This is a genomic window from Vibrio sp. vnigr-6D03 (genome assembly GCF_002835515.1).
Lineage (GTDB): Bacteria > Pseudomonadota > Gammaproteobacteria > Enterobacterales > Vibrionaceae > Vibrio > Vibrio penaeicida.
Window position 1 is genome coordinate 1 of the sequence record NZ_PIZL01000050.1, and the last position, 57671, is coordinate 57671.

48 protein-coding genes and 1 riboswitch (1 of these 49 running past the window's edge) are annotated in these 57671 nt (G+C 43.5%); of the genes, 38 read left to right on the forward strand and 10 right to left on the reverse strand.

The annotated features are described in order from the left end of the window. Window positions 1-180 precede the first annotated feature (180 nt). From CW749_RS26475 to CW749_RS26490, 4 genes are all read left to right on the forward strand, one after another. On the forward strand, window positions 181-2880 hold the full coding sequence (locus tag CW749_RS26475) for an EAL domain-containing protein (RefSeq protein ID WP_101115472.1): 2700 nt from the start codon (window positions 181-183) through the stop codon (window positions 2878-2880). A gap of 446 nt (window positions 2881-3326) precedes the next feature. Next, entirely contained in the window at window positions 3327-4547 is a 1221-nt protein-coding gene (gene glgC, locus CW749_RS26480) for a glucose-1-phosphate adenylyltransferase (protein WP_101115473.1), read from the forward strand. 1 nt (window position 4548) lies between these two features. After that, the gene (glgA, locus tag CW749_RS26485) at window positions 4549-6000 is read left to right on the forward strand and encodes a glycogen synthase GlgA (protein WP_101115474.1); all 1452 of its coding nucleotides are present in this window, start codon (window positions 4549-4551) and stop codon (window positions 5998-6000) included. A 173-nt stretch (window positions 6001-6173) separates the two neighbouring features. Beyond that, complete coding sequence (locus tag CW749_RS26490) at window positions 6174-6971, forward strand: alpha/beta hydrolase (RefSeq protein WP_101115475.1); 798 nt, start codon at window positions 6174-6176, stop codon at window positions 6969-6971. Here the strand turns inward: CW749_RS26490 and CW749_RS26495 are convergent. The 4 genes from CW749_RS26495 to torD all read right to left on the reverse strand — a co-directional run bounded on the left by CW749_RS26495 (window position 6949) and on the right by torD (window position 10391). Further along, window positions 6949-7278, reverse strand: a complete 330-nt coding sequence (locus tag CW749_RS26495) for a DUF2007 domain-containing protein (protein WP_101115476.1) — start codon at window positions 7276-7278, stop codon at window positions 6949-6951. The two genes, CW749_RS26490 and CW749_RS26495, sit on opposite strands and share 23 nt — an antisense overlap. Before the next feature lie 133 nt (window positions 7279-7411). Beyond that, window positions 7412-8002 carry a TfoX/Sxy family DNA transformation protein gene (locus tag CW749_RS26500; protein ID WP_101115477.1) on the reverse strand — a complete coding sequence of 197 codons (591 nt, stop codon included), beginning with the start codon at window positions 8000-8002 and terminating at the stop codon, window positions 7412-7414. Window positions 8003-8126: 124 nt separating this feature from the next. Further along, window positions 8127-8220, reverse strand: a riboswitch (cyclic di-GMP riboswitch). A 161-nt stretch (window positions 8221-8381) separates the two neighbouring features. Beyond that, window positions 8382-9386: an HTH-type transcriptional repressor PurR gene (gene purR / locus CW749_RS26505; RefSeq protein ID WP_101115478.1), complete on the reverse strand. Its 1005-nt coding sequence runs from the start codon at window positions 9384-9386 to the stop codon at window positions 8382-8384. 363 nt (window positions 9387-9749) lie between these two features. Continuing rightward, on the reverse strand, window positions 9750-10391 hold the full coding sequence (gene torD / locus CW749_RS26510) for a molecular chaperone TorD (protein WP_101115479.1): 642 nt from the start codon (window positions 10389-10391) through the stop codon (window positions 9750-9752). 304 nt (window positions 10392-10695) lie between these two features. Here torD and torR point away from each other — a divergent pair, with 304 nt between their 5' ends. Further along, complete coding sequence (torR, locus tag CW749_RS26515) at window positions 10696-11409, forward strand: two-component system response regulator TorR (protein WP_101115480.1); 714 nt, start codon at window positions 10696-10698, stop codon at window positions 11407-11409. Between the two features lie 107 nt (window positions 11410-11516). Here the strand turns inward: torR and elyC are convergent, their stop codons facing one another. Further along, the gene (elyC, locus tag CW749_RS26520; protein WP_101115481.1) at window positions 11517-12308 is read right to left on the reverse strand and encodes an envelope biogenesis factor ElyC; all 792 of its coding nucleotides are present in this window, start codon (window positions 12306-12308) and stop codon (window positions 11517-11519) included. A gap of 115 nt (window positions 12309-12423) precedes the next feature. Between elyC and cmoM the strand changes: the two genes are divergently transcribed. From cmoM to CW749_RS26595, 14 genes are all read left to right on the forward strand, one after another. Next, window positions 12424-13206, forward strand: coding sequence for a tRNA uridine 5-oxyacetic acid(34) methyltransferase CmoM (cmoM, locus tag CW749_RS26525; RefSeq protein ID WP_101115482.1), 783 nt, complete (start codon window positions 12424-12426; stop codon window positions 13204-13206). A gap of 15 nt (window positions 13207-13221) precedes the next feature. Then, on the forward strand, window positions 13222-14559 hold the full coding sequence (gene mukF / locus CW749_RS26530) for a chromosome partition protein MukF (RefSeq protein ID WP_101115483.1): 1338 nt from the start codon (window positions 13222-13224) through the stop codon (window positions 14557-14559). After that, a complete protein-coding gene (gene mukE / locus CW749_RS26535) occupies window positions 14540-15247 on the forward strand; it encodes a chromosome partition protein MukE (protein ID WP_180958500.1) in 708 nt (235 codons plus the stop codon). The genes mukF and mukE overlap by 20 nt, the downstream gene beginning before the upstream one ends. After that, window positions 15244-19713, forward strand: a complete 4470-nt coding sequence (mukB, locus tag CW749_RS26540) for a chromosome partition protein MukB (RefSeq protein WP_101115485.1) — start codon at window positions 15244-15246, stop codon at window positions 19711-19713. Before mukE ends, mukB begins: the two co-directional genes overlap by 4 nt. Window positions 19714-19910: 197 nt before the next feature. Beyond that, the gene (locus tag CW749_RS26545) at window positions 19911-20807 is read left to right on the forward strand and encodes a LysR family transcriptional regulator (protein WP_101115486.1); all 897 of its coding nucleotides are present in this window, start codon (window positions 19911-19913) and stop codon (window positions 20805-20807) included. Between the two features lie 174 nt (window positions 20808-20981). Then, a complete protein-coding gene (locus CW749_RS26550; RefSeq protein ID WP_101115487.1) occupies window positions 20982-21995 on the forward strand; it encodes a helix-turn-helix domain-containing protein in 1014 nt (337 codons plus the stop codon). A 207-nt stretch (window positions 21996-22202) separates the two neighbouring features. Continuing rightward, window positions 22203-23366: a P1 family peptidase gene (locus CW749_RS26555; RefSeq protein WP_101115488.1), complete on the forward strand. Its 1164-nt coding sequence runs from the start codon at window positions 22203-22205 to the stop codon at window positions 23364-23366. Between the two features lie 61 nt (window positions 23367-23427). Further along, entirely contained in the window at window positions 23428-24612 is a 1185-nt protein-coding gene (locus CW749_RS26560) for an MFS transporter (protein ID WP_101115489.1), read from the forward strand. Window positions 24613-24851: 239 nt separating this feature from the next. After that, window positions 24852-26216: an aspartate aminotransferase family protein gene (locus CW749_RS26565; RefSeq protein ID WP_101115490.1), complete on the forward strand. Its 1365-nt coding sequence runs from the start codon at window positions 24852-24854 to the stop codon at window positions 26214-26216. 3 nt (window positions 26217-26219) lie between these two features. After that, window positions 26220-27710 (forward strand): CoA-acylating methylmalonate-semialdehyde dehydrogenase, encoded by a 1491-nt coding sequence (locus CW749_RS26570; protein ID WP_101115491.1) that lies wholly within the window; start codon window positions 26220-26222, stop codon window positions 27708-27710. 471 nt (window positions 27711-28181) lie between these two features. Beyond that, complete coding sequence (locus CW749_RS26580; protein ID WP_101115493.1) at window positions 28182-28730, forward strand: zf-TFIIB domain-containing protein; 549 nt, start codon at window positions 28182-28184, stop codon at window positions 28728-28730. Between the two features lie 121 nt (window positions 28731-28851). Beyond that, window positions 28852-29949, forward strand: a complete 1098-nt coding sequence (locus CW749_RS26585) for a GTPase (RefSeq protein WP_101115494.1) — start codon at window positions 28852-28854, stop codon at window positions 29947-29949. After that, window positions 29936-31474, forward strand: coding sequence for a GTPase (locus CW749_RS26590; protein ID WP_180958501.1), 1539 nt, complete (start codon window positions 29936-29938; stop codon window positions 31472-31474). Before CW749_RS26585 ends, CW749_RS26590 begins: the two co-directional genes overlap by 14 nt. A 172-nt stretch (window positions 31475-31646) precedes the next feature. Next, entirely contained in the window at window positions 31647-32015 is a 369-nt protein-coding gene (locus tag CW749_RS26595) for a VOC family protein (protein ID WP_101115496.1), read from the forward strand. A gap of 66 nt (window positions 32016-32081) precedes the next feature. Here CW749_RS26595 and arfB read toward each other — a convergent pair whose 3' ends face one another. The 3 genes from arfB to CW749_RS26610 form a co-directional block, all read right to left on the reverse strand. Beyond that, complete coding sequence (arfB, locus tag CW749_RS26600; RefSeq protein WP_101115545.1) at window positions 32082-32495, reverse strand: alternative ribosome rescue aminoacyl-tRNA hydrolase ArfB; 414 nt, start codon at window positions 32493-32495, stop codon at window positions 32082-32084. Window positions 32496-32623: 128 nt separating this feature from the next. Continuing rightward, window positions 32624-35419 carry a PAS domain-containing hybrid sensor histidine kinase/response regulator gene (locus tag CW749_RS26605; RefSeq protein ID WP_101115497.1) on the reverse strand — a complete coding sequence of 932 codons (2796 nt, stop codon included), beginning with the start codon at window positions 35417-35419 and terminating at the stop codon, window positions 32624-32626. Beyond that, complete coding sequence (locus CW749_RS26610) at window positions 35406-36428, reverse strand: cytochrome c peroxidase (RefSeq protein WP_101115498.1); 1023 nt, start codon at window positions 36426-36428, stop codon at window positions 35406-35408. The genes CW749_RS26605 and CW749_RS26610 overlap by 14 nt, the downstream gene beginning before the upstream one ends. 184 nt (window positions 36429-36612) lie before the next feature. On the opposite strand from CW749_RS26610, the gene CW749_RS26615 reads away from it, so the two are divergent. The 5 genes from CW749_RS26615 to rplT all read left to right on the forward strand — a co-directional run bounded on the left by CW749_RS26615 (window position 36613) and on the right by rplT (window position 41015). After that, window positions 36613-37227, forward strand: a complete 615-nt coding sequence (locus tag CW749_RS26615) for a beta-phosphoglucomutase family hydrolase (RefSeq protein WP_101115499.1) — start codon at window positions 36613-36615, stop codon at window positions 37225-37227. Between the two features lie 595 nt (window positions 37228-37822). Next, window positions 37823-39751 (forward strand): threonine--tRNA ligase, encoded by a 1929-nt coding sequence (gene thrS, locus CW749_RS26620; RefSeq protein WP_101115500.1) that lies wholly within the window; start codon window positions 37823-37825, stop codon window positions 39749-39751. A 3-nt stretch (window positions 39752-39754) separates the two neighbouring features. Continuing rightward, a complete protein-coding gene (infC, locus tag CW749_RS26625; protein ID WP_101115501.1) occupies window positions 39755-40306 on the forward strand; it encodes a translation initiation factor IF-3 in 552 nt (183 codons plus the stop codon). A 120-nt stretch (window positions 40307-40426) separates the two neighbouring features. Continuing rightward, window positions 40427-40621 carry a 50S ribosomal protein L35 gene (gene rpmI / locus CW749_RS26630; protein ID WP_004401085.1) on the forward strand — a complete coding sequence of 65 codons (195 nt, stop codon included), beginning with the start codon at window positions 40427-40429 and terminating at the stop codon, window positions 40619-40621. 40 nt (window positions 40622-40661) lie between these two features. Beyond that, entirely contained in the window at window positions 40662-41015 is a 354-nt protein-coding gene (gene rplT / locus CW749_RS26635; protein ID WP_021019837.1) for a 50S ribosomal protein L20, read from the forward strand. 109 nt (window positions 41016-41124) lie between these two features. Here the strand turns inward: rplT and CW749_RS26640 are convergent, their stop codons facing one another. Then, the gene (locus CW749_RS26640) at window positions 41125-42087 is read right to left on the reverse strand and encodes an integron integrase (protein WP_101115502.1); all 963 of its coding nucleotides are present in this window, start codon (window positions 42085-42087) and stop codon (window positions 41125-41127) included. Between the two features lie 251 nt (window positions 42088-42338). On the opposite strand from CW749_RS26640, the gene CW749_RS26645 reads away from it, so the two are divergent. Continuing rightward, complete coding sequence (locus CW749_RS26645) at window positions 42339-42677, forward strand: zinc ribbon domain-containing protein YjdM (RefSeq protein ID WP_101115503.1); 339 nt, start codon at window positions 42339-42341, stop codon at window positions 42675-42677. A gap of 123 nt (window positions 42678-42800) precedes the next feature. Further along, on the forward strand, window positions 42801-43226 hold the full coding sequence (locus CW749_RS26650) for a hypothetical protein (RefSeq protein ID WP_101115504.1): 426 nt from the start codon (window positions 42801-42803) through the stop codon (window positions 43224-43226). Window positions 43227-43351: 125 nt separating this feature from the next. Here the strand turns inward: CW749_RS26650 and CW749_RS26655 are convergent, their stop codons facing one another. Further along, window positions 43352-43540, reverse strand: a complete 189-nt coding sequence (locus CW749_RS26655) for a hypothetical protein (protein ID WP_145997889.1) — start codon at window positions 43538-43540, stop codon at window positions 43352-43354. A gap of 229 nt (window positions 43541-43769) precedes the next feature. On the opposite strand from CW749_RS26655, the gene CW749_RS26660 reads away from it, so the two are divergent. The 12 genes from CW749_RS26660 to CW749_RS26715 all read left to right on the forward strand — a co-directional run. Beyond that, on the forward strand, window positions 43770-44054 hold the full coding sequence (locus tag CW749_RS26660; protein WP_101115506.1) for a hypothetical protein: 285 nt from the start codon (window positions 43770-43772) through the stop codon (window positions 44052-44054). Window positions 44055-44155: 101 nt separating this feature from the next. Next, a complete protein-coding gene (locus tag CW749_RS26665; RefSeq protein ID WP_101115507.1) occupies window positions 44156-45322 on the forward strand; it encodes an HD domain-containing phosphohydrolase in 1167 nt (388 codons plus the stop codon). A gap of 27 nt (window positions 45323-45349) precedes the next feature. Continuing rightward, entirely contained in the window at window positions 45350-45829 is a 480-nt protein-coding gene (locus CW749_RS26670; protein ID WP_237322600.1) for a GNAT family N-acetyltransferase, read from the forward strand. A gap of 537 nt (window positions 45830-46366) precedes the next feature. Next, window positions 46367-49255, forward strand: a complete 2889-nt coding sequence (locus tag CW749_RS26675; RefSeq protein WP_101115509.1) for a pyridoxal phosphate-dependent class III aminotransferase — start codon at window positions 46367-46369, stop codon at window positions 49253-49255. 13 nt (window positions 49256-49268) lie between these two features. Then, window positions 49269-50519 carry a carboxynorspermidine synthase gene (locus tag CW749_RS26680; RefSeq protein ID WP_101115510.1) on the forward strand — a complete coding sequence of 417 codons (1251 nt, stop codon included), beginning with the start codon at window positions 49269-49271 and terminating at the stop codon, window positions 50517-50519. Between the two features lie 186 nt (window positions 50520-50705). Further along, window positions 50706-51839: a carboxynorspermidine decarboxylase gene (nspC, locus tag CW749_RS26685; RefSeq protein ID WP_101115511.1), complete on the forward strand. Its 1134-nt coding sequence runs from the start codon at window positions 50706-50708 to the stop codon at window positions 51837-51839. A 149-nt stretch (window positions 51840-51988) separates the two neighbouring features. Beyond that, complete coding sequence (locus CW749_RS26690) at window positions 51989-53008, forward strand: LacI family DNA-binding transcriptional regulator (protein ID WP_101115512.1); 1020 nt, start codon at window positions 51989-51991, stop codon at window positions 53006-53008. Window positions 53009-53327: 319 nt separating this feature from the next. Then, window positions 53328-54305 carry an ABC transporter substrate-binding protein gene (locus CW749_RS26695; protein WP_101115513.1) on the forward strand — a complete coding sequence of 326 codons (978 nt, stop codon included), beginning with the start codon at window positions 53328-53330 and terminating at the stop codon, window positions 54303-54305. A 158-nt stretch (window positions 54306-54463) separates the two neighbouring features. Continuing rightward, window positions 54464-55501, forward strand: coding sequence for a ribose ABC transporter (locus CW749_RS26700; RefSeq protein ID WP_101115514.1), 1038 nt, complete (start codon window positions 54464-54466; stop codon window positions 55499-55501). Then, entirely contained in the window at window positions 55494-56255 is a 762-nt protein-coding gene (locus tag CW749_RS26705; protein ID WP_237322602.1) for an ATP-binding cassette domain-containing protein, read from the forward strand. The genes CW749_RS26700 and CW749_RS26705 overlap by 8 nt, the downstream gene beginning before the upstream one ends. A 10-nt stretch (window positions 56256-56265) precedes the next feature. Next, entirely contained in the window at window positions 56266-57102 is an 837-nt protein-coding gene (locus tag CW749_RS26710; protein ID WP_101115515.1) for an aldolase, read from the forward strand. Beyond that, on the forward strand, window positions 57099-57671 hold the 5' portion of the coding sequence (locus tag CW749_RS26715; protein WP_201797040.1) for a Gfo/Idh/MocA family oxidoreductase. 564 nt of this gene lie beyond the right edge of the window; 573 of the gene's 1137 nt are visible here — the first part of the coding sequence; the start codon lies at window positions 57099-57101; its stop codon lies off the right edge, out of view. Before CW749_RS26710 ends, CW749_RS26715 begins: the two co-directional genes overlap by 4 nt.

Below are 57671 nucleotides of genomic sequence, written 5' to 3' on the forward strand. Positions count from 1 at the left end.
TTAACTGATCGGCATTAGCCTATTGGCTGCCTTTTTTGTTTCCTTATTTGACGAAAGTATGATTATTGCCAACACTTACTACTTAATGGTTATATGCAACATGTACATATATAAAAATAAGATCAAACTCTAGAGAAAGTTGATGACACATTAATTTTCACTGTTGGTTGGGAGAAGATATTGAGGCTTAAAGCACGGTTGTTGTTGATTACAGCAATTGGACTGTTTCCTGCTATTGTACTTATGGCAGCAAATTCCTGGTGGCAATTTATTCAAGAAAAGTCAGCGGTGGAACGCTGGGCTTCTGGTGTTGCTGAGCAACTAGTCAGGGAGCAAGCGCTCACTCTGTCAGAATCAGAGCGCTTCTTAAATACCATTAGTTACTCTTATGAAACACTTATCGATAACAAGGTGCAATGCCAAGATGTACTTCGTCATTGGCTAAAATTGAGCCCCTATTTTTCAAACCTCATTATTTCTTCTCCTAATAATGATCAAAGTTGTCAGGCGACAAACATACGTAATGATGTCGATGTCATCGTGAATCAAATTTATGTTCAGCAAGCCATATTGAATCAGAAGTTATCAATTGGTGAAGTGCTGTCTGGCACTCGTGCAGATAACCCCTTTTTACAAGTTGCCTACCCTTTAGGAGTATTTAATGAAGGTAGCCGAGCAGCGATCGTTGGTGAGCTTTCATTTGATTGGTGGCAAAGTAAATTGCTACAGATGGATATCCCTTACAGTGCATCCATTAACTTGGTTGATGTCCACAAAAACGTATTGGCTACAAATGGGTTAAAGCCCGAAAATGTTATTTCTGATGAGCGGCTAAAAATTGAAATAAACCGGGTACTATTTCATAACATCCCTTCGTCCCCAAAGATAGTCATATCCCTTTCTTCTAGGGGGTTTTCTCAAGTTGTTTTTGAAAACTTGGCTGGAAATATCTTGTTTCTGGTTTTCGGTTATTTGATGGCTATCGCCATAATTTGGTGGGGTTTTTCGAATACGGTTTTAAAACCTGTTTTTGAGTTGCTGAGAAGAAGTAAACAGTATGTCGATGACTTTTCTTCAGGAGCGCCAGCAAAGCTCGATGAGCTAGAAGGTTTTTGTGAGCAATTTGACCGTGTTCTAATAGAGCAGGATGAATTAAAACACCAACTTATTGAGCAAGGTGCCCATCTTAATCAGGCTTATAATCGCTTAAATAGCTTATTGGATAACTCACCGTTTGGGGTGGTTGAGTGGGACACAAACCTCAGAATTCAAAGGTGGTCGACGCTATGCGAAACCATATTCCAGCTAGAACAGGATGAAGTGGAAGGTAGAAAAATTAACCAACTGCCTGTTCTTCTAAAGCGGCATATGTGGTCAATTGAGCCATTTTTGAAGCTCTATCAACACGGTAAAGACAGTAGTAAACGTATAGAGATCGGTTATCGTGATGATCTTGGTGGAGAAAAAGTCCTCAAGTGGTGTTTTTCCGCAATCTATGACGATGCTGGCGACCTGTCGAGCATATTGGGTTTGTTTGAAAATGTAACGCAGCATGTCGAGTATCAACGAGAACTTGAGTATCACGCACGCTACGACAGTTTGACAGGGCTACCCAACCGCTATTCTGCCTTACAGCTTATCTCTGACCGCCTTACGAAGGAGGTAGAGTTCTCTGTCGCGCTGCTAGATATAAAAGGGTTTAAACTGGTTAATGACCATTATGGGCACGAATATGGCGATATGCTTTTGGTCGAGTTATCTGAGCGTATTAGCGAAAAATTACAAAGAGACGAAGGGTTTGCAAGATGGGGAGGTAATGAGTTTATCTATGTTCTTCCATTTGTTGGTGAGGCGCGAGTGAGTGCGAGGCTGGAGGAGTTGATAAGCGAAATTGCACGCCCAATTGAACTCGGAACCAGCACTTATTCGACTCAAATAAATTGTGGGGTAACATTATCGGACAAACCCGTCGAGTCCCCCTCTGAACTGATACGTCTTGCTGACTTGGCCATATTCTTTGGTAAAAAAGAGAAAAACAAAACGATTAACTTCTATCAGCCCTCCATGTCTGAAATTGGCAGCGCTCAGTTTGAAACAGAAAGTGAGTTAAGGCGCGCAATTACCAATAATGAGTTCAAGCTGGTGTATCAACCAATCTTAAACAATCGGTCACAATTGGTTGAGTCGGCCGAAGCTTTAGTGCGATGGAATCACCCAGAAAAAGGTTTGATCCCGCCCTCTCACTTTATACCAGTGGCTGAAGATTCAGGTTTAATCCTAGAAATAGGAAACTGGGTCTTAGAGCAAGCCATATCTCAATTGAAAGTCTGGATAGATGAAGGGCTAGGGATTAAAGACATTGCTGTTAACTTATCCGCTCTTCAAATTAATGATGCAGGCTTTGTCTCAAATATCAAAGAAATACTAGAACGCTACAAACTCCCTCCACAGCACCTCACACTGGAAGTCACCGAAACGTCATTATTGGCAAGTTATACTGATGTCATTGCGAAAATAGGACAACTAAAAGATTTAGGAATAAAAATTGCACTTGATGATTTTGGAACGGGTTATTCGAGCTTGAGCTATTTGAATGAATTACCACTGACAAAATTAAAAATTGACCGTTCATTTGTGGCAAGAATCGATGAACCTCAAGAGCCCACCGTACTGTTAGATGCGATTATTTCTATCGCACATAACATGGGTTTAAGTATTGTGGCCGAGGGAATCGAAACCTTATCTCAATACGAGTATTTGGAAGCAAAACAGTGTGAATTTAGCCAAGGTTTTTATTTTAGTCCCCCTATTGATGCTAATTCGTTCCAAGCGTTACTTGCACAAAAACAGTGCATGAGTGCACCAGTTAAAAACAATTAATTAACGAATCTCCAACGGAAAGCAAACGTTTGCTTGTGGTCGCACAATTGTTGGCATGGATCGCAAAATAATGATTGTAATTGCATATGCATTGAGTTAAAAATAAGCTCATAAATCGCACTTCGTAAAGTATAAATATAAAAGTGCAAAATAATAAATATGAACAATATCAGTATTTTTCGCTTGATTTGCCTGGTGGAATGAGAAAGTTATTAATAGCTTCCATTTCTTAAAACTTACGAATCAGGCTCACTATGTGAGTGGCAGTATCTCTCCAAGGAGATTTTCATGGAGTTGCACATGCGTTACACAAATTGCGATGCATGTAATGTCGTGTTTCACCTCGGAGCAGAACACGGTCTCTGCACATGGACGTATGACCCAACAATCGAAACACACGTATTTCGTTAGTGCGGGCATAAAACTATAAGATATGGAGATATATAATGGCTGGTGTATTAGGAATGATTCTTGCGGGTGGGGAAGGTTCTAGACTAAGACCCCTAACAGGATCACGCAGTAAACCCTCGGTGCCTTTCGGAGGAAGCTATCGCCTGATAGATTTCGCTCTGAATAACTTTGTAAACGCAGATTTAATGAGAATTTATGTTCTCACGCAATTTAAATCTCAATCCCTTTATTTGCATATGAAGAAAGGTTGGAATTTGTCGGGTATTACAGACAGGTTCATCGACCCTATTCCTGCTCAAATGCGTGACGGTAAACGTTGGTATGAGGGTACGGCAGATGCTATCTACCAAAACATTCGGTTTATCGAATTAGCGCAACCTGATCAAGTTTGCATTTTTGGTTCAGACCATATCTACAAAATGGATATCAGGCAAATGCTTGATTTTCATAAGAGAATGGAAGCGAAACTTACGGTTTCAGCTTTGCGGATGCCGCTTAAAGAGGCGTCGCAATTCGGTGTTATCGAGGTAGATAAAAATGGAAAAATGATTGGTTTTGAAGAAAAACCAGAAAATCCAAAGTCCATTCCTGGTAACCCTGAGGAAGCGTTGGTTTCGATGGGAAACTACATTTTTGATGCAGACTCATTGTGCAAAGAGTTACGCGAAGATGCGGACAGCGAAACATCCAGCCATGACTTTGGTAAAGACATTATTCCAAAGATGTTTCCATCTGGAGAAGTGTATGTTTACGATTTCTCCACCAACAAAATAAATGGCGAAAAGGGTTCTACCTACTGGAGAGACGTCGGCACAATAGATTCTTATTGGGCGGCGCATATGGATCTACTTGAAAAAGATCCTGAGTTTTCTCTTTATAACCGAAGCTGGCCATTGCATACCTACTACCCACCTTTACCGCCAGCAACGTTTGTTGATACTAATGACGATTGTCGTGTACGCGTCAACGACAGCTTAGTGTCTGGCGGCAGCTACATTCAAGGGTCATCTATCCACAAATCTGTTCTAGGCTATCGTAGTAACATTGCAAGTGGCTCGATTATTAGTGAATCTATCCTTTTAGGTGATGTAAAAATTGGTGCAGGTTGTAAAATACGTCGAACCATTATCGATAAAGATGTCGAAATTGCTCCAGGGACGATTATTGGTGAAGATCTAGAGCTTGATGCTCAGCGCTTCCACGTTTCCCCTGAGGGTGTAGTCGTCATCAAGAAAGGAACGAAAGTTGGGTTCTAGTATGGATCGAATGAATATCTGGTTTACGGTTTCTGAAGCCGAAGGCTTGGTGAAAAGTGGTGGCTTGGCAGATGTTGCCAAAGCCCTACCTAAGGCCCTTCAAGTTCTAGGGCATGATGTATCAATAGTTATTCCGGGGTATAGAACCTTACCTGGATTAGAAAGTGCCGAAGTTGTGCTCAATACAGAGTTAGATTTCTGGCCACATGTTCGCTATCAAGTAAAGAAGTTATCGCTAGATGGTGTTCCTGTATATGCCGTTGAATGCCACAAATATTTTGATCGCAGTGAATTGTATGCGGAATCCAATCAGGCGTACCCAGATAACGGAGAGCGTTTCGGTTTTTTCGCCTCTGCTTGCCTCGATATTCTTCCTAAACTCGGAATAAAACCAGACATTATCCATGCTAATGACTGGCATACAGGGTTAGTACCATTCTTATTAAAAACTCGCTATGAACATGATGAGCGCTTTCGCTCCATTAGAAGTGTTTTAACTGTGCACAACGCGATTTTTAAGGGTGTCTATACCTATCACGACTTGGAGATTATTCCTGAGCTGAACCTGTCTGGTTTAGAGCGACTGCAATACGGTCAAGATCGCATCAGTATGTTACGCGCAGGTGTTGCGTTTGCGGACAAAGTGAATGCTGTTAGCCCTAATTATGCCGCAGAACTGATGACCGCGTTAGGGTCACACGGAATGGTGGACGATTTTGTTCATCGCAGTGCAGACCTATATGGGATTCTTAATGGTTGCGATTATAGTGAATGGGATCCGAAGACGGACAAATACCTAGATCACCATTATGAGGCTGAAGCTTCGAGTATGGTAAAGGGTAAGCAACTCAATAAATGCCAATTACAGGAAGAGGTTGGGTTGCCAACAAAAGAGTTGCCTGTCTTTGGGATGGTTTGTCGTTTAACACACCAAAAGGGGTTCCACTACCTTTTACCTGTCATAGAGCAGTTTTTGCGAAATGACGTTCAGCTAGTGATCGTAGGCACGGGTGAGCCTCAAGTGGCTGCAAAACTCCATGAAGTTGCGAGTCGATACCCAAACAAATTTTCGTTCATTGAAGCTTACAACAATCGCTTAGCACATTTGGTTGAAGCTGGATCAGATTTCTTCCTGATGCCTTCAGAGTTTGAAGCATGTGGGTTGAACCAGATTTATAGTATGGCTTACGGAACACTTCCGATTGTACGTGAAGTGGGTGGTTTAAAAGATACTGTGGTTGATTACGATACGGATGAAAAACTTGCGACTGGCTTGAGCTTCTTAGAACCCACACCAGAAGCATTGTTGATCGCGATGCAACGGGCACTGATTCTGTACTTGCAGCAACCCGGTGAGGTTCAACGTGTTCGTTTGAATGCAATGAACACGGAATTTAGTTGGGAAGCGTCGGCTAACGAGTATGTGAATATGTATCAGGCTGCGTTGCTGTAAAACAGGATTAGGCTTAGTGTAGCCTGCTTGCGTAAAACCTCTGATGACAATAGCCTCTCAATGAAAATTGAGAGGCTTTTCTATGGTAGGAGGAGCTTGACCACCCAATTTACTCATATTGTGGTAAGCTTTTACCTAATAGAACTAGAAAGATTCATAATATTTGTTAAGCGATGTCGAACCCTTTGTTATTTCATAAGACTTATAACCACCCCACCAGTAATGAGTGGGTGGTCTTTGTTCATGGTGCTGGTGGTAGCTCTTCCATTTGGTTTAAGCAGATTAAAGCCTACAAGCAGCATTTTAATTTATTGCTTATTGATCTCAGAGGTCATGGGCGGTCGAACAATGTTATTCAAGATCTCCTTAAAAAAGGCTATACGTTCAAAGATATCTGCCAAGATATCTTGCAAGTATTGGATCACTTAAAAATTCAATCTGCTCACTTTGTTGGTATGTCTTTAGGAACCATCATTGTGCGAAACCTTGCTGAGATAGCCTCAGATCGAGTATCTACCATGGTATTAGGTGGGGCGGTAACTCGGTTTGATATTCGTTCACAAGTGTTGGTTAAAGTTGGCGACTGGAGTAAGCATTTCATTCCTTACATGTGGTTGTACAGCTTGTTTGCTTACATAGTCATGCCACAAAAAAATCAAAAAGAATCGCGACATCTATTTGTTAGGGAAGCGAAAAAGCTGTGCCAAAAAGAATTTAAACGTTGGTACACCTTGGCCGCGGATGTAAACCCGTTGATGAAATATTTCCGCGAAAAAGAAATCCCGATCCCAACGTTATATCTGATGGGAGACAGAGATTATATGTTTCTTCGTCCAGTCAAAGAAATGGTGAGGATTCATAAACGCAGTGCGTTGATTGAAATTCCTGATTGCGGTCATGTGTGCAATGTAGAAAAGCCGGACATTTTTAACGAAAAATCGATAGGGTTTATTCGTCAGCATGCTCGCTGATGTGGTGCCCACAGTTCCAACAGGCACCAAATTGAGATTCTATCCATTCATCGCATTTTGGACAGCACCAGTTTGGCTTTGATTGGCTAGCGGTTTGATCAGTATATGACTCCACAATCTTCTTGGCTTTGTCGTACTGAAATTCGTTGTTTAACCAAATATAGGGTTCAGTATCGGGACCAAATGGAAGCTCACCCTGCAAGCCAAACAACCCTTCACCGCGAACTTCGACATCGATTCCCTGTGCCTTTAGCAACTCACATACAATATGAGCTTCTGTAGGGAGCGCAGTAGAGTATACCTTCATAGTTCGTCCAAAATAGTGAATGAGTTTTAATTATGACAGTAACTCGCCCATAAGAGTCTGTGCGGGATAGGTAAACTGTGAATTTCAGCAATAAAAAAGCCTCCAAAGGAGGCTTTTTAGCATGAAGGTTTAACTAACTTAAGCGTTTCATTAATTCATCACGTCTATCTTGAGGAATCACGGACCAGTGAGTGCCATTAATTGCACCCTCTAGAGCCCATAGTAGCTCTAAACCAACATCGCTTGAATGAGTCTGCTTGATGGCTTTGAAGGCTTCAACAGAACCGAAGTTTTGCAACTCCTGAACGGAAGAGATTCCTGCTTTTTTGAGCATTCTTTCTGTACCCAAACGTAAATTAGGCAAGTCTTTCAAACGCGTTGGTTTGGTTTCGGCTTGCTTTTGTTTCTCTGTTCTTGCAACTTTCAGCGCTAGAGAAGCTTTCTCTATGATGTCATTGGTATTATCCCAACTGGTTTCTGGGAGAGCAAAATACTTGGTGACAACCGGAAACCCGCGCTTCTTGTACACATAAGGTTTTAAACCTTGTTGTTCGAACTTTTGAGCACTTTTTGAGTCAGCTCTGATGTGTAAAGTGTTTTGAACGACTAAGGCGAACATAGTGTCATCGGCGAAAACGCCAAAACCACCAAACATAGAACGTGATTTTATCGTCCCTAATGGTTCAAATAGCTTCAATGAGTTTTTAAGTATTGGTTTATCCATGCTGTACTGTCTCGGCTAAAGAAGTTATGCCACTACTAAGTTCAGGTCCGAGAAAAAATAGCAAAGTGATGCAGTCAGATGTCAGAGTTTGGTTAACTCTGGAAAAGAAGTATGCATATTTGCCATCGGCAACCCCGCTACCATATTGATTTCAAATAAATCCATTTAGGCCGGAAGCTTTGCGTCCCACTTTTTCAAATGGTTTGCCCTGTGCGTGACAATAAAATCATAGAGAAAAACCGGAACAAGCATCACATCAAAATGCCTTATGTGTGATCTGCCTTCAAAAAATAAATGTACAGATATAAATATTGTTTCTTATTTGGGCAATAAAGCAAAAAGCCTGACATATAGCCAGGCTTAATTAGAGTTAACTAATTTAATTTAACTTTTTAACAGAACTTCTCTCTACGATTTCAGGGTGCATCTCAAAGATGCGTTTATCGTGCTCTTTGTCCTTGATTCTTTGGAGAAGAATTTCAAATGCCGTTTTACCTACTCGGCGCTTAGGCTGGTGAACGGTCGTCAGAGGGGGAGAAAAGTACCCTGATAGCTCAATATTGTCGTATCCAATGATTGATATGTCATCTGGAACACGGACGCCGTTCTCTTGAAGACGACTAATAACGCCGAGTGCCATAAGATCATTAAAGCAGAAAACGGCTGTTGGTCTGTTTTCCATAGCAAGGATCTTGTCCGCCGCTAAGACAGCGGTATCACATTCGAAGTTACCAACAAGTATGCGTTCTTGCTTAAATTCAATGTCGTATTCTCTCAGCGCTCGCTTGTAGCCAATGACGCGTTCAATACAAGCCACTTTTTCTTCGTGACCAGTAAGGCAGGCAATATCAGTATGACCATTGTCTAAAAGATACTTTGTCGCTAAGTAACCACCTTCCTCAGAGTTATCTATGATCTTATCGGCTTGGGAACTCTCCGGACCCCAATCCATGATCACTTTAGGAATGGATGAGTGAGTATCAAGCATTTCACGAAGATCTTCAGTTAAATCTGAGCACATAACCAAGATGCCATCCACGCGCTTTTCCGCAAGCATACGAATATAATCCCGTTGCTTTTCATATATCCCACCGGTATTGCACAAGATCAACGTGTAGCCTTGGCGATAACAGTAACTTTCAACGCCATCAACGACTTCTGCAAAGAATGGATTAGAAGACTGTGTAACTAACATACCTATAGTACGAGTCGTATTGCACTTTAAGCTGCGCGCAACAGCGCTCGGTGCATAGTTTAGTTCTTCTACTGCTTTTTTAACTTTTTCTTGTGTAGTTTCAGCAACAAAGCGTGTTTTATTTATAACATGCGAAACCGTTGTAGTTGATACTCCGGCAAGTCGTGCGACATCTTTAATAGTGGCCATAAAACAAATATCCTATAGAGCCGAGCTGAGGGGTAAGGTGCTAAATTTAAAGTAGCTAATGTTTTCAGCATGGCGGATTTCATTGTGTTATTAAAATCGACTAAAAACACAAAAACCGCTATTAATACAGCGGCTTAGTTAATGCTTTTCAGCGTTTCATATTTTATCGTTTGCGATCACGATCTTAGTCTTTAATTTCGTATGTGACAATGGAGTGAATCGTAAAAAATTATACCAAGTGTCACATTTATGAGGAATCCTAATAATTTTTAAGGGTGCTGTTTCATATTTAAAACAAATTAGCTCAATATTTTAAGTAAAGCCTTCGAGCTCAATACTATCAAGATGTCCCACCTTGCCGGATTACTCGCCAGAAATATATTGGCGGTCTAGTTCGACAAAACTCACAAGCAATTGTGACAAAGCCGCGTAGAACCCAAAGCCATCATGATTTTTGCAGTTCTTGTTAAATATTGGAAGCCAAGTCATGAGATGCGTATTTATAAACCACAGCTGTTCTCGCAGTGCATCTTCAAATTGCTCGTTCGTTTTTAATTCATTTGAGCGAATAATGAGGTTACCCAAAAAGTCCAATTGAATGGCGAGGTGATCTGCTGGTTCGTTAAAACCCTCTAGCAAAGAGACACCTTTTTCTCTTAACAATGATTCCATTTGTTTCGCTGGTTCATCATTGAGCAGACCGGATTTGTAAATAGAGGCGTATGGCAAGGCCGCTTTTTTATCTGTGGTCAGAAATAGACCACAAAAATCCGCAGCGAGTTCTAACTGAGCATCTTCTCTGTCTTGGAGTTTATTCAGAGATTCGATAAGTTGCTGAGCCGCCGGTTTTAAGGTTTCGTTTTCTGCAAGACCGCTAATGAAGCCCCTGATTTCAGCAGTGTGGTAATGCTCCAACTCTTCTTGTTTCAGTTCATGAGCAAAAAGGCTAGAAAGCCACCAGTAAATCTCTGCGCGCTTTTCGTTGAATGCTTTTGTTTCTTGCATAGCGTTGCCGCTCCGTATGAGGTTATTGGCGCAATTCTAACGAATTAAGATGAACAGAACTAATCTAAAGTATGGCAAGAAATGAAAATATAAATCAGGTTATGAATAGGGGCCAAATTGGTTGCTTTGAATCAATAAAAGTTAGGAAATTGCCTTCTTTTTAACGAATTCGCTAGAAATGTAACTTTTTGTGAATAGAATATAAAGAGTCGCAAATAGACTGTGGCAAGTTTGTCTTTATATTTAGATTAAAGTCGAACAAATACCTTATATATCCTTATAAATACAAAAGAAAGTGGTGTAGATGAGCTATCACGTATTAGTCGTAGAAGACGATGTGGTTACCCGTAGCAAGCTGGTGGGCTATTTCCAGAATGAAGGCTATCAAGTTAGCGAAGCTGAAAGTGGCGAGCAAATGCGCGCAATTTTAGAAGAGCAATCTGTTGATTTAGTCATGCTGGATATTAACTTACCAGGCGAAGACGGGCTAATGCTGACTCGTGAACTACGCAGTCAATCTGATATAGGGATCATCCTCGTCACAGGACGCACGGATAGCATTGATAAAATTGTCGGCCTAGAAATGGGTGCCGATGATTACGTGACAAAACCTTTTGAGCTTAGAGAGCTTCTGGTTAGAGTAAAAAATTTGTTGTGGAGAATTTCCGCTGCACGTCATGCTCCAGCGAAAGAAGACAGAAAAGAAGAATCTGGGCAACTAATCCGTTTTGGAGAGTGGACGTTTGATATCCAACGTCGTGCACTTAGCCGTAATGGTGAACCTGTTAAACTGACCAAAGCCGAGTACGAGTTGCTTGTGGCTTTGTCTTCACACCCAAACAAGGTTCTTAGCCGAGAACGTATATTAAACATGATTAGCCATCGTGTTGATGCACCTAATGATAGAACCATTGATGTTTTGATTCGTCGAATGAGAGCTAAGATGGAGTTCGATCCGAAAAATCCACAGATTTTTGTCACCGTGCACGGTGAAGGTTACATGTTTGCTGGAGATTGATTCTGATATTGACTTTAATCAGCAGTAAATGATTATTAAGATAGAAAAAAACCGAGGGTAGCATCCTCGGTTTTTTTGTTGGTAATAATTTGATATCTCAAGCTAATTTAAGAAGCTTCATTGAGCTGTGCGTTGGAATTAGTTGCAAAATCTCGAAGGGTTTGCCACCAAAGCCCCAAACGTTCATGCCAATACGTTTCTGTCCATTCCAAGTATTTAGCTTGAGGGCGGTACTTGTTCCATGGCTGCATAGTGCCATTGGAAGCCAGAAAGTTCGTAGGTGCTGGAACGGGGTCAATACCCGCATCATTAAATTCACGCAGCGCACGTGTCATATGGCTTGCCGAAGTGACAAGTACCAGTTCTTTGTTATTTACAAATACGGAAGCTTGCCTTGCTTCTTCCCACGTGTCTTTTGCTGTCTCCAAAAGAATGATATCGGGTTTTGCGACGCCTAATGCGAGTGCTACTTTCGCCATCATTCGAGCATTACTGATCTCAGAGCCACCAGCGTAGCCAGACAAAATCAATTTTGCACCGGGATACATCCTTAGAATGCGAATACCTTCGGATAACCGCATTAATGCCGTTCTGCTTAATTCCGATGTTGGTGGAATATCATCATCAACAACGTGACCGCTTCCCAACACCATCACATAGTCAACAGTGCCTTCTATGGGGAGAAAGCCTTTGTGTTGACGCTCCATCGGCATCAATAGTCCACTGGCAACAGGTTGGAAAGAAGAAAGGAAAATGCCAGTGAAAGACACGAAAATCAAAAAACAGCCAGTACCTCTTTTTAAGGTGAACATGACCAACAATAGCCCCACCACACCAATTATTAAAAACCCCGGGAGCGGCATCAGCAGCGCAGAAAACACTTTTTTCAGCTCAAACATACTTAAATAGTCCGAAAAATCATCACTTGATTATGAAAAAGGCTAACAAGCCTTTATTACTTCTTATCCTGTGACAGAATAAGCGGCACGAATAGATATAATAACCTAAGCCACAGTGACAGAAGATCGTAATTTCGACGATATTGCCCACAAATTCGCAAAAAATATTTACGGATCTGAGAAAGGTGATATACGTCAAACCATTGTTTGGGAAGATTTAATTGTAGCATTAAGTGAGCTAAACGATGAATGTTGCCGTTTAAATATCTTGGATGCAGGTGGCGGGCTTGGGCAAATGTCGCAAAAAATTGCTCAACGCGGACACAATGTCACACTCTGTGATCTATCTTCTGAAATGCTAAAACTGGCAAAAGTAGACATTGAAAAACACGGTTTGCTTTCCCAATATCAGCTAGTTCACTCTCCAGTTCAAGAAATTGAACAGCACCTCCACGAGAAAGTTGATATGGTGCTTTTCCACGCGGTGATGGAGTGGTTAGGAGACCCGAAATCGGCGTTAGAAACGGTTTTGAAGCAGATAAAGCCAGGTGGTATCGGCTCTATCATGTTTTATAACCATCACGGCTTGGTTTTGAAAAACGTGATATGCGGCAATATTCCACACATTTTAGAAGGAATGCCGCATAGAAAACGCTTTAAACTTCAGCCCCAAAAAGGTTTGAAGCCGGAAGAAGTCTATCAATGGATAGAGGATGCTGGGTTTGAAATTTGTGGTAAATCGGGTATTCGGTCCTTCCACGACTACATAGGTAATATGGAGTTCATGGGCGATTATCAATTTGAAGATGTATTGGCACTTGAAAGACAACTGTGTCGTCAGGAGCCTTACCTTTCTTTAGGTCGCTACATTCATGTTTGGGCGAAAAGAAAGGAATAATAAACAGGATGAACAATGAGTGATGTAACTCAAGATGTTGTAGAGCAACCAATCGATGAATTGGTTAGCTGGGTAAAACAACACGATTTCTCATTGAACTTGTCTACTGAACGTCTGGCTTTTCTGATTGCGTTAGCCGTTTTAAGTAACGAGAGATTTGATGAAGAGTTGGGTGAGGGAGAGTTGCACGATGCGTTCTCTATCGTCACCCGCTTGTTTGAAGAAACGGGGGAAGCTTCTGCATTTCGGGCGAATAACGCCATCAATGAAATGGTTAACCAGAAGCTATTAAGCCGATTTACCAGTGAAATTACAGACGGCGCAAGCATCTATCGTTTGTCGCCATTAGCGGTTGGCATTACCGATTATTATGTGCGCCACCGAGAGTTTTCAAAGTTACGATTGTCCATTCAGCTGTCCATGGTGGCAGGTGAAATGGAGAAAGCGATCGCAGCTGCAAAAGAAGGTGGTACACCAGGTCATTGGCAAAAAAATGTTTATGGTGTTTTGAAATACTCAGTGGGTGAGATTTTCGATCAAATCGACCTCAATCAGCGAGTCATGGACGAACAGCAGCAATTGGTCAAAGACCAAATAGCGGAGCTGCTGAACCAAGATTGGCGTGAGGCGATCAATAGTTGTGAAGCACTGCTCAGTGAAACATCCGATACCCTAAAAGAGCTGCAAGATACGCTGCAAGCCGCTGGCGATGAAATGCAAACTCAGATCCTTGATATTCAAGGGCTTGTTTACGGACAAGATGATTTGCAATTCGTAGAAGAAGCGCTTTACGGGCTGCAAATGAAGCTAGACCGCATTGTAAGCTGGGGTCAGCAGACCATCGATCTATGGATCGGCTACGACCGCCACGTGCACAAGTTTATCCGCACCGCTATCGACATGGACAAAAACCGCGCCTTCAGCCAGAGATTGCGACAGTCTGTAAAAGACTATCTCGACGCTCCTTGGTTGTTGACGTATGCCGACGCTGAAAGGCTGCGAGATATGCGTGATGAAGCTTTGGTTCTGCGTGATGATGAAGTCATGGGGCAGGTACCAATGGATGTCGAATACGAAGAGTTTGAGCAAGTAAATGATGAGTTGTCAGAAAGAATAAACGACATGCTCAAGGCTCATAAAGAGCGAGGCGCCTCCATCGATTTGGGGGTGGTTCTACGTGATTACCTTTCGACACATCCACAAACGCATCATTTTGATTTAGCTAGAATTGTTGTCGACCAAGCCGTGCGCTTAGGTTACTCAGAATCTGATTATCAGGCGATTCAACCTGATTGGCAGGCTATCAACGATTTTGGCGCTAAGGTACAAGCAAATGTCATTGACAAATACTGAAGAATATATGCCAGAGAAACTGGCAAAAGCGATTTCTAACCCGCTGTTTCCCGCGCTGGATAGTGCACTTAGAGCAGGGCGACATATCTCCTCTGAAGATATGGACAACCACGCATTGCTGAGTGATTTCGAAACCGAACTTGCCCTGTTTTATCAACGTTATAACACTGAACTAGTGAAAGCGCCTGAAGGCTTTTTCTATCTTCGACCACGTTCTACCTCTTTGATTGGTCGAAGTGTTCTTTCGGAGTTAGACATGCTCGTCGGAAAGGTACTGTGTTTCTTATATCTGAGCCCCGAAAGGCTGGCTCATGAAGGTATTTTTACCAATCAAGAGCTTTACGACGAAATGATCTCGCTAGCGGATGAGAAAAAGCTCATGAAGTTAGTGACCAATCGGGCGACGGGTTCTGATCTCGATCGTGAAAAACTGTTCGATAAAGTCCGCACGTCATTACGACGCTTACGCCGATTAGGCATGATCATCTCTATTGGCGAAAACGGAAAATTCCGAATCAGTGAAGCGGTATTCCGATTTGGTGCCGATGTGCGTGTGGGTGATGACATGCGTGAAGCACAATTACGATTAATCCGCGATGGTGAAGCCGTTGTTCACCAACAAGAACCTAGCCAAGTCAGCTTGCTAGAAGAGCCTGAAGAAGAACAAGAAATAGAGGGTGAAGCATGATTGAAAGAGGTAAATATCAATCACTAACCATGATCAACTGGAACGGTTTTTTCGCACGTACTTTTGATATCGATGGGTTGGTTACGACACTTTCTGGTGGTAACGGTGCGGGTAAATCGACCACGATGGCGGCGTTTATTACCGCACTAATTCCCGACCAAAGCTTGCTGCATTTCCGAAATACGACAGAAGCCGGTAGCTCTCAAGCCTCACGCGATAAAGGGTTGTACGGTAAGTTACAACCGGGTGCCTGTTATGCGGTTCTTGATGTGGTTAACTCACGCAACCAACGACTATTGTTTGCCGTAAAATTACAGCAAGTGGCTGGGCGAGACAAAAAAGTCGATATTAAGCCGTTTGTTATTCAGGGTTTACCGAGTCACATCAAACCGACCGATGTACTTATTGAAAGTGTGTCGGAAAAACATGCACGTGTTCGCCAAATCAATGAAGTAAAAGAAACAGTACTTCAGCATGAAGGTGTTCATTTCAAAGCATTCTCTTCTGTTGTTGAATACCACTCGCAAATGTTCGAGTTTGGCGTGTTGCCGAAGAAACTTCGCAACAGCAGCGACCGTTCTAAGTTCTATCGATTGATTGAAGCGTCTCTATACGGCGGTATTTCTAGTGCTATCACTCGTTCATTACGCGACTACTTACTGCCACAAAATGGCGGAGTAAAAAAAGCATTCCAAGACATGGAATCCGCACTGCGTGAAAACCGCATGACGCTGGAAGCCATTAAAACCACTCAAGCTGATAGGGATTTGTTTAAGCATTTAATCACGGAGTCGACGAATTACGTTGCAGCTGATTATATGCGTCATGCGAATGATCGCCGCAACAAGCTTGAATCAACGATGTCTTTGCGCTCAGAGTTGTTTGGATCGCGTTCTCAGTTAATCGAACAGAACAACTTACTCAACCGTGTTCAAGAAGAGCTCGAACTGCTGGTTGAGCAAGAAGGCGGGTTGGAGCAAGACCATCAAGCCGCCTCGGATCATCTCCAGCTAGTTCAAAATGCTCTTCGACAACAAGAAAAAATCGAACGTTACCAAGAAGATCTAGAAGAGCTGAGCGAGCGCCTTGAAGAACAGAGCATGGTGGTTGAAGAAGCTCAGGAACGTTTGCTTGAAGCGGAAGAACAGGCTCATATTTCAGAAGAAGAAGTAGACAGCTTGAAAACGCAACTTGCGGATTACCAGCAAGCGCTGGATGTTCAGCAGACTCGTGCATTGCAGTATCAGCAAGCCGTTAAGGCACTGGAAAAAGCGAAAGAACTGGCAGGATTCGATGGTCTCACCTCTGACAATGCCACCACTCTATTGAGCGAGTTAAAGCAATCAGAGCAAGACAAAACAACCGCGTTGTTATCCATCAAACACAAATTGGATATGTCTTCTGCTGCCGCAGAGCAGTTTGAGCAAGCGTATGCGCTTATTAAGAGCATTGCAGGAGAGGTAGAACGAACTCAGGCTTCTACTGCCGCCAAAGCTAGCCTACAGAAAGCCCGTGAGAATCAACAACTGCTGCAAAATGAATCACAATGGCAAGCGCAGTATCGTGATTTAGAGAGAAGCCTTAATCAGCAGCGTGTCGCGCAGCAAAGTGTTGCGGAATATCAAAAACAGCACAGTGTAGATTTGGTCGATGAGTTAACTCTCGAGCAAGAACACGAACGTCACAGTGCAACGATTGAATCTGTTGAACATGATAAAGAAGTATTGCGTGAACAACGCAGTGAACTTCGCCGTCATCAGCAAGATGCAGACGCTGAAATCAAAAAGTTTGAAGCTATTGCGCCGACTTGGATTGCTGCTAACGATGCACTTGAAAAGCTGAAAGAGCAATCCGAATCGGATTTATACGACAGTCAGGCAGTGATGTCTGAGATGCAGCAAGTCCTTGAGCGAGAGAAGTCTCAATCGATGGCTAAAGATAAGTTAGGTGAACGACGTACTCAGCTGGATCATGAAATTGAACGCTTGGCGTCACCGGGTGGCTCTAACGATCCACGACTTAAAGGGTTAGCGGATACGTTAGGCGGTGTATTGCTTTCTGAAATCTACGACGACATCACGATTGATGATGCGCCGTATTTTAGTGCGATGTACGGCCCAGCACGTCACGCTATTGTGGTGTCTGACCTTTCAGGTATTAAAGAGAAGCTCATAGAGTTAGACGATTGCCCTGAAGATTTGTACATCATCGAAGGTGACGTAGATGCCTTCGACGACAGCTCATTCAACGCCGATGAACTTGAAGGTGCGGTTTGTGTTCAGCTAAACGATCGCCAAATGCGTTACTCTCGTTTCCCAGAAATTCCGTTGTTTGGACGCGCGGCGCGTGAACAACGTTTGTCGCTGCTGCGAGAAGAACGAGACGAAGTTGTGGAGAAGCATGCGAAAGCGTCGTTTGATTCGCAGAAGCTTCAGCGCCTTTACCAAGCGTTCAACGAATTTGTGGCGAAACATATTGGTGTCGCTTTTGAAGCGGACCCAGAGCAAGCTCTTCAGGTTGCTCGTGATAAACGTAATCAATTCGCACGCCAGTTATCTGACTTGGAAAACCGAGAACAGCAACAGCGCAGCCAGCTTACGGCATCTAAACAGGCACTGTCACTGCTTGATAAGCTAGCGCCAATGATGGGCGTGATAGAAGATGAAACCTTAGCCGAACGTCATCAAGAATTGGAAGAAAAACTCGCAAGTTTAAGTGAAGCGAAGCACTTCCAGAGCATGCATGGTAAAGCGGTTGCTCAACTTGAAAAAATTGCCTCTGCTCTAGAAGCGGATCCAGAGCAATTCGATGCGCTGCAAGCGGAGCACGAAGCAGCAGATATTGAACTTCAAGGTCTGAAAACGACGCTCTTTGCTTTGGCAGATTTGGTAGAGCGTCGTCATCACTTTAGTTATTCCGACTCAGTTGAATTACTGAATAAAAGCAGTGAATTGAGCGAGCAGTTGAAATCAAAGCTAGTGGAAGCGGAGCGAGCGCGTACGCGTCACCGTGAAGTATCAAAGCAGTCTCAACAACAGCTTAGCCAGTATAATCAGGTGCTTGCATCACTTAAAAGTTCACACCAAGCGAAAGCGGAGACAATGCAAGAATTCCGTGCAGAATTGCAAGAATTTGGTGTTAACGCGGATGCTGGGGCAGAAGAGCGTGCGCGTAATCGTCGCGATGAGCTACAAGAACGCTTACACGCTTCCCGTAACCGCAAGAGCGAATTCGAGCGCACAATCACATCGACTGAGCTGGAAATGAAAGCTTTAGCGAAGCGCTTGAAGAAAGTTCAGAAAGAATACATTGAACTTCGTACCTTTGTGGTAGCCGCGAAAGCGGGATGGTGTTCTGTTCTTCGACTTGCAAGAGAAAATGATGTAGAGCGTCGTTTACATCGACGTGAACTGGCTTACATGTCGGCAGATGAATTACGCTCCATGTCCGATAAGTCACTTGGCGCGTTGCGTTTGGCTGTTGCGGATAATGAAGACCTACGCGATGCATTACGATCGTCCGAAGATAATTCTCGACCAGAGAAAAAGGTGCTCTTTTACATTGCGGTGTATCAGCATCTTCGTGAGCGTATTCGTCAAGATATCATTCGTACAGACGATCCCGTTGAAGCTATTGAAGAAATGGAAGTGGAGCTGGCTCGTCTTACCGAAGAGCTGACTCAACGTGAAAACCGTTTGGCAATCAGCTCTGAATCGGTAGCCGCGATCATCAAGAAGACGATTCAACGAGAGCAAAACCGAATTCGTATGCTTAACCAAGGGCTATCGAACATCTACTTTGGTCAGGTAAAAGGCGTTCGTTTGAACGTGAATATTCGTGAAAGCCACGAAATTCTTCTCAATGGTTTAGCAACACAGCAAGAACAACATAAAGACCTGTTCGAAAGTACACGTTTTACGTTCTCTGAAGCGATGGCCAAATTGTTCCAGCGTGTTAACCCACACATTGATATGGGGCAGCGCTCACCGCAAGTGTTGGGCGAAGAGCTGTTAGATTACCGAAACTACCTAGAATTGAGTGTTGAAGTTAACCGTGGCTCAGATGGCTGGTTGCAAGCAGAATCGGGAGCCCTGTCTACGGGTGAAGCCATTGGTACCGGTCAATCCATTCTGTTGATGGTGGTGCAAAGCTGGGAAGAGGAATCTCGACGCTTACGTAGTAAAGATATCGTGCCTTGTCGTCTTCTTTTCTTAGATGAGGCCGCTCGTCTTGATGCGAAATCGATCTCGACACTGTTTGAACTCTGTGACCGTTTGGGCATGCAACTGCTTATTGCGGCGCCAGAAAATATCAGCCCAGAAAAAGGGACCACCTATAAACTGGTTCGTAAGGTATTTAAAGACCACGAGCACGTGCATGTTGTGGGGCTAAGAGGGTTTGGTGACACGCCTAAGGTAAGTGATGCTGCTCAAGAAGCATTGGAAGAAGCGGACTTAGTCGATTAACTTCCAAGCCTTCACTGTTATTAGCAAATAGAGTTTGCTAAGCCGAATGACGCCTTCTTTTCTGGAGGCGTTTTTTATTCCATATTTTCATTTCGAACGCACACTGTACTCAAACAAACTCAGGATGTAGGATTCAAAGCTCTACTTTTAGTTACTTGGGTATAGTAATAAGCGTATCGCAATGGCGGACAGTTTTTATGAAAAGGAAATCGCTAACGGGTCAACTCAGTGATATCGATTTACGCCTACTACGTATTTTTCGTTGTGTGGTGGAATCGGGAGGGTTTTCGGCGGCAGAGGTCGCGTTAAACATCAGCCGTGCGGCGATCAGTGCAGCAATGGCAGACTTAGAGATCCGATTGGGGTTTAAGCTTTGCCATCGCGGGCGATCGGGGTTTTCGATGACCGATGAAGGACAGCAGGTTTACCAGTACACCCTTCAATTACTGGCGTCGTTGGAGGAGTTCAAAACTCAGATTAATACGTTGCATTCGAGCCTCGTCGGTGAATTAAACATTGGTATTACGGATAACATGGTATCGATGACGGAAATGCGCATAACTAATGCTCTTGCGGAGCTAAAAAAAGCCGGGCCAGATGTCACTATTAACATTCGAATGATCCCACCGAATGATGTTGAAAAAGGGGTTCTGGATGGCACTTTGCACGTTGGAATGATTCCGCATATCCGCACGTTATCTGGGCTTCAATATGAACCTTTGTATAACGAGACGTCACTACTTTATTGCGGTTCAGGGCATCCACTGTTTTCCGAGACCGTTCAATCCGTCGATCTCACCGAGTGGGATGCAATTGTGCCTGCTTATGCACAAACGCCAAAAATTCAGTTGTTGTATAACACAATGAAAAGTTCAGCCACAGCGACAGATAGGGAAGGTATCGCGTTTCTCTTACTTACAGGGCAGTACTTAGGTTATCTACCGGATCATTTTGCTCAAAGGTGGGTTGATGATGGTGTGATGAAAGCCATTCTGCCTCAGCAATACGGTTACTCCCAGCCCTTTGCCTCCATTACACGTAAAGAGCGACGAGCAAACTTAGTGTTAGAAACGTTTTTGTCTGCGCTTAATTAAGCGTCAAAGTTTACGTCGCGCTTAAATGGCATAGAGTATGAACGAAATTTAACCGTAAAAGGTCAACATACCCTCGCCAGTTTTCCGAAGTGGTCAATTTGGTTAACGCTTTCCGTTTATATGGGAGTTAGCTTGTGTTAGAAATAAAGGCTGTTTGAGCAATAGTAGAATTTCATGGTTTCAGGTACGATTTCGAGAATTTTTTCTGATCAGGTTTTGGCTTATCTTCGCACGCTGGATGAAGAGGTTTCTGACGATCTATTACCAGAACCAGGAGAAGCTGTTCAATACTTGGAAGACGGAAGCTATCTTTATCTGAGTGATTTCTATCAGTTCCTGAATCGGGTGGAAACTTTGACAGGAAACCCGGATTTTGGCTGGGATATCTATCAAGATTTTGATTTCCGTAACATGGGCATCATGGGGTATGCGATAGTCAATTCGACTCATCTCAAAGATGCCATATCGGTCACCTGCGACTATGTTCAATTGGTGCAAAGCCATACAGAAGTATTTCTAAGACCTAGCCTCCATCACCCTGATTGTATGGACTTATGTTATCGCGTGAATTCTGAAGGTTTAGCATCGACGCATGATACCCATATGTCTCTAGGCTTTTTTATCCGCCTTATACAATATTTATGTAATCCAGATTGGAGCCCAGTACTCATTGGTTTAACGCACAGTGAGCGGAAACAAAACATCAGTGAGAAGACTCAGTCTTTGCTTCTGGCAGAGCAGCCATTCAATTTTGTCACTATAGAAAACCACATTCTGGAAGTGCAGATTGCCGCATCGGATCAGCGCTTGTATGACATTATGTGCAGCAATTTGACTGAAAAAATCGACCAACAATCTGAAACACTGTCTTTTTTCCAAGAGCTGGAAGATGTCATCTTTCAACTCTTGTCTGATGAAGAATGCGGCATTGATAAAGCTGCAGAGCACATGTGCATGAGCCGCCGTACCCTTCAGCGCAGGTTAGCGGATCACGATGTGAGCTTTTCCTATTTAGTGGACAACGTTCGTCGTCATTTCGCGTGTCAGTTGTTACATGAAGCCGCTATCTCAATGATCGATATCGCTTTAACCTTAGGTTATTCAGAACTTGCTGCGTTCGACAGAGCCTTCAAGCGCTGGCATGGAATCACCCCTACACAATACCGCGAGTTATTTTTTCCGAAGTAGCGGCTTTTCTTGAGTTGTTTCCACCTTCATAGCCTTTTGCCTCATATATAGAGTGTTTACTTATGAATCGCCGTATATTGCTTACGTGCCACTAAGTTGTCACTTCAAGTCAATACAGCGGCTCCTTACCCCTTTATCTTAATTTGGTTGTTAACAAGTTGTGAATTTCACAATTGTTCTTGGATATTCAAATTAAGAGAAGGTTTCATGGCAGTAACTCGTTCCAATTCCAAAACATCCCATCACTCTTTTACCCCTCGCGCTCGTGACTTGGGTATACCATTAGAAGGTGAAACCGCCACCTTTAATGCCATCACGGATGTAAAAGGGGTGGAAGTTGGATACACCACCTTGATTGATCCGTTGAAAAAAATGTGTACAGGGGTGACCGCCATTCTTCCTCGAGGGAAAAGAAAATCCCCAAGCCCTGTCTGGGCCGGGCAGTACGATCTGAATGGGAATGGAGAAATGACGGGTACTCACTGGATCAATGAAGCTGGGTATTTTCTCGGCCCTGTCTGTATTACGAATACGCACTCTGTCGGAATGGTGCACCATGGTGCGACCCGATGGATGATGGACACCTACGATACGCACTTCAAAGATGGTCACGCTTGGGCAATGCCCGTTGTGGCAGAAACTTACGATGGCTTTATGAATGACATTACGGCTCAGTTTGTCACTGAATCGGATGTACTTGATGCAATCAACCGAGCACAGTCTGGTTCAATAGAAGAAGGCAATGTGGGTGGTGGAACGGGAATGCAAACATACGAATTTAAGGGCGGATCGGGAACTTCATCTCGCTTGGTTAGCATCCCCGGACATGAATTTGTAGTAGGAGTTTTCGTTCAATCTAACTTTGGTTTAAGGCACGAGTTTAACGTTGCTGGTGTACCTGTAGGTCAATACTTAAACGAAAATTGCCCAATACTTCAAGCGATGGATAGCGACGCAAGAGACACAGGATCCATCGTTGTAACCATAGCAACGGACGCCCCGTTACTGCCTTTGCAACTACAAAGCTTGGCGAAGCGGGCAGCGATAGGGTTAGGCAGAACGGGTACATCTGGTGGTCACTATTCTGGTGATATCTTTCTCGCATTTTCGACAGCAAACGACAATGGCATGTCGTTCAGTTGTGGCACGGTTTTGGACGCAGTTCTGCCTTTAGAGCATGTGAATGAACATTACTTGGATGAATTTTATATGGCGACGGTTCAAGCTGTTGAAGAAGCGATTTTGAATGCCATGGTGGCAGCAAAAACGACGTTAAGCGTGAAACCAAAAGGATTGGTATTTGATGAAATTGACCATCAAAAGTTGCGTTCGCTGTTACAGAAGCACAACCGTTTAGTTGATGGGCACTAGGGTCTACAGACCCTAAAACCAATACACATTTATCTGACAAAGGACTGAAGAGAGAAGTGCAATGAATAATTCGATACAACATCCCAATTTACTGTCCATCATGATGCTAGCGTGTGCGGGAGTATTACCTGCTTTCGTGTTTCTCGTCGCCCCTGTCTTCGTCGGTGGGTTGGTTGAAACGGGAATGGCGGTTGATCAAGCTGGCTTCTTGCTGTCGGCAGAGCTAGGGGGCTTTGCTGTTGGTGGGTTAATAGCAACACTGTGTTTGAAAAACACCCAATGGACCCGAATCGTATTCGTAGCGTTGTGGATGATGATTTCTGGGAATCTAGCCAGTGCCTATATTTCTGGCAGTCATGAAAGTAGTTATGAGGTGTTGATGTGGGTACGCGTGATGTGTGGATTAGGGAGTGGAAGTTTGGCTGCCATCATTAACATTGCACTAAGCAAAGCACAAAATAGCGATCGAGCGTTTGCGTATTTGTTGTTTGCTCAACTCTCTTTCAGTGCGCTAGGCATATACTTATTCCCTAATTTCATTGCCTCTGTTGGCAGCGTTAATGTCATCTTTTATGTGCTCGCAGGATTGTGCGTATTGGTGTTCGCTGCAGCACCTATATGGACTCGAAAGCTGTCTATTTCGATCTCGCCCGTCACATCATCTTCTGATACGTCGTCGACGCGCAGTATCGTCATTCTGCTTTCTGTGTGCACAATGTTCTTTTTCTATGCTGGCGAGAATGCGGTGTGGGCGTTTTTAGAGGTCATTGCCGAAGAAGGCGGAATTGCAAACAGCGATATTGGGGCATTGCTTGGGACGATAGGCTTAGCCGGTCTTGCGGGCGCTGCGTGCGCGGTGGTTCAAGCTGAAAAACTAGGTCGACTATTTCCTATTTTGCTGACCATAGGCATTCAAGTTGTTGTTGTCATACTTTTACAAGGCAATTTGGAGACCATGCCGTTTTTGTATCTCGCTTCAATATTTAACTTTCTTTGGAATTACTGCGCGCCATATTTGTTTGCTGTCGTGGCAGATTCAGATTCTTCAGGTCGAGCGGTGGCACTTAGCATTCCAGCACTAGGTGCGGGGTTAACAGCCGGTCCTTTAGTTGTGGGGGTACTGCTACCAAGCTTCGGTTTATCTATCGTCAATACTATAGCAATTGTCGCTCTTGTATTGAGCGCGATTGCGGTACTGCCATTGATACGCAATTCGGAAGCTTTTAAAGCAGAGACAGCGAGCTAAGAGCTCCAAACATCATAGAGATAACCATTGCTTCAACTCAGATATTAAAAAATCTAGTGTAATGAAAAGTCTAGACACCCTGACGTCCTATTCAAAAGACGTTAGGGTGTTTTTTTATGGAATTAAGGAAATTAATTGCGCAAGTAAATGGTTAACTTAGCGTAACTAACTCTGTATTTAAGTTGCCTAAATTGAACATTACATTGGAGGAAGTGTGTAACCAATAAGGCGATCAGAATATGGAAGTTCAATCTTCTCAACACAGCTCCTTAACCTCTAACAGCAGTGCGTTAACCAAGAAACAGCTGGATGCGCACTGGATGGCGTTTACGGGGAACCGAGATTTCAAACGTGCGCCCAGAATCATCCAGTCTGCAAACGGTCGATATTATACCGATGATAAAGGACGCGAGATCTTTGACGGTTTATCGGGATTGTGGACCTGCGGATTGGGGCATTGTCATCCACGCATTACAGAAGCGATATCAAAGCAAGCAGCCACGCTCGATTATTCTCCGGCATTTCAATTTGGTCATCCAAAAGCCTTTGAGCTCGCAGAACGCATAGCCTCGCTGATGCCACAAGATTTAAACCGAGTTTTCTTTACAGGATCTGGATCTGAATCGGTTGATACTGCGCTAAAGATAGCGCGAGCGTATTGGAAGAAACGCGGTAAAGCCAGTAAGACAAAGTTGATTGGACGTGCCAAGGGTTACCACGGCGTGAATTATGGTGGAATCAGTGTTGGCGGTATTGGCGCTAACCGAAGCCTCTATGGTGAAGGGCTGGCGAGTGATCACCTTTCTCATACCTTGTTGGAGGAGAACTTATTTTCCAAAGGGCTACCAGAAGCTGGAGCTTCATTGGCGGATGAACTTGAAGAAAAAGTACTGTTGCATGGCGCAGATAACATAGCTGCGGTGATAGTAGAGCCCATTGCTGGGAGTGCTGGTGTGCTACCACCCCCGAAAGGGTATTTGTCCCGCTTAAGAGATTTATGCACCAAGCACGACATCTTACTGATTTTTGATGAAGTAATTACCGGTTTTGGGCGCATGGGAGCAAACAGCGCCGCGGAGCTTTTTGGAGTCAAACCCGATTTAATGACGATCGCCAAGCAGCTCACTAATGGTGCTATTCCAATGGGAGCAGTGGTCGCATCTCAGCCTATTTACGACACATTTATGGAAACGGGTGGGTCGGAGTATTTACTGGAATTACCCCATGGCTACACCTATTCAGCGCACCCAATTGCGTGTGCTGCCGCATTGGCAACATTAGACATGATTGAGCAAGAGGGGGTGATATCTCAAGTGCGTGATCTATCGCCACTCTTCGAGCAAAAAGTCCATAGCCTTCACTCTCATGACTCCGTACTCGATATTCGAAATTTTGGCTTGGCAGCCGGTCTCACGTTCTTAGCCAAAGAAGGACAACCACTGTTGCGTCCATACCAGATAGCCATGTCCTGTTGGCAAAAGGGTTTTTACGTACGTTATGGCGGCGACACGATTCAGCTTGGTGTGCCATTTCAAACAACTGAAAAAGAACTCGACACATTAATTAATGCGTTGGGCGAAGCGATAGAAGAAACGAAGGATTAAAACATGGAAACGATAGGGCATTGGATAAATGGAAGATATGTACAATCACAGGGGCGAGAGCAGGGGGTATACAACCCTGCCCACGGAGAAATACGACGAAATGTGCAGTTGGCAGAACGAGGCACGGTCGAAGATGCGATTCTCGCGGCACAAGCGGCGTTCCAAAGCTGGCGAGACACCCCAGCAACCAAAAGAGCAAGAGTCATGTTCCGCTTTAAGCAGCTGGTGGAAGAAAATCTGGAGCGATTGGCTGCTCTAATTGGAGAGGAGCATGGTAAAACCGCCAGTGATGCGATGGGAGAACTTCAGCGCGGGTTGGAAAATATTGAATTTGCGTGTGGCATTGCAGATGCCTTGAAAGGCGAACACAGTAAAAATGTAGGAACGGGCATCGATTCCTGGAGTGAATTTCAGCCGCTAGGCGTAGTTGCCGGAATCACACCATTCAATTTCCCTGTTATGGTGCCGATGTGGATGTTCCCTCTGGCGATTGCATGTGGGAATACCTTCGTTTTGAAACCATCTGAGCGTGTGCCGAGTTCCACTTTGTTGTTAGGTGAATTGCTGTCACAAGCGGGGTTGCCAAATGGTGTGTTCAATATCGTCAATGGCGACAAAGAAGCCGTGGATGTACTGCTTTCAGATGAACGAATCAAAGCCGTCAGTTTCGTTGGTTCAACCACCATTGCGGAGACGATTTATAAGAAGGCGTCGGAAAATGGTAAGCGTTGCCAAGCATTAGGTGGGGCGAAAAATCACGCTATAGTGATGCCTGACGCGGATATTGATAGTACGGTCAATCAGCTACTCGGCGCAGCATTTGGTTCATCGGGAGAGCGATGCATGGCGTTGTCTGTTGTTGTTGCGGTCGGTGATACGATTGCAGACCAATTGGTTGAAAAACTTCAGCAAGAAATGAGTAAGCTACAAGTAGGAAGCTGCGAGCAAAGCGAAAGTGATTTTGGCCCGTTAATCACGTATCAGCACCAACAAAAAGTGTCGGGCTATATTGATAGTGCTCAAGAGCAAGGCGCAGATATAGTAGTCGATGGTCGAAATATCGAAGTGGCTGGGTATGAATCTGGTTACTTTATTGGCGGGACACTCATCGATAATGTCACAGCGGAAATGACCAGTTACCAAGAGGAAATATTTGGACCGGTCCTTCAGGTGGTGCGTGTGGAGTCGATGGAAGACGCGATGTCACTCATCAACGACCATGAGTATGGTAATGGCACCTGTATTTTCACCCGCGATGGCGAAGCCGCTCGGTATTTCTCAGACCGAATAGAAGTTGGAATGGTGGGAATTAATGTTCCCTTGCCGGTTCCCGTTTCCTACCACAGTTTTGGTGGATGGAAGCGTTCACTATTTGGTGACTTGTCGGCGTATGGTCCTGATGGTATTCGTTTTTACACCAAGAGGAAAACCATTACTCAAAGATGGCTTTCAGCAGATTTACGCGAAAGTGCTCAGTTTGCTTTTCCGAGTTAAAAACCACTTTCATTATTTTGTTAGGGCCTGTTGATCTTTCGTGGTTAAATTTTGTTCGAGTTCTATGCCTTTTAATCGCGGCGCAAGGTGTGTAGCCTAGTCATTCTAAGCAAATACCTTGCAACAAAGAGTAAAAGGCATAGAAGCGAACCCTTCGGGCAGCATTTGTGGCTTATTTCTACTGCGTTATCGCTCATTGATGTAGAGCGACTACACCGAATAAGCTCTGCCTTGTATAAATCACCCACAAATTGCTGCAAAAATCATCTCGAAAGATCAACAGACCCTAAAAGCCCTTATTTGGGCTTTTTGTAATTTATGCGGTTCACGTCATTAAATCGATATGCATTTAATTGTCTTGCTTGTGTAAAATCCTTGAATTATATGAAAAACCTGACGTTAGGTTAGAGATATAAGTGCCAGTCACAGACTGAAAATAGCACTTGTCACTGTATGGCTAAGGATACAAAAATGAACTGCACAAGTTGTAATACAGGCGTTTTAGAACCTCAATTTATCGATGGTATGTTTCCTGCTCACATCTGCAATGAGTGTGAGGGAAATTGGATACTGGTTGAAGACTATGTTGCATGGAAGGAAGATAATCCAGCATACCCGATTTCAGATTCCGTTACGTGCGAGATAAGTGATACCGAAACTGCGCTTCTATGCCCACAAACGGGTACGATCATGCGCAAGCTTCGCATCTCCAGCAATATCTTACATCGCTTAGATTACAGCGTGGCTGTAGGCGGCATTTGGTTGGACAAAGGTGAATGGAGCATTATTCGTGAAGGTGGATTAGCGAACTCTTTGAATGCGGTCGTTACTTCTCAATGGCAAAAGAATATCCGCACCAACAACTCAACGGAAAATTTTATCGCACTGTATAGCGAAAAATTTGGTGACGAGACTTACAGCAAATTGAAAGAGATCCGTAAGTGGCTGGCGGAACAACCAAACAAGCATGAACTGCAGGCTTATCTAACGGCGGAGGATCCGTACTCCGCAGAACGTTAAGCTTCCATTCATCTCTATTTCGCTACATTCTTAAAAGATGGAATAAACGGAATTGCATTCTGTTTATTCCATCTTTTGTGATATTCTCATTCCACTTCTTTATCTGTAACTCGGAATAGCGATGTTTGATGCCATTAAAGACTTTATCAACCCCGGGAAAAACCCCGATCTTTCTTCAGCGCATGAGTACCAAAATTCACATCTTCCTACTTTGTGGATGCTTGGAAAAACGGGTGCCGGAAAATCCTCATTGATCCAAGCATTAACAGGGTTGACCTCTGTAGAAGTCGGTAATGGCTTCGCACCGTGCACCATGACTTCTTCTTCCTATGACTTTCCGCAAGATAAACCCGTACTGCGATTTTTGGATACGCGCGGGCTTGGTGAGGCAGAATACGATCCGACAGACGATATCCGTGTATGCGCTGAGAAAGGTCATGCTTTGTTGGTTGTGGTGAAAGTTGATGAGCCTGAACAAAGCTCAGTATTGGAAGCACTAAAGCAAATCCGTAAACAGTCTGATATTAAGCATGTTCTCGTTATTCATTCTGCTGTAAATCAAGTTGAGAAAGAGGATAGGGCAAGAATGATGTCTCATAATCAAGCTCAGTTTGAAAAAGCTTGGGGTAAAAAGCTGCCTTCAATTAATGTGGATTTTGAATGCGACTCTGAGAATTACTTCCACCTTGAGGAAATGATAAATGCACTGTCTGAAATGTTGCCGATTGTGGGATTAATGGTGAGAGATAAAGAGTTCTCTTCTTTTGAGGAAGAGAATTTTGATAAATTAGAAAATGAAGTGCTTTGGTATTCTGGCAGTGCAAGCGCTTCAGACTTAGTTCCAGCCGTTGGGTTGGTATCTGTTCCTGCTATTCAAGCAAAGATGCTGCATAGTTTGGCAAATCAGTATGGCGTGGAATGGAACAAAAGAACGTTTAGTGAATTGATTGGCACATTGGGCACCAGTTTTGGCGTTCAATATGGTGTAAAACTTGGCGCGAGGCAGTTGGTTAAGTTGATCCCTGGCTTTGGACAAACCGTGGGGGCAGTCGCTGCTGCAGCCATTAGCTTTGCAACTACTTATGGTCTTGGTCGAGCAGCATGCTATTACTTTTATCACAAAAGCAAAGATGAAACGGTCAGTAGCGAAACCATGCAACAATTGTACAAAGACGCATTCAAAAAAGGCAAAAAGGTCGCAAGTGATGACGAGAGTTAAAAAAGGGTTAAAGAGCTTAAATCGATATACTGGCGGGCTTATTGCGGTTTCTTTGATAGGCATCATTTTCCCTGCTCTTGTGTTAAGTGGGTTTGGTCTTTATGCCGTTATTGAGCATGGGTACGTTGTGCCATTTGCTATCGCTTTGTTGGTTTCGGCATTGATGATTTTCATTCCTCGTTATGTTTGGAAAAAAGCCAAAGAAAACAACCCGCAAGAAGATAGAGAAGATTTTGTTGAACCGTCGAATGATTGGTCTGATTCTGAACAAAAAATATGGTCTAGCAGCAATCAGATTATTGAGTGTCTACTCAATCAAAACGACGATTGGAGTGCATTAAAAGCACACGGTTTTGAAATTGCAGAAATGGTTGCTCAGTCTTTTGGAAAAAAAGAACTGGACTTCACTGTACCCGAAGGGCTACAGCTAATGGAAGAAATCAGCAGGCGTTATCGTCAAGTACTCAACGACCATGTCCCTGCCGTCGATATGGTGAAAGTATCTCAGATCAAATGGCTTTACGAGACGGGTGATAAGTATGGTGAAACAGCCCTAAAAGTTGGTAAACGTGGAATGATCGCGTGGAGAATACTCCGAGCAGCCAACCCCGCTGCTGCGGTTGCCAATGAGGTGAGGAGCAAAATGTTGGGTTCGATTACAGACCAGATATCCGACAATCTTCAGAGAAACGCCAAACGAGCGCTACTTCAGGAAGTGGTGAAAGTGTGCATTGACCTATACAGCGGTCGCTACACGATAGAAGACGATCAAATATCGGCGAGCAAAATCAATAAAGAAGATGAAAAACATAAAGCAACGCCGATCGAACCGGTTCGAATTACCTTGGTGGGGCAACTCAGCGCAGGCAAATCTTCTTTAGTCAACGCGCTCACAAATGAAATGAATGCAGAAGTCGACATGCTTCCTGCGACAGACAGTATTACAGTGTATCAGTGCAACATTGATGGTGATGAAACGCTAAAACTAGTAGATATGCCAGGTTTGGATGGGGACAAGAAAAGCACTAAAAGCATGCTGGAACAAATGACTCAGTCAGATCTTGTTCTTTGGGTACTTAAGGCGAATCAATCTTCTCGACAATTAGATTTGGCGTTAGCAAAAGAGTTTGAAGCGTTCTATCAGCAACCCAAAAACATTTCTCTCAAAAGACCAAAACTAATTGGTGTCGTGAATCAGGTAGATAAGCTCAAGCCCACATCAGAATGGTATCCACCCTATGATCTCAATGACACTGAAAATCCAAAATCAATGACCATTCAAGCGGCAATGGCATTTAACCAAAACCTGCTGCCATTTGATCAAGTACTTCCTCTAGCCATCCCGGAAAACAAACTCATGTATGGATTGTTAGAGCTGGAAGAGGAAATCCAGCACAAATGCGATGAAGCCAAAAATGTTCAGCTCAACCGCCAAAGAAATGAGGCAAAAGGATCAGCAGGCATATTAAAACAGGGTAAGCGCTTGTTCAAAGCGAGCGGCAAGGTGGTCAAAAATATTGTCTAGCCTTGTTGACGCTAAATGTATCTAGATGTACGTGTGCGATATCTCACTGTAAAGGTCGACAAAACGCTCCGCCCTATTTGAAATGCGTTGAATAGTTATCCATATTTGCTTGTTTTCTCAACAAAGCTGGGCAATAGTAGCCGTTTTGTTTTTCTTTGATTTAGGTAAGTGAATGATAATTAACCATGTTTCTGTGGGGGCGAGCAATGTAGAAAAGTCGGCCGCTTTTTACGACAAAGTGCTGGCAACGCTAGGGATATCCCGCTCTCATACTATTGAAGGCGAAGCGATAAGTTACGGCACTAATTTTGAATTTTGGGTTGGTTGTATTTGCGGAAAACACTCTATTTCGGGTACAGGGACACACATTGCATTTAATGCCCCTACCGAAGAATCAGTAAAGGCTTTTCATGCGGTTGCGATAGAAAATGGCGGACTGTGTGCAGGAGAGCCAGGTCCAAGACCCGAGTACGGCGATGCCTATTACGCCGCTTATATTCATGATTTGGATGGCAATAAGATTGAAGCGGTTTGTACTTAAAGCTACTGGTGGAGATAAGTAATGGCTGAACTCGAAAGCGAACCGCTTGCAAGCCAATAACGTTTTTTAGTGCGAAATTTTTCCCCGTAACTTTTTGGTTTGTCCGCGTTGTGTTTTCTTGTCCATACGCTTCATCTTGGAAGAAAAGGTAGGTCTTGTATCTCGCCGTTTTTTCTCGATGACTGCGGCGGAGCGGACGAGTTCGGCAAGTCGATTGTACGCATCTTCTCTATTTTGTTCTTGAGTTCGAAATTGTTGCGCCTTGATAACAATAACGCCGTCTTTGGTAATACGGCTGTCTTTTAATTGCAAGAGACGCTCTTTATAGAAGTCGGGTAGGGCAGATTTGTTGATGTCGAACCTCAAGTGAATGGCACTGGATACCTTGTTCACATTTTGACCGCCAGCGCCTTGGGCTCGGATAGCTTCTGTGTGTATTTCCCATGATGAAATAACCACTGAATTTGATATTTTGATCAAACCTGTACTCTCAAGCTTTGCCATAGGATCCCTATAAGGTGGAGCCATATGAGAATAAGCTCGAGCTCAGAGACCTGACTGAATTAAATTGAGCCTAGGGTATCATGTTTTGCTCATGGCATCCGAGATTACATGAACGTTGAATTTTGATCCGAGTGTGTGGCCAAATATTGTTTCAACAGCAATGATGTTTGATCCGAGTTTACCTTGAGTAAGTTAATTAACTCTTGCAGCATAGAAAGATCAGGAACTTGACCTTGGCTGGTCATTTGAAAGATTTGCTCAGACTTATTGAGCATTTTGTTTGCGTTTAGGCTACTCGCAATACCCTTCATTGTGTGACTGTGGAGCTTTATTGAATCGATGTCTTTCGTTTCAGCAGCTTCGACCAAAGCATCTATGCTTTCAATCATGGATTCTTTAAGTGTTGTTATTATCTCTACAAGCTGAGCATTATCGCCAGCACACACATCATTAATATAAAAACTCAAATCGACCTCTGATTCCGAAGTCGAATTGGCTTCATTGGGTTGCGTAAATGGCTCCAGTTCGACTACTTTGCCTTCTAACGCTCTTCTTTGCTCTATCAAAGGTTTGTGTTCAGCTAACGCATCGTTAAAGCTGTTTTTTTGCAAAGGTTTAGTGAGAACATAGTTTGCCCCAGCATCAATAAAACGGTCATGAGCTTCTTGGAATACATCAGCCGTACAACCAAATATAATGGTATTTATTTTTAACTCATTCCTGATGTATTGCGTTGCCTCGATGCCATCCAGCCTAGGCATGTGGTTGTCCATAATGATTATGTCGTATGCGTTTCCCTGCACCAGTTCTATCGCTTCCAAACCATCTCTAGCGATAGACACTTTGTGATCCAGTGAATGGCAGAATTTCTTTGTTACCATTGCATTTACCGGATTATCCTCAACGATAAGGATATCTAGCCCAATGGGCAGTGATTTGAATTGCTTTGTTTCCGGCTCATGTTGAATGGGGCGGTCTTGTGTCTGTTCGGCACTGATATGAAAGGTAAAACAGGTTCCGATACCCAAGTTACTCGATACGCTAATTGTGCCCCCCATGAGTTCTACAAGTTGTTTTACAATGGCTAGCCCCAACCCCGTTCCTCCGAAGTTTCTTGTTGTCGAGGATTCTGCTTGAATAAATGGATCAAAAATGTAAACAAGCCTATCCTGTGCGATGCCAATACCGGAATCTTCTATTTCGACGTTAATATCATAGGTGTTGTACGCTTCTGATTTGCAAGAGCAGCGAAGTTGGACGTTACCCTTTGCCGTGAATTTCACGGCGTTGCTCATTAAGTTAAATATGATTTGCCGGATCCGAGAAATATCGGCCAAAAAAACTAAATGGTCAGGAATCTGGTTATCTATTTCCAGTTCTATGCCTTTTTCATCGCAGAGTAATTGGTATGTAGAGATGATAGGGGTCAGTATTTGCTTAAAATGGAAAGGAACGGCATCAAGCTCAAGTTTATTTTGTTCAATTTTTGAAAAATCGAGAATGTCATCAAGGAGTGAGGTGAGGTGATCACCGGACTCCAGTAGAACTTCTAATTGCTCCTTATGCTCGCTGTTGGTGGTTTCACCACGCATTATTTGAGCCATCCCTAAAATGCCATTGAGTGGGGTTCTTAACTCGTGACTCATGGTTGCCAAAAAAGTGGATTTTGCATCATTGGCCACGTTCGCGCGCTCTACGGATTGTTCCAGTTTCTTTTCAAGTTGTATTTTCTTGGTGATGTCCCGTTCGACTGCGATATAACAATTTAAGTGATTATCTTCATCCCAAATGGGAGTAATGATCATGTCAATCCAGTACGGCGTTCCATTTTTGTGGTAATTGAGTATTGTCGACTCAATGTTATTTTGTTTTTCTAGGGCGTTAGAAATGCGTTGAACGGCGTACGGACAAGTCTCTTTGCCTTGTAAAACGCTACCAGGCGACTTACCGACCATTTCCTGTAAGCTATATCCTGAAAGCCTCTCAAACCCTTTATTTACCCATGTAACCAAACCATTTGGATCCGTTACAATAATGGCGTCTTTCGCATGCTCCGCGATGAGAGCATGGCTTGCGCGTTGTTTTTCCGATTCAATGACCGTCTGTTTTAATTTTAACAGTTCAACGAAAGCCAGTTTTTGGCGATGGAGACCATAAGTACAAACAAAGATGATCATGGAGAAAATGAGAAAGGCAATATTTTCAACAGAGTTGCTCACTTCGTTAGCCCAATAAGCATCAACTTTTTTGAGATGTTCTGATACACCTAAGTTCGTTAAAGCGACCTGCTTTCTATCGATTTGATGTTGTACTCTGTCTTGAAGTTGAACGTAACTGATCAACGATTGATAGGTCGTACTTTGGGATAAAGAAGAATCTTCTAGGTAAAGGCTATCAGACAAACCGCCTTGTGTTGCTGTCGAGATCACCAGCTTTTCTGTCACTGAACTGTAGCGATTAAACAACTCTTCCTGCAGCAAATTAATGGTTTTACCTGCATAGTTAAGTGAGACATTTGCACTAAGAAGGGATTCCTTTGCTCTTACAAATGCCTTAACTTTCAGCTCTGTCGCTTTGGTTTTCTCCAAGGCGCTGGCATCAAAAGGTTGGAAAATAAAGGGTGTTTCTAAAAAGTGCTCATGGATAGAGCTATTCAATTCTTCGGCAAAAAGTTCTGTTTGCACCAACATTTCGGATAATTCATCGTAGCGGCTAAAACTACGAAACTGAAAACTAAATAAGCTCTCTTGAAGTGCAATAACATTCCGGTGCAGCAAGTTATAGTTGTTTTGTAGTTGAGTGTGAACATAATGCTTATAAAGATTGAAACTCAGTGACACGATCACCAAAGCCAGTAAGCTGACCAATGTTAGTTCCTTAATCTTGCTACTGATTTTCATTAAGCAACTCCAAAAGAACAGGGGGCTTTGGCGCGGTAAGGCTATTAAGAAACGCACTCAGCTCTAAGGTGGTAACCGCATCAAGTTCCATTCCTAGTTGTACTTTCGCCATAGTTAAAATGGCTTCTTCTAACGTTTTGGCTCTGCCATCATGAAAATAGGGTGGCGTCGTGGCGACATTACGAAGCCCTGGGACTCTGAAAACATACTTGTCTTCATTGTTGCCAGTTAAGTTGTAGCGACCTAGATCCGATACTTTTTGATCTGGTGTGATATTTTGAATATTGCCGAAACGTTGGAAAAGGTTTCCTCCAAGATTTTGACCCTGATGGCACGCGACACAGCCTAACTTCTGAAAATTGAGCCACCCTTTTTTTTCAACAGTTGATAAGGCGCTCTCGTTACCCTCAAGATACAGATCAAAAGGAGAGTTCGGTGTGTTTAGAGACTTCATAAAGAGGACAAGCGCATCCTTAATGGTGTCTTTGGAAATACCGCTTTTATAGGCTGAGAGAAATAGCGATTGGTACTTCTCGTCTGCTTGGATTCGTTCAACAATGGACGCCCAATTCGAATTCATTTCTAAAGGGTTATGTATGGGACCGTCTATTTGGTGCTCCAAGCTGGATGCTCGCCCATCCCAGAAAAATCGTGTATTTAAGTTTGCATTGAATACAGTAGGGGAGTTGCGATCTCCGAAGCCGTGAACACCACGAGACACTCGAGTTTTCTCGGCACCATTAGAGTCTAGATGATGGCAACTGGCACAGCTAATTTGGTTGTTTGAAGATAGTTTTGTGTCGTTAAACAGGTGAAACCCAAGTTCGACCTTGTTTCGATCAAACTGAGTTGAGGGTGGAACAGGTTTTACAAAATCTGTGTTGTACGTTTTCTTTTCAGGAAAGCGCAGTGTTTCTCCAGACCATTGACTTGCCTGGTGAAAAAAGTAAGCCGAAAATACAAACGATACAGTTAAGCAAAGCCACCATATTCTAGATATTTTTATCATTGTCTAACTTATCCTGACATTATGTTTAGAGTATGGTTGTTGTTTGAACATTTTCAACTTAGCTCAAAGCTTTTCCTTGTGAGAAGTAAGCTGCACTACGAAGTGGGAGAGTTCTGCAACTCTAGGTGAGTTTGTTATATAGTGAAGTTTTACTTAAGTTGCTGAAATACTTCGGGAGTAGTAGATGACGTTAGATTTAGAGCAATATCATGGGTTGATATTCGATATGGATGGTACGTTGATTGACTCTATGCCTGCTCACTTAGACGCTTGGGAGCGAGCGGCGAAAGATTTTTCCATTCCATTTGATCGAAACTGGATTGCTTCCATGGGTGGAATGCCAAGTGCCAAAATTACGCTAGAGGTGAACAAGCGATACGGGCTTGAATTGGACCCGTTAAAAGTGGCCAAGGCGAAAATGGATCATTTTGAATCCACGACAGATTTTGGTGACCTCATTGATGATACATGCGATATCGTTAAGCGTTGTTTTGGGCGTAAGAAAATGGCAGTAGGGACAGGGAGCGTAAGACAAAATGCGTCTCGCATGCTTGATGAAAAAGGGCTTACACCATATTTCGATGCAATTGTAACGGCGTCTGATGTGACCAATCATAAACCCAACCCAGATACATTTTTACTTGCAGCAAAAGAGATCGGCGTAGCACCTCAACATTGCGTTGTGTTTGAGGACACAGCACTTGGTAAGCAGGCAGCTCATGCCGCAGGAATGGATTGTGTGATGGTAGCAGAAGGTGGTTTGGAGTTCTGTCCAAAGCCAATGCGTTCAGCGCAATAGACGAGTTTTCTGAAGAGCATAAAATGCAAAAGCCACCTGGCTGATAGTCAGGTGGCTTTCTCAATTCCATTGATTTTGCAGTGCGGCTTACAGCGCGCCAGCCCAAAATAGGGCGTTAGATAATGTAATTCCAAACATTACTGCCATCATTAGCAGGAAACCTGCCGCAAAACGTAGTTTTGATAACATTTTAGTAACTCATTTACAGATCTAGTTAAAATCGGCGTGATGATGCCTAAAAAGTGTGCGCTGTGCAATGTTTTTATGTTGTTAAATTACATATCGCTATGAGTTCAATAACTTAGAAAAAAATGATTTTGGTGAGATTATCTACCCATTATTTTTGTATCTGAAGAATTGCAATTAGCTATTGAGCTGTGAGGAAAATATCATTTTCCTCTTCTGTAAATATTCGTTAGAATTGCGCGTTCATTTAGCAAAGTGCATCTGTATTTGTATTTTGCCAGATGACGATTTTTTGTTTGATAGACAAACATACATACTTACATTTCACATCGACAGATGTTCCAATCATTTGAGCGAGTGAACTAAACATGTGTTGCTTGGTATGCAACACCACTGTAAAGGAATAAACATGCCTATTATTACTCTTCCTGACGGCAGTCAGCGCGAATTCGACAACCCTGTTTCTACTCTAGACGTTGCTCAATCAATCGGTCCTAGTCTTGCGAAAGCAACTATAGCGGGTCGTGTCGATGGTAACCGTGTAGACGCATGCGATCTTATCGAAGACGATGCGAGCCTTGAAATCATCACAGCAAAAGACGAAAAAGACGGTCTTGAGATCGTTCGTCACTCATGTGCTCACCTTCTTGGTCATGCTCTTAAGCAACTTTATCCGCAAGCTAAAATGGCGATTGGTCCAACCATCGACAACGGTTTCTACTACGACATTGATCTAGAAGAATCGCTCACACAAGACGATCTTGAAAAGATCGAAAAGCGTATGAAAGAGCTGGCGAAAACCAAATATCAGGTTATCAAGAAAAAAGTAAGCTGGCAGGAAGCTCGTGACGCGTTTGAATCGCGTGGCGAACCATACAAAGTTGAAATTTTAGACGAAAACGTCGCTCGTGATGACCGCCCTGGTTTATACCATCACGAAGAATACATTGATATGTGTCGTGGTCCTCACGTGCCGCACATGGGCTTTTGTCAGCATTTTACGTTGCTGAATATCGCTGGCGCATACTGGCGTGGTAACAGCGATAACAAGATGCTTCAACGTATCTATGGCACAGCCTTCCACGACAAAAAAGCGTTAAAAGCGCACCTTACTCGCTTAGAAGAAGCGGCGAAGCGCGACCACCGTAAAATTGGTAAGCACTTGGACTTGTTCCACATGCAGCAAGAAGCACCGGGTATGGTGTTCTGGCACCACAATGGATGGTCTATTTTCCGCGATTTAGAAGTGTTTGTTCGTGAAAAACTGACAGAATACGGTTATCAAGAAGTAAAAGGTCCACTTATCATGGACCGAGTGCTTTGGGAACGTTCTGGTCACTGGGATAAATACGCAGAAGCGATGTTTACAACTGCTTCAGAGAACCGCGAATACGCTCTAAAACCGATGAACTGCCCAGGTCATGTTCAAATCTTTAACCAAGGCCTGAAATCGTACCGCGATTTACCATTGCGTATGGCTGAGTTTGGTTCTTGCCACCGTAATGAACCTTCAGGCGCATTACATGGTATCATGCGTGTACGTGGCTTTACTCAGGATGATGCACATATCTTCTGTACAGAAAGTCAGATTCAAGATGAAGTCACTAGCTGTATCAAGATGGTTTACGACACGTATCAAACATTTGGTTTTGATAACATCGTAGTGAAGCTGTCGACTCGTCCAGAAAAACGTGTGGGAAGTGATGAGATTTGGGATCAATCTGAAGAAGCCCTAAAGCAATCTCTTGAAAATATGGAGATTCCATATGAAATTCAGGAAGGCGAAGGCGCATTCTATGGACCTAAAATTGAATTTACATTGCACGATTGTCTCGATCGAGCATGGCAATGTGGTACAGTTCAGCTAGATTTCAATCTACCAAGTCGTTTGGGCGCTACTTATGTTGGCGAAAATAACGAACGTCTTGTACCAGTAATGATTCACCGAGCAATTCTTGGTTCGTTGGAGCGCTTCATTGGTATTCTTATTGAAGAATACGCTGGTTTCTTCCCAACTTGGTTGGCACCAGAGCAAGCGGTTATCATGAATATTACGGATAAACAGTCCGATTATGTTCAAGAAGTTGCACAAAAACTGCAAAAAAGTGGAATTAGAGCTAAAGCGGACTTGAGAAATGAGAAGATAGGCTTTAAAATCCGCGAACATACATTGAAGCGTGTTCCTTACATGCTAGTCTGCGGCGACCAAGAAATGGAAGCTGGAGAAATTGCAGTCCGAACACGTAAAGGCAAAGACCTCGGTAAATTTAAAGTGGATGATTTTATTTCGTACATCCAAGCCGAAGTATCTAGCCGTAAGCTCAATCTGGAGGAATAAACTATTAAAGGCGGAAGACGTGGCCAACAGCCGGCCAAACAAAACCAGCACCGTTTAAACGGTGAAATTCGCGGCGTTCGTGAAGTTCGTCTTACAGGCGCTGACGGTGAACCCGTTGGTATCGTTTCTATTAATGAAGCGCTTGAAACAGCTGTTGAAGCTGGTATGGATCTTGTAGAGATCAGCCCTAACGCCGAGCCACCAGTTTGTCGTGTGATGGACTATGGCAAGTTCCTCTTCGAGAAGAGCAAAGCTGCGAAAGAGCAGAAGAAAAAGCAAAAACAGATTCAGATTAAGGAAGTAAAATTCCGTCCTGGAACTGATATCGGAGACTATCAGGTAAAACTACGCAACCTGACGCGTTTCCTTGAAGACGGCAACAAAGTGAAGGTAACAATTCGCTTCCGTGGCCGTGAAATGGCTCACCAAGAAATCGGTGTTGACGTTTTGAATCGATTGAAAGAAGACACAGTAGAACTAGCTGTTGTGGAATCTTTCCCTACTCGAATCGAAGGTCGCCAGATGATCATGGTTCTAGCCCCTAAGAAGAAGTAATTAACGGCTTACAAGTAATTAAATCCTGTCGCGTTCCCTTTGAAAAAAGGTATAAACGGCAGGTTTTTATTCGCCCTAATTACTATTGTTTAATAACTCAACAATGCGGAGTTCTTCATCATGCCTAAGATGAAAACCAACAAAGGTGCTGCTAAGCGTTTCAAGAAAACTGCTGGTGGTATTAAGTACAAGCACGCTACAAAACGTCACATCCTGACCAAGCGTACTACTAAGAACAAGCGTCAGCTTCGTCCAAATGCAATCCTTCCTAAGTGTGAAGTGGCTGCAGTTGTTCGTATGATGCCATACGCTTAATTCTTTTTAGTTATCAATCGTTTAGTTTAGGAGAAGCATAATGCCTCGCGTAAAACGTGGTGTACAAGCTCGTGCACGTCATAAGAAAGTTCTAAAACAAGCTAAAGGTTACTACGGTGCTCGCTCTCGCGTATACCGCGTAGCTTTCCAAGCAGTTACTAAAGCTGGTCAATACGCTTACCGTGACCGTCGCAACAAGAAACGTCAATTCCGTCAACTTTGGATTGCACGTATCAATGCGGCATCTCGTCAGAATGGTCTATCTTACAGCCGTTTCATCAACGGTCTTAAGAAAGCATCTATCGAGATCGATCGTAAGATCCTTGCTGATATCGCGGTATTCGACAAGTCTGCATTTGCAGTTCTAGTTGAAAAAGCGAAAGCTGCTCTTTAAGTAGCAGTGTAAGGTTTAATAAAAGGAGAGCATTTGTTCTCCTTTTTTCATTTCTGGTATTTAACTATAAGCCCGTCTGTCGCTAATATAAACTCTTTGCCTTCGGCGCTCAAAGCCTTGATAAAGGGCTAATAACACCATTTGCGCCTCTGTCTAACACATGCGTATAGATTTGTGTTGTTTTGACATCTGTATGCCCTAGTTGCTCTTGAACCGTTCTTATATCAGCGCCACTTTCTAACAAGTGTGTAGCAAAAGAATGCCGCAAAGTGTGGCAGCTGACATTCTTATCTATATTGGCTCGCTTGGCTGCCTTTCTTACGGTTTTCTGAATGGTCGATTCGCTCATATGCTGTCTTCTTAACATACCAGACTCGGGATCTACTGATAGCCTTCCAGATGGAAACAGGTAATGCCAGTTCAATTCAAATGGCGCATTTTGATATTTCTTGTGTAAAGCTTCAGGAAGCCACACGCCACCATAGCCTGGCGTTTCCATATCCCTGTTAAAGAATTGATGAACATTTTGTTCCTGCGATCTTAAAAATGGCTCCAATTCCTTAGCTAAAGTGACCGTTCTATTTTTTCCTCCTTTCCCGTTCCAGATCCTCACCGCCCCGTAGTGGTAATCGATATCATGTACTCTTAGCCGCATGCATTCCATTAACCGTAATCCAGAGCCATATAAAAGTTGCGCTTGTAGTTGATACGGCGGATCTATATGAAGTAGCAGTCTTCTTACTTCGTCTCTTGTGAGGACAACAGGCAGTTTCCTCTTAATTGCAGAGCGCTTGAATTTAATGTCGATGGCTAGAGGAGACTTAAGAACTTCTTTGTACAAAAACACCAACGAATTTAGCGCGATCGATTGTGAACTTGCGGCTAATTTCTGATCGCATGCTAGGTGAGAGAGAAATGCTTCTACGTCTTTATCTGCTAATTTCGCTGGGTGGACCATATTATGAAAATGAATATACCTACAGATCCACGCTGTATACGCATCTATTGTTCTTATGGCATAACGCCTAAGGTGCATAAATTCCTTTATGTAGCTTATAAATGCTGATTTCATGAGTGAAAAAATTACTGTTTTTATATACAGTTATGTATAAAAACATATTAATTCGAAACCAGCTTGTCCGGATATCGTTTTCCTGACAAAGAGCACATGGAAAGAAATGATAGGTCACTGAATTACATGAGTAATGCAGGTCTAGGAAAATCTGATTTGAGAGACTTAAAAACAATTTTCAGATTCCCCTCGCTATAGATAAAAAGAGTGATTAACATACCTGCGATGTTAAGTTTTAGAAGAGTTGAAATATGTCCTTTCCTCCTTGTCAAAATTGTCAGTCTGAATTTGTATACCAAGACCAGAATCATCTAATTTGCCCTGAATGTGCACATGAATGGAATCCATCAGAAGCATTTGATGAAGAAAATACCTTCACTGTTAAAGATGCAAATGGAACTCAACTCGAAGAGGGAGACAAGATAACCCTAGCGAAAGATTTAAAAGTAAAAGGCAGTTCTTTGGTTCTTAAAATAGGTACCAAAGCGGTCATTAGAAGAATTGTAGAAGGTAAAGATCATCAACTGGACTGCAAAGTAGATGGTGCTGGAGAAATGATGGTTACCGCTAAGTTTGTTAAAAAAGCCTAAGTTTGTTAGAAAACCTGAGTTTAAGCTAGAACATCAACACTTTGTTACGTTACTTCGGTTTTCTAGAATGAGTCGTTCGCTTTACTATGTAAGGAAATAAGTATCCGATTTTTAAGAGGTAATATGAAAAAGTCCCTTATTGCACTGGTTGTAACATTTGCCCTAGTTGGGTGTGAAGATGCAGCCAATGCTATCGATCAAGCACAAGAAGCTGCAAACAGCGCCGTTGATAGTTTCCAAGAAGAACTGGATTTTTCGAATTTTGCTGACTTAGATTTGGAGCAGTTTGGCAGTGCAGCAGAGTCGGCTCAAGCCCTTACATCAGCAATTGAACAAATTACGAATATGGATTTCAACGATTCTGAAGCACTTACTCAAGCCACAGAACACATTTCTAATGCGTATAGCTGTCTAGTTGACGCGTCTTCAGAGTCAACTGCTGAAAAGCTGATTGAAAAGGTCATGGGCTCTATAGCAAACCAAGATATGCTAACTCTTATTGAGGAAGGTGTAGAAAAAGCAAAAGCTGCGCAAGAGTGTGTCATCTAAATCAGCTTGTTGCTATTTTTAGTTGATACAAATGATGGTGTGAAAGTATAGGAGGCTCAAAGGAATCTGAGCCTTTATCGAATTAATTAAATTCCCGCTTTAATTCAAATGGAGAGCTGATTAGGCTAAATAATCACTTCATGGTATTTAGGATCATCTCTGTCGAGTAAGATCTTTGAACCATCTTTAAACGTATACATTTTTTTTGTGGAACTGATGAACTCAGATTGATTTGGCTTTAGGGCGATTTTCAATACTAAGGTTAATCCGTCGGTAAAGTCATATACAAGTTCTTCTGCGATGGTTTTCGTCATAAAATTGTTGTAACCCTTTGAACTAGCTAATGTTGGAATGCTTTTTAATCCTACCTTTATTTTCATCTAAAACCAAACTATACAAAGGGTTTTATCAGTCCCAAAAGTTGTGGTTTTGACTTGGTTGTATCAAAAATAAGATACATGAATAGGTTGGTTGGCGAATTCGTATAATGTGTCTTAAAGTTATTTATGGAGCAGTTTATCTTTGATTTTCGGGGAGGTGAACATGGCTGTAACTCGCAAACAAGGTGACACTGGTAAGCATTATAATCCTGAGCAGGATTTTAATAATGATCAAAGACATAGATTTACTGAAATAGCTAACCAAGCAGCCGAAAGGCGGGCTCAAAAAGCCGCACTACATGGGCGCTCGGAAGCTCAAGAGAAAGCACATAAACCGTCAGCACCAAAACGGAAGAAAAGCCGTTACGGCGGTTTAATCCGAGTAGTGATTTGGTCATTGGTACTTGGGCTAACTTGGCTATGGGTGATTTTTATGACTAGCACATGAGCGAAATAAAGAGAAAACCTAACTAATCTAGCCACTCTAAACTTAATAAATCTATCAGTGTTCTATACTGCTATTAGACGTGAACATAGCAGGTAAAAAAGATGGCACTCCCAAAAGAAATATCTGAAGAAGAAATCCAATACGAATCGCTCGGAGACTTCTTTCAAGATTTTCGAGAAGCTCATGAAAAATGTGAAGTTATTTTAATTGATCTTGAACATCGACCAGACGATGTGGATTTGTTAAATGGGCTTTTTCGGGTAGTGCACACCATTAAAGGAAACTTAGTCTATGTAGGCTTAGTGTCCATCACGCCACTTATGCAAAGCCTTGAAGATTTGCTGGATTATATTCGAAAAGGGCATTTGAAATACGACAGTATCCTGTGTGACGTTATTCTCCTTTCTTTAGACAAAACAAAGCAAATGGTAGAGGCAAGGTTAGACGAAAAAGAAAGCCCTCTAGCAGAAGACATACTTAATAAAATTTGCGAAGACATAAGTTTAGTTGCCGATGTCTCCCCTGAGAGACAGGTAGTGCTCATTAACGATGTGTTACTTTTGCTCGACCCTACAACTAAGTTAACTGAGCAACATACCGATGCTCCAATACTAAAAGAAATAGGGAAGGGGTCTGATGGTGAAAGCTACCAAAATGAGCTTTTAGCTATGTTGTCTAATTACGGTGTTGAAACCGATGATGACATCCGGTTTTACTCTAGCTTGGTTCAACCTCTGGAAGACAGAAGTAAGTATTGGCATGGGCGAACCCTAAGGCAGTTATTCTTAAGCTTAGAAATGAACAAATCAGCAGGTAGCCCTGTTGATACGGCTCAGTTAGCCGTTGCTGTCATGCTGCATGATATTGGCATGTCGTTTATGCCGCTAGAAATGTTGAATAAGAAAGGCACCATAACAACGGCAGAGAGAGAAATATTGCATCATCACCCTAATTCGGGGTATCTGTTGTTAAATGAATCCATTAGGTGGCACGACGCTGCGGTCATGATCTTCCAACATCATGAGCAAATGGATGGAACGGGTTATCCGAATCACTTAAATCAGGATCAAATCTCTGATGGTGCGAAAATACTGAGTATTGTCGATACTTTCGATGCTCGAACTCACGAGCGAGCACATCACACTCTACTTAAACGCCCACTGGTTCGCTGTATTGTGGAGATCAACAACTACAAAGGAACCCAGTTTGACGACAAGTGGGTTAATGTATTTAACCAAGTTGCCAAACAACATTTCAAGTCGGAATAAAGCGGGCTGGAAATATCATGGTGCGGCTTGTTAACAAACGTTAACTTCTTTACATATGAATTTTGGGATACATTTCAAACTATTATTCAAGCGCAAGAAACCTATGCGTTTGATCCTAATATGTCATTTGATGAAGCTTATACCTTATGGGTTAAATTACCTGAGGCGTGCTTTGTTTTTAAAGAAAATAATCAAATTCTAGGAAGCTATTACATAAAGAAAAATGCGGGTGGTCCAAGTCAGCATATAAGCAATTGTGGTTATATGGTCACTCCATTCGCCAGAGGAAAAGGAGTGGCAACGGCGATGTGTATTCATTCACAAGAGCAAGCAATAAGCTTGGGGTTTAGAGCGATGCAATTTAATTCCGTTGTTGCCTCTAACGATATAGCCGTTAAATTGTGGCAGAAACTAGGGTTTGAAATATTGGGTATTATTCCCGATGCATATCAACACAAAAAGTTGGGTTTTGTAGACAGTTACATCATGCATAAGACGCTTATTTAGGGTTACATATAACAGAATGGGATATAAGCTAATAAATTGAAATATAACGCTTTTATGGTGTTTATCTTAAATGGGATATTAACAAGATATATAATTATTAATAGTGAAATGTAAAAACCGTTGCGCTCCCTAATAATCTAAGATATTCTCCGCGCTAATCTCGAAGAGCGTTTTGGGGGATACGCACAATGACCATTCAAGCTGATTGTGACATTGTGTAGGGTAGGTACTAATCGGTGCTTCGATTAGTAGATGGGAAGAAGAATGCCACAGGACTGGTATTATTATAGGAAGCCCAACATGACTAATTTGACTTCATTTTTTAAAATCAGCTTCGTACTTCCGAATTGCGGTATTATCACCGAGCCTTGATCCGTCTGCACATTTCTTAAATAGCATTCTCTGCTAGTTTCTTTCCTTGTTTGTTTAACAAACACAGGTCGCTTTTATTTGCTTTCTCGTTAGCGCGAGGAAGGCATAAATATCGCTATTCAAAGATCATTTTCTTTAAATGGCACTATTTAAAGGTTTTTTGCGATGAGCACAGCTTTTGAAATGGACGCGTCACGCTCCGAATCCCCGTTTTCATCTCTTGTCCCGGGTATTGAAGGGGTTTATGACCTCACACCCGATCAAGTTTTACTCGATCAAGAACAACACGAGTCTGAAGTACGTTCTTATCCACGCCGTTTACCTATAGCAATAAAAAGAGCATACGGCGCTTTAGTAGAAGACACTCGTGGTCAGATTTTTCTAGACTGCTTGGCTGGCGCAGGTACGCTGGCAATGGGTTACAACCATCCAGAAATAAACCAAGCATTAAAAGAGCAGTTAGATTCTGGTTTGCCATATCAAACTCTAGATATCACCACCAAAGCCAAAGACACCTTCATTAAACGCGTAAAAGCGTTTCTTCCTGAAGATTTTGCTAAAAACTCTGCGATTCAGTTTTGTGGTCCTTCTGGTGCCGATGCGGTTGAAGCTGCAATCAAACTGGCAAAACAAACGACTGGTCGTAATACCATGTTTGCATTCCGCGGCGCTTACCACGGAATGACAAACGGCACCATGGGTATGATGGGGAACCTAGGCACCAAGGCACGCCGTACTGGATTGATGTCCGACGTACATTTCATGCCGTTTCCATATAACTTGCGATGCCCATTTGGTTTGGGTGGCGATGAAGGCGCAAAAGCCAGTATCCGTTATATGGAAAGGCTATTAAATGATGACGAAGCAGGCATCATGAAACCTGCCGCTATCATTGTTGAACCCGTACAAGGTGAAGGGGGAGTGATTCCCGCACCTGCTTTTTGGCTGCGCGAACTTCGCCGCCTCTGTGATGAGCATGGAATTTTATTAATATTCGATGAAATCCAGTGTGGCGTAGGTAAATCGGGTTACCGCTTTGCATTTGAAGAGTCGGGCATATCGCCTGATATTTTATGTTTATCGAAAGCCATTGGTGGTGGTCTTCCTATGTCTTTGCTGGTGTTCAGTAAAGACATCGATACTTGGAAGGCAGGCGAGCACACAGGTACATTCCGCGGCAACCAACTTGCGATGGTTTCAGGGGCGAAAGCGTTAGAGATTATCGAGAGAGATAATCTTGTTGAACACGCCAATATTGCCGGTCAGTACTTAAGGTTGGGTTTCGAGAAAATCCAGAAGCGCGTGAACTGCATTGCTGAAGTTCGCGGTAGAGGCTTAATGCTAGGTTTGGAAATTCAAAAACCAACCGGTGAGAAAAACAAATTTGGTGAGCCAGAATCCGATGGGGAACTGACGCTTGCTATTCAAAGAGCCGCACTAGAACGTGGCTTAATGGTTGAAAAAGGTGGGCGCGACGGCTCGGTTATTCGATTCTTGCCTCCTTTAATCATTTCGTTTGAGCAAATTGACTTTGCTTTGAAAGTGCTTGAAGAAGCGATCGTTGTCGCTGGCGGTGGCATTAAAGAACCGTTGCCAGAATCAGATGAGTGGAAAAAGCATTTCATTCACACAGGTGTAGCAGGCGCGAATGAATTTGCATCGGTAATGAACCACACAACTTCAGCGATGAAGCAACTTTTTGAACAAGTCGATAAGCCTTATTCAGGGATGGATCCTAAACTGCTTGAATCTCAAATCAATGCCGTCAACCTGAATTCGTCCAATGAAAGCCTGACTGATGTCATTAGCAGTGCAACAGACCTAGTCGCTAAAAATGCCATCTTTACGCAGCACCCCAATTGCATTGCGCATTTGCATACTCCTCCATTGATGCCAGCCGTTGCGGCAGAAGCCATGATTGCAGTATTGAACCAATCCATGGATTCGTGGGATCAAGCGTCTTCCGCTACTTATGTTGAACAGAAAGTGGTGGATTGGTTATGTGAGAAATACGACCTAGGCGAAAAAGCGGACGGCATCTTCACCAGCGGCGGTACACAAAGCAATCAAATGGGCTTGATGTTGGCACGCGATTGGATTGCCGACAAACTTAGCGATCATTCCATTCAAAAGCTTGGTCTACCAGACTATGCCGATAAATTACGCATCGTTTGCTCAGAAAAAGCACACTTTACAGTGCAAAAATCGGCATCTTGGATGGGTTTAGGCGAGAAAGCCATTCTCACAGTAGATGCATTGCCAAATGGCACCATGGACGCGTCGAAGCTGAACGACACTGTGACTAAAGCAAAAGCCGAAGGCTTGATTCCTTTTGCCATAGTTGGCACAGCGGGCACTACCGATCATGGTGCGATCGACGATATGAATACCATCGCCAATGTTGCTGAAAAACATGAACTTTGGATGCACGTTGATGGTGCTTACGGTGGCGCTCTGATTTTAAGTAGTCATAAAGCACGGTTATCCGGTATTGAAAAAGCCGATTCGTTGAGTGTGGATTTTCATAAGTTGTTTTACCAAACAATCAGCTGCGGATCTCTGCTTGTAAAAGACAAAGCGAATTTTAAGTACTTGCTTCATCATGCAGATTACCTAAATCGTGAACACGATGAGCTGCCGAATTTGGTCGATAAGTCCATCGCAACCACTAAACGTTTTGACGCTCTGAAAGTGTTTATGACAATGCAAAATGTAGGTCCGCAAGCGTTGGGCGATATGTATGATCACTTGCTTGAGCAAACTTTGCAGGTGGCAGACCTCGTGCATCAACGCAAAGGCTTTGAATTGCTGACCGAGCCAGCGTTATCAACGGTATTGTTTCGAGTGACCAATTCACAAGTAACGGACTTGTGCAAACTAAACCAAAAAGTGCGCATAGAAGCACTGGTTCGCGGTATTGCCGTTTTAGGTGAAACATCGGTTAATGGGCAGTCTGCACTTAAATTTACCATTTTAAATCCATGTCTGGCTTTGTCAGATTTTGAACAACTATTAAATGATATCGACCAGTTAGCGGTTGAACTAGCGAAATAAGGGAACAAGAATAATGGCAATTCTTCAAATTGGTGCAGGCGGCGTAGGTTGGGTAGTCGCGCATAAAGCAGCGCAAAATAACGACGCACTGGGTGATATCACAATTGCATCACGTACGGTCAGTAAGTGTGAAAAAATCATCGAATCTATTCAGAAGAAAAATAACCTAAAAGATCCATCAAAGAAGCTGGAAGCTCGCGCTGTAGACGCTGATGATGTGGAAGCGTTAGTTACGCTAATCAAAGACGTTCAACCGGATCTCGTCATTAACGCTGGTCCTCCATGGGTAAACATGACCATCATGGAAGCGTGTTATCAAGCAAAAGTATCGTACCTAGACACGTCAGTGGCCGTCGATCTGTGCTCTGAAGGGCAGCAAGTTCCACAGGCATACGATTGGCAATGGGGCTACCGCGAGAAGTTTAAAGAAGCCGGTATCACGGGTATTCTAGGTGCAGGTTTTGATCCTGGTGTGGTATCGATATTTGCTGCTTACGCAGTGAAACACTTGTTCGATGAAATTGACACCATCGATGTTATGGATGTGAACGCGGGTGACCACGGTAAGAAGTTCGCAACCAACTTTGACCCAGAAACCAACATGCTGGAAATTCAAGGTGATTCTTTCTACTGGGAAAACGAAGAGTGGAAACAAGTACCATGCCATTCTCGTATGCTAGAATTTGATTTCCCGAATTGTGGGACACATAAAGTGTACTCAATGGCGCACGATGAAGTTCGCTCAATGAAAGAATTCATTCCTGCTAAGCGTATCGAGTTCTGGATGGGTTTCGGCGACAAGTACCTAAACTACTTCAACTGTATGCGTGATATCGGCTTGCTAAGCCCAGATCCGCTGACTTTACATGATGGAACAGTAGTTCAGCCTCTGCACGTTCTTAAAGCACTGTTGCCAGATCCAACTTCTTTGGCACCAGGCTACACTGGCTTAACGTGTATCGGAACGTGGGTTCAAGGTAAGAAAGACGGCAAAGAGCGCAGCGTGTTCATTTACAACAATGCCGATCACGAAGTGGCGTACGAAGACGTTGAGCATCAAGCCATCTCTTACACGACGGGTGTTCCTGCCATTACCGCAGCACTTCAGTTTTTCCGCGGTGAGTGGGCAGACAAAGGTGTGTTCAACATGGAGCAACTAGACCCAGATCCGTTCCTAGAAACCATGCCTTCTATTGGTCTGGATTGGCATGTTCAAGAGTTGGAAGTTGGTCAAGGGCTACCGGTTATCCATACTTTGAAGTAATTCTTGTTATTTGCTGCTGTAGCGTTGTCCATCGTGTTCACTTACATTCGTAAACAACGCTCGGTCTCATAGCTACAAAAGCAAATCTCAACGAATTCCAAACAAAATAAATATAAGCCGATGCTCCTGCGTCGGCTTTGTACGATTTGGCAGCGCTTTCTAGCGAAGGCTCTCAAGGTACTAACAATGCAAAAAAGCGAACTTAAAACACCTTACTTCATGATTAATGAAGATAAGTTGATAGCAAATTTAGAGAAAGCAAAACTACTGAAAGAGATTTCGGGTGTGAAGTTGGTGTTGGCGCTCAAGTGTTTCTCCACTTGGGGAGTGTTTGACATCATCAAACCCTATTTAGATGGAACAACAAGCTCCGGTCCATACGAAGTTAAACTCGGACATGAAACCTTTGGCGGCGAGACTCACGCATACAGCGTTGGCTACAGCGAAGAAGACGTTCGCGAAGTCGCTGAAATTTGCGACAAGATGATCTTTAACTCCCAAAATCAATTGGCTGCCTATCGCCACATGGTTGAAGGCAAAGCTTCGATCGGTTTACGCCTTAACCCTGGTGTAAGTTATGCGGGGCAAGACTTAGCAAATCCGGCACGAAAATTTTCTCGCTTGGGCGTTCAAGCCGATCATATTAACCCAGAAGTATTCGATTCAATTGACGGTGTAATGTTCCACATGAACTGTGAGAACAAAGACGTAGACGCTTTCATTGGTTTGCTGGACTCCATCTCAGAGCAGTTTGGTGATTACCTAAACAAACTGGATTGGGTCAGTATGGGCGGCGGTGTATTTTTTACTTGGCCGGGTTACGACATAGAAAAACTGGGGCTGGCGCTGAAAGTATTCTCTGAGAAGCACGGTGTTCAGATGTACTTAGAGCCAGGCGAAGCCATCATCACCAAAACGACGGACTTAGTGGTTACTGTCGTCGATGTGGTTGAAAACCAAATGAAAACGGCCATCGTCGATTCTGCAACGGAAGCGCATCGATTGGATACCCTTATCTACGATGAACCCGCATCGATCCTTGAAGCGAATGAAAGTGGTGAACACCAATACGTGATTGGCTCATGCTCCTGTTTGGCGGGCGACCAATTCTGCGTAGCGAACTTTGATGCCCCGTTAGAAATTGGACAGAAGCTACACATCTTAGACAGCGCAGGCTACACCATGGTTAAGCTGAATTGGTTTAATGGGCTTAAAATGCCATCCATTTACTGTGAGCGCTCCGACGGGGAAATTCAAAAGCTGAATGAATTTGATTACTCCGATTTCAAACGTTCACTGTCTCAGTGGTCTGTTTCGTAGCATTCGAAAGAGAATCTATTACGGGCGAATACGTGGTGTGTTCGCCCTTTTCATATCTTGTCTATTGACTCGTGTAGAGAATGCTGAAAAATTCGTAGGGGTTAGGGAAGGAATAGCCTCTAGAGCGCTCACACACAGAAAGGAAACCTATGTCCAGTAAGCCGTCCAATACCGTTACTATGTCTGATGTTGCCAAATTGGCGGGTGTTTCTCGGGCGTCGGCTTCTAAGTATTTCAATGGTGATATGTCCCTTAAACAAGCCACCATTGCGCGTATTCAAGCAGCGTGTGAAGCTTTGCAATATGTGCCGAATCAACACGCTGTGAATTTAGTGAAAGGGCAGAGCTCATTAATTGCCGCAGTTGTCCCTTCTACGACAGACAGCTTTTACTCCGGTACGCTCAAATACATCGAAGATTTTGCCAATGAAAAAGGCTTGAATCTCATTGTACAAAGTACCCATGGCGATCCAGAACGCGAGCGCAAAATCATTCAATCCCTCCGGAGTTTAAAGCCGAGATCGCTGATTCTCGTTCCAACCTCAAATGACGAAACATCCGTTCATTTTTTTGAAGCGCTTCGACACGATATCCATATTGTTTGGTTGGATAACTGCTTACTCGAAAACGCCAGTTATGTGGTAAACGACAATCGTCACAGCTTAGAGATCATCACTGACTATTTTCTAGAAAAAGACATTCACCCATACTATTTGGATGTACCTAAAGTTCTGGAAAAACCTTCGATTACAGCTCGGCGGAAAAGCTACCAAGATTGCCTTGAAAGAGCCAATCTTAAGCCACGTTTCATCGTTGATGAAACGTCGGATATTACTTGGCCAGATGCCACGTACGGCTACGAAATGATTCACCAATGGCTAAAAGAGACCGATTGGAAGGCGCAGCCATGCGGCATTATTTGTATGAACGACAACATTGCGGTGGGGGCTTTGAGTGCGCTGAATAATGCAGGTGTGAAAATCGGTAAACAGGTTTTACTCGCAGGTCACGATGATATTGAATTGGCGCCGTACTTGCACCCACCATTGACCACAGTGAAACAAAGCTGCAATCAGATGGCAAGAGCCGTTGTTGATGCCGTGTTGGAGCCAGAAATTATTCGCGAAGTGACGATCCATTCAAGATTGGTGAAAAGACTTTCGGCGTAATCCTTACTCAAAAAATGGACCTTTAAAGCCTGTATTTTGATTGAATTTCATACATGATCATTTTCGGTGTGGAATTTAAATCTACATAACTAACTGTATTTTAAAGAATCCATCTTTCCGCTTATTTCTAAACTGTTCACTAAATCACCTTTCTCATTTTTGATTATATACACGTGTCTAAAAATAACATAGGGTTAACTTTAACGGTTCGGTTTGAAAATCGGGTAAAGGCAAATCGGACGAATTGCCGGTCTCTAGTGACGTTTTTGCATTGCTAGAAATGCCCATGTCATCCCATCTGAAACAAGGAAGGAAAACGATGAAACATACCGTAAAAGTTGCCACCATGACGGCAATCATTGGTTTGTCTGCGATGTTTAGCCATATGACCAATGCCGCCGAAAAGTTGAAACTCGCCCTTATCCCGGGTGTGGTTGACCCATTTTATTTCACCATGCATCGCGGTGCCCAACATGCTGCTGATGCCATTGGCGCGGATTTGGCTTTCCAAGTTCCAAGAGAATGGAATACCACCGCTCAAGTACCAATACTGAATGCGATCATTGCAAAAAAACCTGATGCGATCCTGATTTCCCCCGTGGATAAGCAACAACTTATCGCCCCACTTAAACAGGCTGTAGATGCGGGCATTCGCGTCATTACTGTCGATACTTTCATTGACGATGGTAACTACCAAGATGGTTCGGGACCGGGTGATTTCGTTGATAGCTATATCGCTTCAGACAATGTTTTAGGTGGTCGAATTGCAGCGCGCGCACTCGCTGAATCCATTGGACACAAGGGAAAAGTGTACGTTGCCAGCGTGAAACCAGGCATCTCTACCACAGACCAGCGTGCCGAAGGCTTTATGGATGAAATGAAACGCTGGCCGGATGTCGAAGTACTGAAAATTCAATACAACGAAGATGATTCCAATAAATCCGCATCTCAACTTCAAGCCGTTTATGCACGCAACCCTGATTTAGCGGGTGTGTTTGGCGCAAATACTTTCTCTGCTTTGGGCGCTGCGGAAGGTGTTAAAAAACTGGGTAAAGTTGGAAAAATCAAAGTTGTTGCATTTGATGCACTGCCAAGAATTGTGCAAGACATCAAGTCTGGTTTGGTCGATATCGCTGTAGCTCAACAACCAGCAACTATGGGGTATTACGGAGTGATGACCGCTCACGCACTTCTTACTGGGCAAGCCGTGCCTAACCAGATCGGTACAGGGTTTGTGGTGATGGATAAATCGAACATCGATTCTCCAGACATCCTGAAGTACGTGTACTCAGATTAAACCTCAAAGCGATGCCTCATAAATAGGTGTGTCACAGAGCGGTGGTTCATCGAGTTATGAGCCATAGAACTCAATAAGGGTCTTCAACCCTAAGCATTCGCTTGAAACTAAGGGGCAGACGGATTCTGCCCCAGAAACTCCAAAAATAGGTGTTATTTATGTCTAGTGTCCCAACTACCACAAAGGCAGAGGACAGCTCATCTCAAGATACGGGATTTTCTTGGCTGGAATGGTTGAGTAAAGCGTGGCCTTGGTTGTTTTTGAGCTTATTGCTGATCTTTTTCGAAGTGTGGTCTCAAATTATGTTTGAAACGACGTTTCTGGGTAACAGCTTTACCTTACAAAGCATCGCGTTGTTTGCGGCCGCGCCACTTTTACTTGGGATTGGTCAAACTTTTGTCATCATCGCGGCGGGAATCGATTTGTCGTTGGGTTTCATCATGGGCTTTGCGTCTGTGATTATGGCTACTACCATGAACTTAATGCCTGCGGATACCTTCATTGCCATTGTGGTTGGGTTTGCTGCCGCGCTATTTGCTTCCTTTATACCCGGGGTTATTAATGGAACCCTGATTGCACGGCTCGCTATTCCTCCTTTTATCGGAACCCTAGGCATGTATGGCGTTGCGCGAGGGATGGGCTTTATCTTTGCCGATGGCACCACAGTACCCGTCAACAATACGTATTTGTATGCCTTTGGTAATGGCAAGTTACTTGGAATCCCTTACCCCGTTTTTCTCGCCCTCGCGGTTTTGATTGTCGCGCATTACATCCTTTCTCAAACTCGCTTTGGTCAATACACCTACGCAATAGGTGGTAACAGGCATGCGGCTATCCGTTCAGGAATCAAAGTAAAACGACAGCTGACTTGGGTATATATCCTCGCGGCGTTGTGTGCAGGGCTGGCAGGGGCTACATACACGGCAAGGTTTTCTGCGGGTGCAGCTCAAGCGGGTGAACCGATGCTTTTGGATTCCATTGCAGCGGTTGTTATTGGCGGTGCAAGTCTATTTGGTGGCTATGGCACTGTGGTTGGTACATTAATTGGGGCGTTGATAATCGCGGTGATCCAGTTTGGTCTCGTATTCATAGACGTGGAGCCATTTTGGCAGTTTGTCGCCGTCGGGGTCGTGATCATTGTCTCTGTGTTTATTGACCAATCTAAATCTAAGCTGACAGGAGGCTCTGGTGACTAGTACTTCTGAAATGAAACCGATTCTTTCCGCATCGAAGATTTGTAAAACATTTGGTGGTGTTGAAGCCCTTAAAGATGTGTCGTTTGAAGTCAAGCCAGGCGAAGTGATGGCGCTGGTGGGAGACAATGGAGCAGGAAAATCCACCCTAATTAAAACACTGTCTGGAGTATATATCCCCGATAGTGGAACCATGACGTACCAAGCGGAACAAATTGCGTTTGAAGACCCGTCACAAGCTCGAAGTTCAGGTATCGAAACCATCTATCAGGACTTGGCGCTCGCCGATAATTTGGACGTGGGCAGCAATATTTTTCTTGGTCGAGAACCTAAAACCAAACGCCTCGGTATTTTCCCTGTTCTCGATAGAACGTACATGACCAAAGTCGCGGAAGAAGTAATTAAACCGCTCGACATTATTATCCCTAATGCTTCGTTGAAAAAGCCTGTATTGAGTTTGTCTGGTGGTCAGAGGCAAGCGATCGCCATTGGTCGCGCGGTGTATTGGCAAGCAAAAGTTCTGATCATGGATGAACCGACAGCCGCGCTCGGGGTGCCAGAGCAAAGAAAGGTGATGGAACTGATTTTAAAGCTCAAAGACCAAGGCGTTGCGATCATTCTTATCTCTCACAACATGAATGACGTGTTTGCCGTATCCGACAGAATTACAGTCCTTCGTCGTGGTCAAGTGGTTGGAGTGCGTGAGGCTTCTGAAACTAACAGCGAAGAACTCGTCCATTTAATGGTTGCAGGCTAAGGAAAATATCATGTTATCAGCAAGAATGAACCGATTGTTTGGGGAGTCAGGTCACTGTTTTGATGTGGCGATAGACCACGGAATGTTTAATCAGGGAGCGTTTCTACAAGGCATCGAGAATATGGAACAAGCCATCTCTGCCATTGTGAAAGCTGACCCGGATGCCATCCAGCTTCCACCGGGCAGTGCTCGCTTACTTCAAGGCATGAACAAGCCTAAGAAGCCAGCATTGGTATTGAGAACAGACATTGCGAACTGCTATGGCACGGAGTTGGTGCCGCCTATTTTTTCTGAAATGATCGAAAATCCAGTGGAAAGAGCACTTAGGTTAGATGCGGCTTGCGTGGTGGTGAACCTATTGCAATTGCCGAACGAGACCGATTTGTATCGTCAGTGCTTAAAACGAATCAACGTGCTGCGCAAAGAATGTGAGATTTACGATATGCCCTTAATGGTCGAACCCTTGGTCATGCAGCCCAATAGCAGTGCTGGAGGCTATATGGTCGATGGTGACATCAGTAAAATTGTCCCTTTGGTTCGTCAAGCCAGTGAGCTGGGGGCGGATATCATTAAAGCGGATCCTTGCGACGATGTGAGCCAATACCACAAAGTGATCGAAACTGCGCAGCAAGTGCCTGTTTTGGTCAGAGGGGGCGGCCGGGTGAGTGATGACGAAATTCTGAAAAGAACATCCGAGCTTATGGAGCAGGGAGCAAAGGGGATTGTGTATGGTCGCAATGTGATTCAACACCACGACCCTGCTGGAATTACGCGCGCCCTAATGAACATTGTCCATGAAGGCGTAACGCCACAAGAGGCAAAATTGCTGATTGGGGACGCATCATGAAAACCATCCGATTTGGGATTATTGGCGGTGGGATGATGGGCAAAGAATTTGCCTCGGCAGCCTCACGTTGGTGTCATTTAACGAATGTTGCAGCCAAGCCAGAAATCGTTGCGTTGTGTGATACCAACACGTCAATACATGGCTGGTATCGAGACAATTTTACATCCATCAGAACCTATACCGAAAATTACCAAGAGCTACTTAGCGATGAATCCATCGATGCGATTTATTGCGCGGTGCCGCATCATTTACATGAAAAGCTCTATATAGACATCATCAAAGCAGGGAAGCACCTACTTGCTGAGAAACCTTTCGGCATCGACAAATCGGCATCTGAAAAGATTTTAGCGTGCATTGACGATCACCCAGAGGTGTTTGTGCGCTGTACTTCAGAATTTCCATTTTACCCAGCAATGCAAGCCATGATTCGGGACATGGAAAACAGCGACGAGAATACCTTTCTGCATGCTGATATTGGATTCCTTCACTCCAGTGATATCAACCCAGATAAGCCAATTAACTGGAAACGGCAAAAGCAATTTTGTGGTGAATACGGGTGTATGGGCGAT

Coding starts and splice junctions, on each gene's coding strand:
- purR (WP_101115478.1), bottom strand. CDS start 9,386: ATGGCCACTATTAAAGATGTCGCACGACTTGCCGGAGTATCAACTACA.
- CW749_RS26610 (WP_101115498.1), bottom strand. CDS start 36,428: ATGATAAAAATATCTAGAATATGGTGGCTTTGCTTAACTGTATCGTTT.
- mukE (WP_180958500.1), top strand. CDS start 14,540: ATGTCATTGACAAATACTGAAGAATATATGCCAGAGAAACTGGCAAAA.
- CW749_RS26675 (WP_101115509.1), top strand. CDS start 46,367: ATGAGCACAGCTTTTGAAATGGACGCGTCACGCTCCGAATCCCCGTTT.
- glgC (WP_101115473.1), top strand. CDS start 3,327: ATGGCTGGTGTATTAGGAATGATTCTTGCGGGTGGGGAAGGTTCTAGA.
- CW749_RS26640 (WP_101115502.1), bottom strand. CDS start 42,087: ATGAAATCAGCATTTATAAGCTACATAAAGGAATTTATGCACCTTAGG.
- CW749_RS26500 (WP_101115477.1), bottom strand. CDS start 8,002: ATGGATAAACCAATACTTAAAAACTCATTGAAGCTATTTGAACCATTA.
- CW749_RS26660 (WP_101115506.1), top strand. CDS start 43,770: ATGGCTGTAACTCGCAAACAAGGTGACACTGGTAAGCATTATAATCCT.
- CW749_RS26700 (WP_101115514.1), top strand. CDS start 54,464: ATGTCTAGTGTCCCAACTACCACAAAGGCAGAGGACAGCTCATCTCAA.
- CW749_RS26615 (WP_101115499.1), top strand. CDS start 36,613: ATGACGTTAGATTTAGAGCAATATCATGGGTTGATATTCGATATGGAT.
- CW749_RS26545 (WP_101115486.1), top strand. CDS start 19,911: ATGAAAAGGAAATCGCTAACGGGTCAACTCAGTGATATCGATTTACGC.
- rplT (WP_021019837.1), top strand. CDS start 40,662: ATGCCTCGCGTAAAACGTGGTGTACAAGCTCGTGCACGTCATAAGAAA.
- elyC (WP_101115481.1), bottom strand. CDS start 12,308: ATGTTTGAGCTGAAAAAAGTGTTTTCTGCGCTGCTGATGCCGCTCCCG.
- CW749_RS26650 (WP_101115504.1), top strand. CDS start 42,801: ATGAAAAAGTCCCTTATTGCACTGGTTGTAACATTTGCCCTAGTTGGG.
- CW749_RS26490 (WP_101115475.1), top strand. CDS start 6,174: ATGTCGAACCCTTTGTTATTTCATAAGACTTATAACCACCCCACCAGT.
- CW749_RS26585 (WP_101115494.1), top strand. CDS start 28,852: ATGTTTGATGCCATTAAAGACTTTATCAACCCCGGGAAAAACCCCGAT.
- CW749_RS26560 (WP_101115489.1), top strand. CDS start 23,428: ATGAATAATTCGATACAACATCCCAATTTACTGTCCATCATGATGCTA.
- CW749_RS26495 (WP_101115476.1), bottom strand. CDS start 7,278: ATGAAGGTATACTCTACTGCGCTCCCTACAGAAGCTCATATTGTATGT.
- CW749_RS26605 (WP_101115497.1), bottom strand. CDS start 35,419: ATGAAAATCAGTAGCAAGATTAAGGAACTAACATTGGTCAGCTTACTG.
- CW749_RS26710 (WP_101115515.1), top strand. CDS start 56,266: ATGTTATCAGCAAGAATGAACCGATTGTTTGGGGAGTCAGGTCACTGT.
- nspC (WP_101115511.1), top strand. CDS start 50,706: ATGCAAAAAAGCGAACTTAAAACACCTTACTTCATGATTAATGAAGAT.
- CW749_RS26695 (WP_101115513.1), top strand. CDS start 53,328: ATGAAACATACCGTAAAAGTTGCCACCATGACGGCAATCATTGGTTTG.
- torR (WP_101115480.1), top strand. CDS start 10,696: ATGAGCTATCACGTATTAGTCGTAGAAGACGATGTGGTTACCCGTAGC.
- CW749_RS26665 (WP_101115507.1), top strand. CDS start 44,156: ATGGCACTCCCAAAAGAAATATCTGAAGAAGAAATCCAATACGAATCG.
- CW749_RS26590 (WP_180958501.1), top strand. CDS start 29,936: ATGACGAGAGTTAAAAAAGGGTTAAAGAGCTTAAATCGATATACTGGC.
- CW749_RS26580 (WP_101115493.1), top strand. CDS start 28,182: ATGAACTGCACAAGTTGTAATACAGGCGTTTTAGAACCTCAATTTATC.
- CW749_RS26680 (WP_101115510.1), top strand. CDS start 49,269: ATGGCAATTCTTCAAATTGGTGCAGGCGGCGTAGGTTGGGTAGTCGCG.
- rpmI (WP_004401085.1), top strand. CDS start 40,427: ATGCCTAAGATGAAAACCAACAAAGGTGCTGCTAAGCGTTTCAAGAAA.
- CW749_RS26595 (WP_101115496.1), top strand. CDS start 31,647: ATGATAATTAACCATGTTTCTGTGGGGGCGAGCAATGTAGAAAAGTCG.
- CW749_RS26555 (WP_101115488.1), top strand. CDS start 22,203: ATGGCAGTAACTCGTTCCAATTCCAAAACATCCCATCACTCTTTTACC.
- torD (WP_101115479.1), bottom strand. CDS start 10,391: ATGCAAGAAACAAAAGCATTCAACGAAAAGCGCGCAGAGATTTACTGG.
- glgA (WP_101115474.1), top strand. CDS start 4,549: ATGGATCGAATGAATATCTGGTTTACGGTTTCTGAAGCCGAAGGCTTG.
- CW749_RS26655 (WP_145997889.1), bottom strand. CDS start 43,540: ATGACGAAAACCATCGCAGAAGAACTTGTATATGACTTTACCGACGGA.
- mukF (WP_101115483.1), top strand. CDS start 13,222: ATGAGTGATGTAACTCAAGATGTTGTAGAGCAACCAATCGATGAATTG.
- mukB (WP_101115485.1), top strand. CDS start 15,244: ATGATTGAAAGAGGTAAATATCAATCACTAACCATGATCAACTGGAAC.
- CW749_RS26645 (WP_101115503.1), top strand. CDS start 42,339: ATGTCCTTTCCTCCTTGTCAAAATTGTCAGTCTGAATTTGTATACCAA.
- CW749_RS26570 (WP_101115491.1), top strand. CDS start 26,220: ATGGAAACGATAGGGCATTGGATAAATGGAAGATATGTACAATCACAG.
- CW749_RS26550 (WP_101115487.1), top strand. CDS start 20,982: ATGGTTTCAGGTACGATTTCGAGAATTTTTTCTGATCAGGTTTTGGCT.
- CW749_RS26565 (WP_101115490.1), top strand. CDS start 24,852: ATGGAAGTTCAATCTTCTCAACACAGCTCCTTAACCTCTAACAGCAGT.
- thrS (WP_101115500.1), top strand. CDS start 37,823: ATGCCTATTATTACTCTTCCTGACGGCAGTCAGCGCGAATTCGACAAC.
- CW749_RS26690 (WP_101115512.1), top strand. CDS start 51,989: ATGTCCAGTAAGCCGTCCAATACCGTTACTATGTCTGATGTTGCCAAA.